Origin of the sequence: Streptococcus cristatus (assembly GCF_003943815.1) — a bacterium.
Taxonomy (GTDB): Bacteria; Bacillota; Bacilli; order Lactobacillales; family Streptococcaceae; genus Streptococcus; species Streptococcus cristatus_F.
In genome coordinates this window covers 1-56,912 of sequence record NZ_RJNA01000013.1, presented here as the reverse complement: position 1 = coordinate 56,912, position 56,912 = coordinate 1, and the positions used below count along the sequence as shown (strand labels likewise).

General features: G+C 40.8%; 53 protein-coding genes, 1 tRNA gene and 2 pseudogenes. 6 read left to right on the top strand and 50 right to left on the bottom strand.

Annotated features, from left to right (window positions below):
- Window positions 1–172: 172 nt before the first annotated feature.
- The 19 genes from D8872_RS08680 to pcrA all read right to left on the bottom strand — a co-directional run bounded on the left by D8872_RS08680 (window position 173) and on the right by pcrA (window position 21,511).
- Window positions 173–1,969: a rhamnan synthesis F family protein gene (locus D8872_RS08680; RefSeq protein ID WP_125390651.1), complete on the bottom strand. Its 1,797-nt coding sequence runs from the start codon at window positions 1,967–1,969 to the stop codon at window positions 173–175.
- On the bottom strand, window positions 1,966–3,000 hold the full coding sequence (locus tag D8872_RS08675) for a glycosyltransferase family 2 protein (protein WP_125390650.1): 1,035 nt from the start codon (window positions 2,998–3,000) through the stop codon (window positions 1,966–1,968). The genes D8872_RS08680 and D8872_RS08675 overlap by 4 nt, the downstream gene beginning before the upstream one ends.
- 19 nt (window positions 3,001–3,019) lie before the next feature.
- Window positions 3,020–4,222 (bottom strand): ABC transporter ATP-binding protein, encoded by a 1,203-nt coding sequence (locus D8872_RS08670; protein WP_125390649.1) that lies wholly within the window; start codon window positions 4,220–4,222, stop codon window positions 3,020–3,022.
- Window positions 4,222–5,031 (bottom strand): ABC transporter permease, encoded by an 810-nt coding sequence (locus D8872_RS08665; protein WP_005590601.1) that lies wholly within the window; start codon window positions 5,029–5,031, stop codon window positions 4,222–4,224. Before D8872_RS08665 ends, D8872_RS08670 begins: the two co-directional genes overlap by 1 nt.
- Before the next feature lie 5 nt (window positions 5,032–5,036).
- On the bottom strand, window positions 5,037–5,972 hold the full coding sequence (locus D8872_RS08660) for a glycosyltransferase family 2 protein (protein ID WP_125390648.1): 936 nt from the start codon (window positions 5,970–5,972) through the stop codon (window positions 5,037–5,039).
- Window positions 5,969–7,117 (bottom strand): beta 1-4 rhamnosyltransferase Cps2T, encoded by a 1,149-nt coding sequence (cps2T, locus tag D8872_RS08655; protein WP_125390647.1) that lies wholly within the window; start codon window positions 7,115–7,117, stop codon window positions 5,969–5,971. Before cps2T ends, D8872_RS08660 begins: the two co-directional genes overlap by 4 nt.
- A gap of 138 nt (window positions 7,118–7,255) precedes the next feature.
- Window positions 7,256–8,110: a dTDP-4-dehydrorhamnose reductase gene (gene rfbD, locus D8872_RS08650; protein ID WP_125390646.1), complete on the bottom strand. Its 855-nt coding sequence runs from the start codon at window positions 8,108–8,110 to the stop codon at window positions 7,256–7,258.
- An 80-nt stretch (window positions 8,111–8,190) separates the two neighbouring features.
- Window positions 8,191–9,537 carry a DUF3329 domain-containing protein gene (locus tag D8872_RS08645; RefSeq protein WP_221760748.1) on the bottom strand — a complete coding sequence of 449 codons (1,347 nt, stop codon included), beginning with the start codon at window positions 9,535–9,537 and terminating at the stop codon, window positions 8,191–8,193.
- On the bottom strand, window positions 9,524–10,459 hold the full coding sequence (locus tag D8872_RS08640; RefSeq protein ID WP_125390645.1) for a glycosyltransferase family 2 protein: 936 nt from the start codon (window positions 10,457–10,459) through the stop codon (window positions 9,524–9,526). The genes D8872_RS08645 and D8872_RS08640 overlap by 14 nt, the downstream gene beginning before the upstream one ends.
- Window positions 10,460–10,496: 37 nt before the next feature.
- Window positions 10,497–11,165: an excalibur calcium-binding domain-containing protein gene (locus D8872_RS08635; RefSeq protein WP_125390644.1), complete on the bottom strand. Its 669-nt coding sequence runs from the start codon at window positions 11,163–11,165 to the stop codon at window positions 10,497–10,499.
- A 14-nt stretch (window positions 11,166–11,179) separates the two neighbouring features.
- A complete protein-coding gene (locus D8872_RS08630; RefSeq protein WP_260471691.1) occupies window positions 11,180–12,721 on the bottom strand; it encodes a DUF2142 domain-containing protein in 1,542 nt (513 codons plus the stop codon).
- Between the two features lie 22 nt (window positions 12,722–12,743).
- Complete coding sequence (locus D8872_RS08625; protein WP_125390642.1) at window positions 12,744–13,748, bottom strand: glycosyltransferase family 2 protein; 1,005 nt, start codon at window positions 13,746–13,748, stop codon at window positions 12,744–12,746.
- Window positions 13,738–15,021 (bottom strand): lipopolysaccharide biosynthesis protein, encoded by a 1,284-nt coding sequence (locus D8872_RS08620; protein ID WP_125390641.1) that lies wholly within the window; start codon window positions 15,019–15,021, stop codon window positions 13,738–13,740. Before D8872_RS08620 ends, D8872_RS08625 begins: the two co-directional genes overlap by 11 nt.
- Window positions 15,005–15,346 (bottom strand): DUF2304 domain-containing protein, encoded by a 342-nt coding sequence (locus tag D8872_RS08615; RefSeq protein WP_125390640.1) that lies wholly within the window; start codon window positions 15,344–15,346, stop codon window positions 15,005–15,007. Before D8872_RS08615 ends, D8872_RS08620 begins: the two co-directional genes overlap by 17 nt.
- Window positions 15,347–15,350: 4 nt before the next feature.
- Window positions 15,351–16,046, bottom strand: a complete 696-nt coding sequence (locus D8872_RS08610) for a glycosyltransferase family 2 protein (protein WP_125390639.1) — start codon at window positions 16,044–16,046, stop codon at window positions 15,351–15,353.
- Window positions 16,047–16,305: 259 nt separating this feature from the next.
- Window positions 16,306–17,325 (bottom strand): UDP-glucose 4-epimerase GalE, encoded by a 1,020-nt coding sequence (gene galE / locus D8872_RS08605; RefSeq protein ID WP_125390638.1) that lies wholly within the window; start codon window positions 17,323–17,325, stop codon window positions 16,306–16,308.
- 124 nt (window positions 17,326–17,449) lie between these two features.
- Window positions 17,450–18,730: an O-acetylhomoserine aminocarboxypropyltransferase/cysteine synthase family protein gene (locus D8872_RS08600; RefSeq protein WP_125390637.1), complete on the bottom strand. Its 1,281-nt coding sequence runs from the start codon at window positions 18,728–18,730 to the stop codon at window positions 17,450–17,452.
- Window positions 18,731–18,821: 91 nt separating this feature from the next.
- Entirely contained in the window at window positions 18,822–19,226 is a 405-nt protein-coding gene (locus D8872_RS08595; RefSeq protein ID WP_125390636.1) for an NUDIX hydrolase, read from the bottom strand.
- Complete coding sequence (gene pcrA / locus D8872_RS08590; RefSeq protein WP_125390635.1) at window positions 19,223–21,511, bottom strand: DNA helicase PcrA; 2,289 nt, start codon at window positions 21,509–21,511, stop codon at window positions 19,223–19,225. Before pcrA ends, D8872_RS08595 begins: the two co-directional genes overlap by 4 nt.
- Window positions 21,512–21,658: 147 nt before the next feature.
- Here pcrA and D8872_RS08585 point away from each other — a divergent pair, with 147 nt between their 5' ends.
- On the top strand, window positions 21,659–22,849 hold the full coding sequence (locus tag D8872_RS08585; RefSeq protein ID WP_125390634.1) for a cation diffusion facilitator family transporter: 1,191 nt from the start codon (window positions 21,659–21,661) through the stop codon (window positions 22,847–22,849).
- Window positions 22,850–22,856: 7 nt separating this feature from the next.
- Here the strand turns inward: D8872_RS08585 and D8872_RS08580 are convergent, their stop codons facing one another.
- The 10 genes from D8872_RS08580 to D8872_RS08535 form a co-directional block, all read right to left on the bottom strand.
- On the bottom strand, window positions 22,857–23,705 hold the full coding sequence (locus tag D8872_RS08580) for an amino acid ABC transporter substrate-binding protein (protein ID WP_125390633.1): 849 nt from the start codon (window positions 23,703–23,705) through the stop codon (window positions 22,857–22,859).
- An 11-nt stretch (window positions 23,706–23,716) separates the two neighbouring features.
- Window positions 23,717–24,346: an amino acid ABC transporter ATP-binding protein gene (locus tag D8872_RS08575; protein WP_125390632.1), complete on the bottom strand. Its 630-nt coding sequence runs from the start codon at window positions 24,344–24,346 to the stop codon at window positions 23,717–23,719.
- An 8-nt stretch (window positions 24,347–24,354) separates the two neighbouring features.
- Entirely contained in the window at window positions 24,355–24,996 is a 642-nt protein-coding gene (locus D8872_RS08570; RefSeq protein WP_125390631.1) for an amino acid ABC transporter permease, read from the bottom strand.
- Between the two features lie 373 nt (window positions 24,997–25,369).
- Window positions 25,370–25,441, bottom strand: a tRNA-Arg gene (locus tag D8872_RS08565).
- Between the two features lie 40 nt (window positions 25,442–25,481).
- The gene (gene rplS / locus D8872_RS08560) at window positions 25,482–25,829 is read right to left on the bottom strand and encodes a 50S ribosomal protein L19 (RefSeq protein WP_005590628.1); all 348 of its coding nucleotides are present in this window, start codon (window positions 25,827–25,829) and stop codon (window positions 25,482–25,484) included.
- 118 nt (window positions 25,830–25,947) lie between these two features.
- Window positions 25,948–26,274, bottom strand: a complete 327-nt coding sequence (crcB, locus tag D8872_RS08555; protein ID WP_185761408.1) for a fluoride efflux transporter CrcB — start codon at window positions 26,272–26,274, stop codon at window positions 25,948–25,950.
- Window positions 26,271–26,645, bottom strand: a complete 375-nt coding sequence (gene crcB / locus D8872_RS08550; protein ID WP_125390629.1) for a fluoride efflux transporter CrcB — start codon at window positions 26,643–26,645, stop codon at window positions 26,271–26,273. Before crcB (D8872_RS08550) ends, crcB (D8872_RS08555) begins: the two co-directional genes overlap by 4 nt.
- Window positions 26,642–26,908 (bottom strand): chorismate mutase, encoded by a 267-nt coding sequence (locus tag D8872_RS08545; protein WP_125390628.1) that lies wholly within the window; start codon window positions 26,906–26,908, stop codon window positions 26,642–26,644. Before D8872_RS08545 ends, crcB (D8872_RS08550) begins: the two co-directional genes overlap by 4 nt.
- Before the next feature lie 216 nt (window positions 26,909–27,124).
- Window positions 27,125–28,507 (bottom strand): Fe-S cluster assembly protein SufB, encoded by a 1,383-nt coding sequence (gene sufB / locus D8872_RS08540; RefSeq protein WP_125390627.1) that lies wholly within the window; start codon window positions 28,505–28,507, stop codon window positions 27,125–27,127.
- A gap of 123 nt (window positions 28,508–28,630) precedes the next feature.
- The gene (locus D8872_RS08535; protein WP_125390626.1) at window positions 28,631–29,071 is read right to left on the bottom strand and encodes a flavodoxin; all 441 of its coding nucleotides are present in this window, start codon (window positions 29,069–29,071) and stop codon (window positions 28,631–28,633) included.
- A gap of 105 nt (window positions 29,072–29,176) precedes the next feature.
- On the opposite strand from D8872_RS08535, the gene D8872_RS08530 reads away from it, so the two are divergent.
- Together D8872_RS08530 and D8872_RS08525 are read left to right on the top strand one after the other, a co-directional pair.
- Complete coding sequence (locus D8872_RS08530; RefSeq protein WP_125390625.1) at window positions 29,177–30,112, top strand: DHH family phosphoesterase; 936 nt, start codon at window positions 29,177–29,179, stop codon at window positions 30,110–30,112.
- 104 nt (window positions 30,113–30,216) lie between these two features.
- Window positions 30,217–30,459, top strand: coding sequence for a type B 50S ribosomal protein L31 (locus D8872_RS08525; protein WP_048763695.1), 243 nt, complete (start codon window positions 30,217–30,219; stop codon window positions 30,457–30,459).
- Between the two features lie 160 nt (window positions 30,460–30,619).
- Here the strand turns inward: D8872_RS08525 and D8872_RS08520 are convergent, their stop codons facing one another.
- The 6 genes from D8872_RS08520 to cdaA all read right to left on the bottom strand — a co-directional run bounded on the left by D8872_RS08520 (window position 30,620) and on the right by cdaA (window position 35,449).
- The gene (locus D8872_RS08520) at window positions 30,620–30,775 is read right to left on the bottom strand and encodes a hypothetical protein (RefSeq protein WP_125387654.1); all 156 of its coding nucleotides are present in this window, start codon (window positions 30,773–30,775) and stop codon (window positions 30,620–30,622) included.
- An 11-nt stretch (window positions 30,776–30,786) separates the two neighbouring features.
- Window positions 30,787–32,097: a GTPase ObgE gene (gene obgE / locus D8872_RS08515; protein ID WP_125390624.1), complete on the bottom strand. Its 1,311-nt coding sequence runs from the start codon at window positions 32,095–32,097 to the stop codon at window positions 30,787–30,789.
- Between the two features lie 52 nt (window positions 32,098–32,149).
- Window positions 32,150–32,278, bottom strand: a complete 129-nt coding sequence (locus D8872_RS08510) for a DUF4044 domain-containing protein (RefSeq protein WP_065426516.1) — start codon at window positions 32,276–32,278, stop codon at window positions 32,150–32,152.
- Window positions 32,279–32,473: 195 nt separating this feature from the next.
- Complete coding sequence (gene glmM, locus D8872_RS08505; protein ID WP_125390623.1) at window positions 32,474–33,826, bottom strand: phosphoglucosamine mutase; 1,353 nt, start codon at window positions 33,824–33,826, stop codon at window positions 32,474–32,476.
- Between the two features lie 29 nt (window positions 33,827–33,855).
- A complete protein-coding gene (locus tag D8872_RS08500; protein WP_125390622.1) occupies window positions 33,856–34,605 on the bottom strand; it encodes a CdaR family protein in 750 nt (249 codons plus the stop codon).
- A complete protein-coding gene (gene cdaA / locus D8872_RS08495) occupies window positions 34,592–35,449 on the bottom strand; it encodes a diadenylate cyclase CdaA (protein ID WP_125390621.1) in 858 nt (285 codons plus the stop codon). Before cdaA ends, D8872_RS08500 begins: the two co-directional genes overlap by 14 nt.
- A gap of 107 nt (window positions 35,450–35,556) precedes the next feature.
- Between cdaA and murT the strand changes: the two genes are divergently transcribed.
- From murT to D8872_RS08480, 3 genes are read left to right on the top strand one after another with little or no spacing between them, the layout of a single operon-like run.
- Window positions 35,557–36,900, top strand: a complete 1,344-nt coding sequence (gene murT, locus D8872_RS08490; protein WP_125390620.1) for a lipid II isoglutaminyl synthase subunit MurT — start codon at window positions 35,557–35,559, stop codon at window positions 36,898–36,900.
- On the top strand, window positions 36,900–37,685 hold the full coding sequence (gene gatD / locus D8872_RS08485; protein ID WP_125390619.1) for a lipid II isoglutaminyl synthase subunit GatD: 786 nt from the start codon (window positions 36,900–36,902) through the stop codon (window positions 37,683–37,685). The genes murT and gatD overlap by 1 nt, the downstream gene beginning before the upstream one ends.
- A 14-nt stretch (window positions 37,686–37,699) precedes the next feature.
- Window positions 37,700–37,957: a LapA family protein gene (locus D8872_RS08480; protein ID WP_045499381.1), complete on the top strand. Its 258-nt coding sequence runs from the start codon at window positions 37,700–37,702 to the stop codon at window positions 37,955–37,957.
- A 26-nt stretch (window positions 37,958–37,983) separates the two neighbouring features.
- Here the strand turns inward: D8872_RS08480 and lepB are convergent, their stop codons facing one another.
- The 15 genes and pseudogenes from lepB to D8872_RS08410 form a co-directional block, all read right to left on the bottom strand.
- Entirely contained in the window at window positions 37,984–38,541 is a 558-nt protein-coding gene (lepB, locus tag D8872_RS08475; protein WP_125390618.1) for a signal peptidase I, read from the bottom strand.
- A gap of 152 nt (window positions 38,542–38,693) precedes the next feature.
- Window positions 38,694–40,643 carry a threonine--tRNA ligase gene (thrS, locus tag D8872_RS08470; RefSeq protein WP_125390617.1) on the bottom strand — a complete coding sequence of 650 codons (1,950 nt, stop codon included), beginning with the start codon at window positions 40,641–40,643 and terminating at the stop codon, window positions 38,694–38,696.
- 91 nt (window positions 40,644–40,734) lie between these two features.
- Window positions 40,735–41,091 carry a hypothetical protein gene (locus tag D8872_RS08465; protein WP_125390652.1) on the bottom strand — a complete coding sequence of 119 codons (357 nt, stop codon included), beginning with the start codon at window positions 41,089–41,091 and terminating at the stop codon, window positions 40,735–40,737.
- Between the two features lie 73 nt (window positions 41,092–41,164).
- Window positions 41,165–41,288, bottom strand: a pseudogene (locus D8872_RS11045) (AAA family ATPase); the annotation flags it as partial.
- Between the two features lie 136 nt (window positions 41,289–41,424).
- Window positions 41,425–41,790, bottom strand: coding sequence for a hypothetical protein (locus tag D8872_RS08460; RefSeq protein ID WP_125390616.1), 366 nt, complete (start codon window positions 41,788–41,790; stop codon window positions 41,425–41,427).
- Between the two features lie 36 nt (window positions 41,791–41,826).
- The gene (locus tag D8872_RS08455) at window positions 41,827–43,140 is read right to left on the bottom strand and encodes a glycosyltransferase family 4 protein (RefSeq protein WP_125390615.1); all 1,314 of its coding nucleotides are present in this window, start codon (window positions 43,138–43,140) and stop codon (window positions 41,827–41,829) included.
- 1 nt (window position 43,141) lies between these two features.
- Complete coding sequence (locus D8872_RS08450; RefSeq protein WP_125390614.1) at window positions 43,142–44,140, bottom strand: LTA glycolipid anchor biosynthesis glycosyltransferase, IagA/BgsA family; 999 nt, start codon at window positions 44,138–44,140, stop codon at window positions 43,142–43,144.
- A 141-nt stretch (window positions 44,141–44,281) separates the two neighbouring features.
- Window positions 44,282–47,953, bottom strand: coding sequence for a helicase-exonuclease AddAB subunit AddA (gene addA / locus D8872_RS08445; protein ID WP_125390613.1), 3,672 nt, complete (start codon window positions 47,951–47,953; stop codon window positions 44,282–44,284).
- A complete protein-coding gene (rexB, locus tag D8872_RS08440; RefSeq protein WP_125390612.1) occupies window positions 47,950–51,234 on the bottom strand; it encodes an ATP-dependent nuclease subunit B in 3,285 nt (1,094 codons plus the stop codon). The genes addA and rexB overlap by 4 nt, the downstream gene beginning before the upstream one ends.
- A 139-nt stretch (window positions 51,235–51,373) precedes the next feature.
- On the bottom strand, window positions 51,374–52,570 hold the full coding sequence (tuf, locus tag D8872_RS08435) for an elongation factor Tu (protein WP_005590656.1): 1,197 nt from the start codon (window positions 52,568–52,570) through the stop codon (window positions 51,374–51,376).
- Window positions 52,571–52,692: 122 nt separating this feature from the next.
- Window positions 52,693–53,691, bottom strand: a complete 999-nt coding sequence (locus D8872_RS08430) for an anti sigma factor C-terminal domain-containing protein (protein ID WP_125390611.1) — start codon at window positions 53,689–53,691, stop codon at window positions 52,693–52,695.
- A complete protein-coding gene (locus D8872_RS08425; protein WP_125390610.1) occupies window positions 53,678–54,148 on the bottom strand; it encodes an RNA polymerase sigma factor in 471 nt (156 codons plus the stop codon). Before D8872_RS08425 ends, D8872_RS08430 begins: the two co-directional genes overlap by 14 nt.
- A gap of 279 nt (window positions 54,149–54,427) precedes the next feature.
- Window positions 54,428–55,456: a DUF805 domain-containing protein gene (locus D8872_RS08420; protein WP_125390609.1), complete on the bottom strand. Its 1,029-nt coding sequence runs from the start codon at window positions 55,454–55,456 to the stop codon at window positions 54,428–54,430.
- Between the two features lie 106 nt (window positions 55,457–55,562).
- Window positions 55,563–55,847, bottom strand: a pseudogene (locus D8872_RS08415) (ComEC/Rec2 family competence protein); the annotation flags it as partial.
- A gap of 45 nt (window positions 55,848–55,892) precedes the next feature.
- Window positions 55,893–56,912 (bottom strand): GmrSD restriction endonuclease domain-containing protein (locus tag D8872_RS08410; protein ID WP_125390608.1); only part of this gene is annotated, 1,020 nt, incomplete at its 5' end.

Below are 56,912 nucleotides of genomic sequence, written 5' to 3'. Positions count from 1 at the left end.
CAATTCCACTAATAATCATTGCAAAAATTAGGAACGGGGAATTAATAGTAGATATTTTAAAAGCTGAGGAGACATTAATATTAACAGCTGTCACATCTAAGATTAAACAACTAATTAAAATAAAACAAATCTGTTCATAATAGTCACCTAAAAATTTCAGTTCTTTTTTCAACTAACTTCTTCCCTCTTTATCTGATAAATTATTTCTTGTCCCATTTATCTTTATTAATATTTTTTTTATAATATACTTTATCGCACTACCTGGCCCTCGATAAATATATTTTAAGGCGCCTTTGATTCCCCCGATATTATCAAAGTTAATATAAGTATTAGGTAAAGTATCTGGACGAATATTTAAAACAGTGTTATCTACAAATGGTGTGATATAAATATCATTTTTAGAAATAGCATAATCAAACCTTTGTGACCAAGCTAAATAAACAAGAATCCTCTCGATAGAATGTAAAATAGTATGTTGCGGAAGAGGTTCTGAAGGAATATCCTCATCTTGCAGATTTAAATCAAAGAGTGGTTTCAAGGCATCATACTTGAACCAAATGAATGTTCCATAACTCATAATAAAGGTATTTAATTTATTAAAGTCAATGGAACGATGAATGTTCATTCTCTCCCAAAGAATATTCATATCGTCAGCAAATTTATTTTCATTCCACGGATCCACAATCTTAGTATATCGGAAAAAAGTCGGGATATCTGCAATTACTAATCCCAAACGATCATCGTTTTCCAACTTAGCCATAATTAAATCAGCCGGTTTTAGTAACATATCAAATAGCTCATTTCTCCATGAATCTCCTACCCAATATGGATATTCTGGAGATTTTTTAGTATGGAAATGCCCGATATAATCATAGGTACTCAATTCTTCCCGCAATTTCAGCATTGGGATAATATCTCGACCTTTGTTTCCAGTAATATATATCTTCCCTGGTTGATTACGTTTTGATAAAACAGTTTCAATTTCTAATTTTTTCTTTTCTGAATCCGTAGTTAGGAAGAGGTCATAAGTAAAGTGAAAATTTTCAAATTGCTTTAAAAAGTCTTCTAGTAAGTCAACATAGTAGGTATGAAGATGTACAGCAATTTTTTTAGTGTCTGAATATGTCTGTGAACTTTCCTCAATAACTTTGCGATCAAGTAAATAAGGTGGAGTTGGTAAACTCATATCTGACATGTGAGATAAGATAAATTCTACTGGATAGTTCGTTCTTTTCTCGATTTCCTTAAGCAAATAAGGAGCTAGATGCTGAGTTAAATCAAATGTTTTAACCTTGATGAACGGCACTCCTGCATCAAGCAAAACATGGGGATAATGAATAGTGAAATTGCTATGGAAAAACTTGTCATTTAATGGAATCGTATTGAGAATAGATTCATAGTTAAATCCAGCATCCATGAATTTCTTGGTATAAAGAGTTTCATAATTATCAATTACCTTTTGAACATCTTCGAAACTCTCAACTGATTTCCAGAACTTTTGGAAAACACTAGATTCAACTAAGCGTTTTTTAAATGAAATAAAGTAAGATTGCAAATGTTCATGTATATAAATATCACCGGCTTTAATTCCTTGATGATTAGTCATACCCCAAAAATCTACATTTGGGTTTGATTCATAGTTATCATAGATCGGTGCCATGTCCCAGAGTGGACCAAAACAAGTGTCATTCATAACAGTGACAGAATCATACTGTTTCAAGTTATCAAATCCAACAAATTTCATACCATCATGCCAAGCAGCAAAATCGTAACCTTTATTCTCACGTTGGATAAAATCATCAATCAGGTGTTTATCACGAAGTTTTTGTACTTCACTTTCACTAAGACGACTATTTGAAATAAAAACTAATTTATCAAACAATGGTCTCATATGTTCAAGTTGATAAAATACATGCCGACTAATATGATCATATTTATTAAAATGAACATAAAGCAATAGACGTTTCATTTACTTCTCCTAAAGAAATTAATAATTTTAGTTGGTATTGTCCATCTTCTCGAAGTAACAACACTGTTATATTGGTTTTGTAAGTCATCATATAAAATCTGTAAACGATTCAACTCATTTTGAAGCTCTTGACTCTCTTTCTTCACAACTTCAATATACTCATTTTGGTCATGAGAAATTCGCGACACCTGATTCAGTCTTAAATCTAAGTCTTCTATCTGACGATCTTTTTTAAAAACTAAGACATCCAAATCACGATCCTTAACAAGCGCTAAGTGTGAGATTCTTTGAATATCCTGATCTGGATACTTGTTGAGATATTTAATTTGAGAATCCAAGATACCTGTGAACCGCTTTTCAGCAGTCTCCAATGTCATAGGTTTTGAATCGGACCCTAAATTCATACGATACACAGTGGTGGAATCACTCAAAAAAGAAATTTTAGTGCGTTTGAATAATTCAAGTTGTAACTCAAATGTATCGTCTGCGGCTGTATCGCTAATTTGAGCAGATACATCTTGCATAAGTGCGGTATCAACCAACCAGGTTGAAGCCATCGTCATACCTTTCATAACAAGCATCTCTTCATAGGAATCAATCAAAGGAAGCGCCTTATTAGCAAAGGCATTTTTTTGGATAAGATTCCCGTCTAAGTCTACCATATCAAATTCAGTATTTGACCAAAGTGAATCAATTGAAGCATCCAACAAATCAACTTGCTTTTGAAGTTTTAATGGGTCAATCCAAAAATCATCACTATCACATCTTGCGATATATTGACCTTTAGCTTCTCGGCAAATTTTTTTCCAAGTTTTAGTAATGCCAAGGTTCACTTCATTACGAAAAGTTCTAACTTTTTCAGGAAACTTATTTTGATATTCTTGAATAATCTTATACGAATGATCTGTTGAAGCATCATCAATGATAATAATCTCGAAATCAAAATTTGTTTTCTGATTGAGAAAGCTATCTATAGCCTCTCGTACCCAATCCCCCTTATTATAATTGGTACAAATAATCGATACTTTCATTCAAACTTCCCTTTTTCTCTTAAGAAAAACTCCACTTCCCATTTCTTTGAATAATACCAGTTGCAGAATCTTTAGCTGACTCATCATCTTCATCAATATCGTCCCTATTTAGAACAATAACTGGAATCTCATCAGTCGGAAGAAAGGCTAAAACTTGATTATTCTCATCCCTCACAGTAATTTCAAGTTTTAACTTAATATCGTTTAGCCCTGCTAGTGAACACTGATAGTTTACCTTAACATCACCCTTGCCACTTGTTAAATTATCCATCGTATTATCATTATAAATCCAAATATTACGATCAATATCTGTAAATGAAATAGCAATATAAGTCGGCACAGCTTCTAGCAAGGTATACGTCAAATCAAATGAAATTGGTTCATTTGGTGCAGCTCTTTTAGAAGACAATAGTGATAACTTCAAATTTTCAACAACTGAACCACTTCTTTCAATTCCCGGTTGATCTGAAGTGATTACTTGTTCTGTATTGTCAAAGCTATATTGATTGGCAACATCTCTAGGCTCACCTTTAGCTTTAATGTAACCATCTTCAATTAAAATAGCCTTATTACAATATTTCTTGACAGCTCCCATATCATGGGTAACCAGAATAGTTGTTTTACCAGAATTCTTTCTTTCTAAGAAATAATCATTACACTTGCGCTGAAAGGCTTCGTCCCCCACAGCCAGAACCTCATCCAAAATCAGAATGTCCCCTTGAGCCTTGATTGCAACTGAAAAGGCCAAGCGAACCTGCATCCCGCTAGAATAATTTTTGAGTTTTTGATTCATAAACTCACCCAGCTCAGCAAATTCAACAATGTCNTCATACATGGCATCTACTTCTTCAGTTGAGAAGCCCAGCATGGCACCATTCATATAGACATTTTCGCGGCCAGTCAGCTCTGGATTGAAGCCGACACCTAGCTCGATAAAGGAAACCAACTTGCCATCAATGGTCACTGTTCCCTTTTCGGGAATATAAATCTCTGAAATGATTTTCAAAAGGGTTGATTTTCCTGAACCATTACGGCCGACAATTCCAAAAAAATCTCCCTTTTCCACTTCAAANGAAATATCCTTTAGGACATGTTGTTCTTTGTAACCTTTGATTCCTCGAAATCGGTTAACTAGGCTTGTTCTTAAACTTTGTGTTGACTCTGTTGGCAGTTTAAAAAACTTACTGACATGGTCAACTTTTACTGCAATATTATTTGACATTATAGAATCTCCGCAAATCTCTTAGCATTTTTATTAAAGATATAATATCCAAGTCCAAATATCACTACTGGCAATAAATAAGGAATCAGAGCAATCCATGGATTTTCAATCAAATCCCATCCTCGCATGCTCCCTGAATAAATTGCAAAGTGGCGTAAATCTTGAATAATTTGTGCAATTGGATTTAGCATCATTAATTTTGCAAAAGTAACTTGTCCTCTCTGAAGAATAAAAGTCAGTGAATAAATGATTGGTGTCGCATATAAGCCTGCCTGCAGCACTACTTCCCAAATTGGACCAATATCGCGATATTTTACAAAGAGAGTAGAGAGCATAAAGGCAAAACCAGCCGACATTAAAACCAGCTCTAAAAACAAAGGAATGATGACTAACCATCCAAAACTAAATGAAACACCATTAATCAACGCAAAAACAAAAACCACCAATAGATTAATTGCATAGTTTATTGCCGCACCTGCAATAGCAGAATAGACAATAATCGACTTAGAGAAATTCAACTTTCGTAACAAGTCCCCTCTAGACACAATAGACATCATGCCCATATTGGTTGCTTCTGAGAAAAAGTTCCACGTCACCATTCCTAAGAGAAGCGATACTGCGTAATGAGGGGTACCATCATCGAAACGTAAAAAACGTACAAAAACTAAATACATGACCGTAAATAGTAGTAGAGGTTTCAAAATAGACCATAAGTGGCCAATAAGAGAGCCTTGATAACGTAATTTAAAATCTGTTTTAATCATCTCTCTCAAGAGAATCCAGTTTTTTTGGCTAAAATAATCTAGCATGTATATTACTCCTTATAAGCAAATTTTGTGAGAATGAGCGTCGTGAAAACCAAAGTATGAAAGGCACGATTTTTTCTGTAGCCATACTTTCGAATCCGTCGCAATCGCTCTGTAAAAGGGGCGTCCATGATTGTCACAAAATTTTCAATAATTTCTCTATTTTCAGTTGTCAGAGGCTGGCTGAGAAGGTTGCGAGCTTGAGTCTGACTGTCTTTTATCAATTTCCAATATTTAGCAAATAGACGGCTAGGATGAATCCAGTTCTTCATCCGCTTGCGTAAGGTCCGGGCTCCCAATACATTATTTGAATGCTGGCGATAGAGCTCACCTGGCTGATCCAGATAAACGAGTTGCCCAAAGGCCGAAGCCAACAAGCCCAGATACCAATCGTGCATGAGTAGCTCATGCTCCTCCTGCCCTGTCCACAAATTAGCCAGAGCACGGTTGATCATCGAAACGCCACCTGTCACCGTATTTTCCGTCAGTTCCTGAATCAATTTTGTATTGGCATGGTCAGACTGCGTCCGAATCATACTTTCATGAACAACATTTAGCTCCTGATCCACCACTTTTAAATCCATATAAACCAACAAAGGTACGGAAGCATCATAGTTTTCTGCTGCCGCCAACTGAATCGCCAACTTATCCGGCAACCAGACATCATCCTGATCGCTAAAAAAGTAAACATCCGAATCCTGATACTTAAGCAAGCTATGAAAACTCTTAATGACACCCAAATTTTGAACTTCTTCCGGATTGATAAAGAAAATTCGGTCATCCTGTTGGCAAAAAACCTCAATAATCGCTCGCGTCCCATCACTAGAGCCGTCATCCCGAATCAAGAGCTGCCAGTCCCTATAAGTTTGGGCTTGAATACTTTCAATCTGCTCTGCCAGAAACTGCTCACCATTATAGGTAGACAGAAGAATAGTCACTTTCATGATAAAAATAGCTCCTCGTATTCACCTACAATTTTTTCCCAGGTGTAGTTTTCTTTCATATTTTCTTTGGCTGCCTGACCTGGCTCAGAAAAATCAAGCTGAACATCCACTTTGTCAATCAGTTGGGCCAACTGCCCTTCTTCTTTTTGCCAATACAAAGCTGTTTCTTTGGCTACTTGATGGTTGAAATCCACATCCAAAACCAAATTGGCATCAGTCTGAGCCAGAGCTTCCAGAAGCCCGGGATTAGTTCCACCGACTTCGTGGCCATGCAGGTAGGCAAAAGCTTGATTGCGGATGTATTTGAGCAGTTCCTGATCATAGACTGTCCCGACAAACTTAATCCGAGAATCCTTGTCAAAACCCGTTTTTTGCTTAAGCTCTTCATAATAAGGATTTCCCTCATGATTGCAAATAATCAGCAAGTCACGTTGGGTTTTGGATTTTATAAATTCCCGAATGATGGTCTCGTAGTTGTTTTCTGGCACAAAACGTCCAACAATCAAATAATATTCCTTTTCTCTGCTCTGCCATTTCTCAAAAAAATCACGCACGCGAGCATCCTGAGGGTCAAGAGAAGATAGCTGGAGATCTGTCCCATAAGCAATGAAAGCCGTCTTAGACCAAGGGTAGGATACTTTTATATAACTTTCAATGCCTTGGTTGTCCGCAATGACCAGATCAGCATGCTTGGTCATCACCTTCTCAGAATATTTAAGATAGGCTTGAACCGGCTTAGGCCACTTAGCTCGCTTCCATTCCAGACCATCTGGATTAATAAAGAAAGTCCCGCCTGCTTTATGAATTTTATGTGCAAAAGGCGCCACAAAGGCTCCGATCGTATTACCCAAAATATAAAAAATTGGACGCTTAATCTGCTGCTCTTGCACTAGCTTTAAGGAATAATTGATGGCCATCATATCATAGGCAATCACCCGAGCCGGCCCCAACTTAGGAGCCTTAATGGTGAAGCAATCCACTCCCTTGTAATCAAAATGATGAAAATCTTCATCATCCGACAAACAAGCTACATGATACTGGATTTGGGAAGAAACCTTATTTTCTACTAATTTTTCAACAAAGGTTTCAAATCCGCCATATTTAGCAGGAAGTCCGCGACTCCCGATGATGAAGACATGTCTCATGCTTTTCCTCTATTCAAAGATTTACAATCTAGTCTATTATATCATTTTCTTGGTGATTTGTGGAACTTTCAACAAGGTTCATTAAGTTGTTTCACCCATAAAATAGACTAGTTCATAGTGAACTAGTCTATCAACGCTTTATCTTCTTACTTCCTGCTTGTAAAACTCTTTCAAAGCATCCTGCCAAGTTGGAATGACAAAGCCTGTAGCCTTGGCCTTGGCCAGACTCATAGTTGAGTTGAAAGGTCGCTTAGCCTTAGCTGGGAACTTGCTAGAATCAACTGGCTGGACTTCCACATCCGTATCTTTGAGAATTTCCACTGCAAAGTCATACCATGTCGTGTCCTCAGCCGCATCATTAGACAGATGGTAATAGCCAAATTCCTTTTGATTTTCAGCCAAATAAGTCATAAACTCAGCCAGCGTACGAGTCCAAGTCGGACGGCCATGCTGGTCATTGACTACAGTCAGAGTTTTGTGCGTCTTGGCAAGATTTTGCATGGTAAAGACAAAGTTTTTACCGTAGTTCCCAAAGACCCAGGCAGTACGGATAATGTAGAAACGGCTGGAATATTTCTCAACTAGCTCCTCACCCATGCGCTTGGTACGGCCATACTCGGTCTGTGGATCTGGCCGATCGTCTACTTCCCATTCCTCGCCGACAGGCTTTTGTCCGTCAAAGACATAGTCTGTTGAGATGTAGACCATGGTCGCCCCGTGTGCTTCTGCTGCTTTTGCTACATTTTCGGTTCCGGTCACATTGATGGCATAGTCCAGCTCTTTTCCTTCGTCCTCAGCCGCATCAACTGCAGTATAGGCTGCGCAGTGATAGACCAAGCTTGGCTTGACTTCCGCAAAGACCTTGTCCACTATTTGCGCATTGGTAATATCCATTTCTGCCACATCAACAGCCACATACTCCTCATTGCGCTCATCCAAAAGATAGCGGAGCTCTGTTCCCAATTGTCCATTCGCACCTGTAATTAAAATCATTTGTTTTTCCTTTCAGATCATAAAAATTCGATGAATTTATTATACCAAAAAAAGCAGAAAAAATCTGCTTTAAACCAAAATTAATCAGCACTTTCAATCCCTTCAATTTCGAAATAAGCTGCCATCCACTGGTTAAACCAATCATCTTTAGATGGACCTAAATTCGCTGTACCTTTATAAGCATTGAAAAGGGTTCTTGGTTCTGTATAACGCCTCAAGGTAACAAACTCTTGACCTTTTTCTTTTGCCAAGCGTACTTCCTCGTACTGCTCCTTAACAACTAAGTAAGTATCGTGAACATCACTAAGAGCGTTACTGTAAGACATCCCAAATTTAATAACAACAGGCAAAAGAGCATACACCGCAATCCCCCTCACCCACTTTTTCTCTTCAACAAAAATTACTTTGAGGGGGATTAGAAGAGCTAAGATAAGAAGTACACTTGCCCCAAAGAAAATCCGTTCTGGCAATTCATTGCTCACAACCAATGAATAGATACAAGCCAAATGAGCCATTAAAATAAAGCTAATAGTAAGTATTTGCTCTTTTCTTAGATACTGTCTAAACAGAGCATAGACAACGAGTAACAACAGGATGATATATAGAACCCCGTAACGCCCCCAGCTTAGTTGAAAAAGGTTATGAAGTTTGTCATAGAGCCCATCAAAAACAGAAATTGCCCCTGCTCTTTTCCGAGAACCTGGTGATAATAACATTAAGAAAAAACCACCACTAGCAAATACAATTTCTAAAACTCTCTCAATTGGAAATCTATTTTCTATAAACCAATCATAAAGGGAAAACAAACCAACCAACATAATAATTGCTGGGGAGGTATTCTCATTTCCTGCCCCGACAAAAAATGCCAAAGGAATCGTTAAAAGTAGCAAATAAGGGAATCGTTTCTGCTTAAATATCAAGGACAGCCAAACCAAATCTAAGACAGCAGTCCACAAGTAATTTCCCGAACCTGATACCCACAAGACTGTCTTTCCTATCTCTGGCAAGAACCACCATAGAAGTAGAAAAATTACAATGAGATAAAACGACTTGTATCTTATTTTTGAACCAGTAGAAAATCTAGAGCTAAGATGATCTAGCAATAAACATAAAGTTACAAATACTACGGAGTTAATAACATCAAATACAATTTTGTCAAATTGCATAAAAACTTGAACAATCGTATGTCCTGTAAAACGACCATTCCACACTTTCCAATGATTTATTTGAGACAACAATAAATCAAAAATATTTCTAATTGGTTGCTCGTGTCCATCAGGAAAAGGTTGTCTGTACAAAAAATGATAAGTAAAATCATCTGATGTATAGAGGGTAAAACGATTTAACAGGAACACCAGAAAAAATACAGCCACTAATATAAAAATAAACGTGTATTTATATTTATGGTTATGGTTATCTTTTTGCATTACTCTTCTCCTTAATCACATAAACAGGGCGTTTCTTTGTTTCCATGAAGATTTTGCCGATGTACTTGCCTAATATACCGATGGTCAACAGCTGGAAGCCTCCGATAAGGAGAATGACAGTCATAAGGGACGGCCAACCCGATGTCGGATCACCAAAAACCAAGGTACGGATAATAATTACTGCCATCAAGATAAAGGCTAAAATCCAGGACAGGATGCCCCCTAAAAAGGCGATGTTGAGAGGCGCATCAGAGAAATTGACGATGCCTTCTAAAGAATAGTTAAATAGAGACCAGAAATTCCAAGAGGTCTTGCCAGCCACTCGTTCAACATTTTTGTATTCCAAGTACTCAGTATTGAAGCCAACCCAGGCAAAAATTCCCTTGGAGAAGCGATTGTACTCTGAAACCTCCAGAATGGCTTCTACCATCTGACGGCGCATCAGTCGGAAGTCACGCGCACCATCTACCATCTCAACCTGACTAATCTTGTTAATCAGCTTGTAGAACAAATTAGCAAAAAAGCTTCTGATTGGCGGCTCTCCCTCGCGAGTAGTGCGACGGGTACCCACACAGTCCAGCTCAGGATTCGAGTCCAGCATGGCCTTCATCTCAATCAGGAGCTCGGGCGGATCCTGCAAATCCACATCCATGACCGTCACAAATTCCCCACTTGCCTCTTGCAAACCAGCGTAAAGCGCTGCTTCTTTTCCAAAATTACGAGAAAAGGACAGATAGTGCACGTCTGGACAGCGACTGCTGAGCTCACGTAAAACAGTCAAGGTCCGATCAGTCGATCCGTCATTGACAAAAATATATTCAAACTGGTCACGGATTTGATATTTCACCGCTTCCATAGCTTCATGAAACAAAGGAATAGACTCTTCTTCATTGAAGCACGGAACAATCACTGAAATTGTCATATTCTTCCTTTCCTACACACATAGACAATAAATTATCTCATTTTTCGCACGCTACTCCATCTCCATCTTTATCTAACTTGCTACTATAACCCGGTTGCCCACGATAAATAGGGGTAACTCCTGCTCTCCTAGCAGCTTCACAATTAGGATAAATTCCACTTTCTGATATTGTACCTGAGTGATTTTCTACAGAAGAGTTATTAGATGAATGAGAAGCTGGTTTGCCCAGCCCGATAGCATTCCAACTTATCCCTTCATAACGCCATCCTACTTGAACCAAATAGTCCTTCTCTCCTTCAGATAAAGTATAATGATGACTACCAGCTTTTGCATTAGGATTATATAATCTATACAACGGATGCTGACCTGAAGATTTCCATGAAACTCCTTCATATCTCCAACCAGCTCGTATTAAGAAATCTCGTTCATTTGCATTCAGAGTATAGTGATGATCACCCGCATTTGGATTGTACATTCTGTAAACATCTTGACCTTCCATAGGAGCAATCCAACCGATTCCCTCGTAGTGCCACCCTACACCTACCAACATCTCTTTTTCATTCCAACTTGCTGTATAAAAATGTTCTCCACTATTTGGATTATACATTCTATACATTTCTACTCCACCATCGTTTGCACTTACTGACAAAACGTTTATAAACACCATAGATAGCAATACAGCGATAAAAATATAAACTTTCTTCATTTATAACTCCTTAACTAGGCTTTGACACCATAATATTCTAAAATTGTCAATACTATTGACATAACAATAAATAACAACGCAATGAATAATACTAGACTATCCCTCCTCTCTTCTTCCTCATTAGTCAAGACGACAGGTGTAGGAACATAGAAGTGCGAAACATTTAATGCTAATCCCATTGAAAGTATGACTCCAATAAAATATCGTCCTTGAATGCCATTAAAACTCATTTCCGTTACTTTTCCCCACATCAGATAGGCTGTCATCAAAATTCCCAATGTTATACCGAAACCTACTAACAATGTTCCAAACTTACTAAAAGTAGGTAATGGATTATATTGCGGAATCATAAATATGATACAAGTAATAAAAGGAAGATAAAACCACATAAGATTTCCTAAACCATAGCTTAACCAACCAAATGTAAATAGGGACGGGAGTAAATTTGGAATTAAATTAATTAGCTCTTTAAAAGAAAATAGCGAAAATGTTTTTAAGTGGGCGAAAGTGTACTTTAATTTTTCAACTGGATTCGCAACATCATTTACCTGAGTTATATTAATTCCACTAGATAAACGTAACCATAGGAAACTAATTATTGCAACAAAAACGATTGCAGTAATTATATACAAGTATGTATGACGGCTTTTAAATTTATTTTTAGGAATGAATAATAATAAGCCAACAAGCAAGACATAAGGAAGTTTTATAGTTGCCATTAATAAACATAGAGATGCAAAAATACAAATATCTTTCATATCCACTTTATTCTGACCTACCAAACTACAAAATATTCCCAACAGTAAGAAAGTCAAACCATTCGCCATTCCATCAGTACTAAAAGACGAAGCTAAATAAACCGCCATCGGTATCATGGCTATTGTAGAGAATAATAATTCTTTTCCGTTAGATTTTTTTATAGCCAATCTTACCAATAATGAATACACAATTAAGTTAGAGAGTCTTCCCAAGACTATAGATGCAAATACACTTAGTCCCAGAATTTTTGCTATTAAAATACCTACTACTTGAGGTAAGTATGGAACAAAAGAGGAAGCATTCGTCGCAACAAATTGCGGATAATAGGCTTTATCTGATGATGTTCGCACCTTATCTAATCCCGATTTTATTAGAGGTGTTTTCATAACTTTATCCGCTATAACCACATCTTTAGAAACCTGAAATTCCTTTGGTTTACTAGGTAAATAAAGATGTCCTTCAGATATATACAAAGCCCGCGAATAGTGAGCATTCTCATCTGGAGCGTCCAAAACTGGAGTTATGAAAGCAAAGATGCTCCCCATCAAGATAATCATTGTACATACTTTATTATGTATTTTACCATCTACACAAACAGCTAAACTACCAATTAGCCCCGTTATGATTAATAATGTTTTAGGTATAAAAATAATCGAGCCACCTAGATAAACATATATAGCTAAAACCATGAGCCATAATAGCAACAAATATTTCCATCTTTTTTTTACATTAACAGCTATCGCTAAGCAATATTGTTGTGCAAAATGAAGGAAGTGTTTAAAATATCCATCAAACATATATCCACTCATCCTTTTATATTTAACTGACTTTATGTTTCATAACCAGTAATAAACTGAAACATCTATATTTCAAAATTTTCAAAAATAATGGAACCACATATGCTAATGCAGAATTTATATTTACTTTTTGAATTTCTTGTTTAATGTATTTATTTCTTTCCCAATTTTTTCCAAAATATTTTTCCATAAATAAAATGATGTCTTTAAAATCTTGTTTCGTTGCCTTAGGGTATTTTAATAACCGATAAGTATGCCCTACACATAAATGCTCCAAGGCTAGATATTGTAATTCTTCTCTATACATTTCAAATTCATCACCAAATAAAGAGAAAAGATATTCTAAGGCATCATAAATATCAAAAATATTAGACTTACTTGAATTCATGATGGAATTAGAAGTATTCACTGTATATTTATATAAATATTTTTGTATATATGAAACATCCGAACATTTTGAAGTAACAAAAGGCATAAGAGCGATGTCTTCATAAATCTTTCCCTTTGGAAAACGATACGATTCTATAAGTGAGCTTTTGTAAATTCTAGTCCACGATGCATGCTTAGTAAGCATAAAAAGACGAATATTATTTGTAGTAGCGGTAGAATCATAGAAAGGATTAACTTTTAAATGTTTTATTGTTTTTTCAGCATTATCAAACAGATCAATATCAAAATAAATAACATCCTTTCCTTTGGCAAACATAAACTCCTTTAAATAGTTTTTATAGATACTATCATCTGGATCAATAAATGTTATGTAGTCACTAGACTTGGTCTGTTCAAGACCATAGTTTCTAGCATCTGATACCCCCCTGTTCTCTTTTGAAAACAATTCAATAAATGGATATTTTTCAACATATTCTCTAATAATATTTTCTGAATTATCGGTACTGCCATCATTGATACAGAGTACTCGCAATGAACACTTTTCTATTTCCTCCTGATGGACAATACTATCTAAACACCTTCTCAAATATTTTTCAGTGTTATAAACAGGAATAATCACCGTTAAATCATATTTCATTTTTACTTCCTTTATCTCTACTTGCTAAAAAATAAATACTTGCAATTCCAAATAAATAAACTAACATAACAATAAAAAAACTAATCGCGGCACCAAGCATACCTTTTTGATAAATAAATGGTTCTGTGATCAATTTAGTAAGTATCAAAAGAATAATATACAAGCCAACTAAAAGATGCTGTTTCCGTATAATCGTTAAAATATTCTCAAAAACAATTGCTAAAGCATATAAAACTCCTGAGAATATCAGAATAGTAAAAGGAAGTACATACTTGTTCAAATCCACGCCAAATATTAAACTAAGTACAGGCACACCGAATAAATAAGCTATAAATGTGACGAACAAACCGCCTAAAGATAGGAATCCTAATAATCTTTTTATAATTAATGAGAATTCTTTATATTCTTTTTTATTCCATAAAATGGCTAATTTTGTAATCAGGGGTCTAACAATTAAAATAATAAGACTCATAAAGAAGACAGGCATAAACAGAATATTAAAATCACGTTGCATTCCAGTTTGTAAAAAGCCCTGATTAAGACCTTTTTCAATGATTATTTTAGGCTCATTTAAAATATATAACAAAATAAATCCATTTACAAATAGTGGCCAACAAGCTAACAATATATCCTTTATATCTTTTTTATAGCGAGTAGACAACAATTCTCGGACTTGAATTTTTTCGAAATAAGCTACAAAACGCATCTCGTAGAAAAAAATGAGTAGCCCATTCCACATAACTAAAGAAAGCAAAGCAAGCAGAACAGACTCAGATAGTAGCAATGTTATTAGTAATACTAGAACACTCGTAGAATATCGAATAAACATTGTTTTTCCAGCAATGTCCATACGCTCTCTTTGTTGAAACAATCCTTGAAATAAATCTGATACTGCATCCCACATGCGATAAAGAATCATAAGAAAGGTCAATAGAAGAGTCTCTAATGAATAACGGCCTTCACCAATTATATATAAATATGGAAACAAGGTAAGTATCATTATCGTAATTGTGAGGATACGAGTCTGAAAATAACCTATAAAACTATGCCGCTGCTTTACATCCGTTCCTTGATAATTTCGAACTTGAAATAAACCGATAACTATCCATAGCGTTCCGATGGAATTAGCTAGGCTAAATTGATCTGCTACTTTAGCAGAACTCAATCTTGTGATAATTAAAAGATATAATACAGATACCCCAGATGCTGCTAAATTTCCCAACAAATTCCAAAAATATATTTCTTTATCCGATGGATCAGTGCGTATCTTCATCTTTATTCCTCAATGCAATTATCTGTACTAAATTTTTAAATTTTGTATCCAATTTTGATAACTTTAAAGTTAGTTGAAACTGATTAATCAACAATAAAAAAATAATGAATAAAAAGATAAAGTTAACGGCTGAAACTATTCCTAAGGCATTCGCAATTTTTTCTGCTAATTTTGGAAAAATACTGAAAACTAATAAAACTATTGAGAAAAATATCCAAAATAAGGCATCATTAATTTGAACTTGTGATTTTCTGATACTACGCAAAATGAAACTACATGTCAAAATAGATACAATAGTTAATACAACTTGAAACCAAATCATCATTATTTTAACCTCTCTTTCTAAAGTTTTGGATAATCAAAATAGATGCAAACATATGTGTCATATACTGAATAGAACGCGAAAGCGTCAGATAACTTTCACCTGCTTGACGTTCTTCCATCCGTACCTGAGCTTCTGCGACCTTTACCCCATGACGAATTAAGTAGGAAACTGTATCTGGTTCTGGTCCATAATTGATATTAAGTGCAAATTCTTTAATCAAATTCTCAGAAAACATCCGCATCCCTGATGTAGGATCATTAATCGTTTTACCTGTTGTTAATTTAATTGCTCCGCTAATCAACGTATTCCCTAACATTCTGAGAGAATTTTCTCGTTTTTCTGTAACAAAACGAGAACCAATCACCATTTCATACCCCGAATCAATCATTTCTTCTAAAACAGATATATATTCAGGTAAGTGTTGGCCATCGGCATCAAACTGCACTGCTTTTTTATATCCTTTTTCATAAGCATATCGAAGCCCCGTCTGAAAAGCTCCCGCCAACCCCAAATTTACTGGTAAATCAACAATATTATAGCCTTTAGCATGAGAAATTACTGATGTTTGATCTTTTGAACCATCATTAATAATAACATAGTCATACTGAGAATAATTTTGAATAATATTATCTACAACACTAACAATTGATGCTTCCTCATTATAGGCTGGAATAATAATTAACAAATCTGAAGATTTCACTGATTTGATCTCTCCTTAAAATAGTTTACTCCTATTATACAATATATATGCCTCATTTTCTACTGTGTAAATGATTATAGTAGGATCAAGCATAAAACAATTTAGAATACTCAAAGACTGAGATTTCTTTATATCTAACTTTTATAAGCCCAAATAAGATAAAAATACGAATAAACTCAGATTAGTGTTCACTAATTACGAGAATTTATTCGCATTTATCTGTCAATATAGAAGAAACTAGATTTTCACTTAAAACACCCTAGTCATCAAAACCATTCGGATGCTTACTCTGCCAACGCCAAGCATCTTGACACATTCGTTCAATATCAAACTTAGCTTCCCATCCTAGTTCATCTTTAGCTTTTTTTGAATCTGCATAGCAAGAAGCTATATCTCCTGCACGCCGCTCTGTAATCTCATACGGAATTTTCTTTCCAACTGCTTTTTCCATATTTTTTATAATTTCTAGAACAGAGTAACCTTTTCCTGTTCCGAGATTATAAATATTCAGTCCAGACTTACCTTCTAGCTTCTGAAGGGCAGCAACATGTCCTCTTGCCAAATCTACAACATGAATATAATCTCTAACGCCTGTCCCATCAACTGTAGGGTAGTCATTACCAAATACCCGTACTGATGACAATTTCCCTACTGCAACCTGAGTTACATAAGGAAGAAGGTTGTTTGGAATTCCATTCGGATTTTCCCCTAAATCTCCGCTTTCATGTGCACCAATAGGGTTAAAGTAACGAAGAATCACCACATTCCAACTCATATCGGCTTTATAAATATCTGTCAAAATTTCTTCTGTCATTAATTTTGTTCGACCATATGGATTTGTAACTGAAAGTGGAAAATCTTCTAAAATTGGAACTGTATGAGGATCCCCATATACAGTTGCTGAAGAGCTAAAAATAATGTTTTTACAATTAACCTCTTCCATCACTTTTAAAAGCGTCAAAACACCTGTGATATTATTCTTATAATATGCAAGAGGTATTTGCGTAGATTCTCCTACTGCCTTTAATGCGGCAAAATGAATGACTCCCGTAGGTTTTTCTTTCATAAAAATTTCGAACAGTTTTTCCTCATCACAGACATCTGCTATATAAAACGGAATGTTTTGCCCAACAATTTTTTCAACAATTTCAATACTTTTTTTGTTGCTATTGATTAAATTATCAACTACTACTACTTCATGACCAGCATTAACTAGTTCAATAACAGTATGAGTACCTATAAAACCTGCCCCACCTGTAACTAAAATTTTATGTCTCATTTAAATCAACCTTCACTAATTAAAATATACTGACATTATCTCACAAAAATTCATTATATTCAAAAAAAAATTAGAATATTTAAAAATTCAATTTCTAAATATTCTAAATCATAGCTATTATTTGTTAGATAGTTTCCAAAGCTATTCTCAAATCCTCTATCAAGTCATCTACATTCTCCAAGCCGATAGAGAGACGGATTTGATTTGGTGTGATGCCTGCCGCTAGCTGAGCCTCTGGCGACATCTGTCCGTGAGTCGTCGTAGCTGGATGGACGACCAGGGATTTAGCATCTGCTACATTGGCCAAGTCAGAGAAAATCTCTAGGCTGTCAATAACCTTACGAGCTTCTTTCTCTCCACCTTTGACATTAAAGGTGAAGATAGAGCCTACGCCTTTAGGGAAATATTTTTCTGCCAAAGCATGATAAGGACTGTCAGCAAGCTTGGGATAATTGACCTTCTCAACCTTAGGATGCCCTGCTAAGAATTCCACAATCTTCTCGGCATTGGACACATGGCGCTCTACACGCAAAGAGAGTGTTTCCAACCCCTGCAAGAAGAGAAAGGCATTGAAGGGAGACATAGCTGCGCCCGTATCGCGCAAGAGCTGGGTCCGCACAGCAGTGACAAAGGCTGCCGCTCCAACATCGCGCGTATAACTGATATCATGATAGCTCGGGTCTGGGTCAACAAACTGCGGAAACTTGCCAGAAGCTTCCCAGTCGAAGCGACCACTGTCCACAATCACACCTCCGATGCTGGTTCCGTGACCACCGATAAACTTGGTCGCAGAATGTACCGCGATGTCCACTCCATGAGAAAAGACATTGATCAGATAAGGAGTAGCAAAGGTATTGTCAGAAATCAGCGGAATTTTATGAGCATGAACCAGCTCAGCTAGAGCATCAAAGTCAGGAATATTAATCAGCGGATTACCCAAACTTTCAATCAAAACCAACTTTGTATTGTCCTGAATGGCTGCTTCTACTTCAGCCAGATTTTCAATATCCACAAAAGTCGTGGTAATGCCATAGCGAGGCAGGGTTTCCTTGAGCAGATTAAAGGTACCACCGTAGATGGTAGAGGCTGCTACTACATGGTCGCCAGCATGGGCCAAAGCTAGAATGGTGTAGGTAACAGCTGCCATACCAGAAGCTGTTGCTAGAGATCCAACCCCACCCTCCAAAGCCGCAATCCGCTCTTCAAAAGCAGACAGGGTCGGATTGGTAATCCGAGTGTAGATATTGCCCGGTTTGCGTAGGGCAAAAAGATCTTCTCCCTCCTGAGTATCGTCAAACACATAGGAAGTTGTCTGGTAAATAGGCAGAGCCCGCGACTTAGTTGTCGGGTCAACTGTCTGTCCGGCATGAAGCTGCAGAGTTTCAAATTTGAATTCACGTGTCATAAGGTCACCTCACTATAGTTATGTGATAAGTCTACCACTAAACGCCCCGCTTGACTAATAGAATTTCCTTATCAAAAGAAATAAAGAGAAGCTATATCTTATAGCTTCTCTTTATAATCTCAAAAGTCGCCTGATTGCTGGGCCAGTACAGCTGCGACGAAACTTCTTCTAAAGCTATCCACTGAGCTCCCACATGCTCATCAGAAATCTGGATTTCCTTCTGTTCTGTCAGAACTAGAAAGAGATTTTTGTGGATGGTCAGATGTTCATCAATCTTTACTGTGAAATTTCCAAGACCTGTCAGATTTGAACAATCTAACAGCAAACCGGTCTCTTCCTTTATTTCACGAAGACAGGCTTCTTCTGGACTCTCACCACTCTCAATCCCACCAGTAATGGGCTGCCAAAAGGAAACTGTCTCATCCTCAACTTTCAAGAGCAAGATTTCTCGTTCCTCTGGATGGTAGATCCAGGCTTCAATTGACCGCCTCATCATGATTTTTTCTCAATCGGTGCTATGCTAGCCAGCACTTTCTTCAGACCGACTTCTGGGAAATTGATCTTAAGTTCTTGACTATTTCCGCTGCCTGAGACTGCCAAAACTGTCCCATCGCCCCATTTCTTATGGTGGGCAATATCCCCAATAGCCCAAGCAACTTCTGGCTTAGATGGCTGGCTCTGACTGCTCTTTCCAAAAGGCAGGCTGTTTGTAGAAATCGAACTAGGTGCCGCCTGACACTTCCTCTCCTGCAAGGTTTGAGCCAGACTCATGCCCTGACCGAATTTGCTAGTATCGCTGTTGGTATAACTAACCTTAAAGGAGCTGTTTGCCGGTCGAGCCAGTCCCTGATAATCTAACAAGTCTGAACTGATTTCTCTCAAGAAGCGAGTAGGTTGATTGTAGTTAGTCCGACCATAAAGCAGACGAGAATTGGCATTGGTCAGATAAAGAATCTTCTCTGCTCGAGTAATACCGACATAGGCCAAACGCCGCTCCTCTTCCAGCTCATCCTCATCTTCAGAAGCCCGACTTAGAGGAAAGACATTTTCCTCCATACCGACTAGAAAGACAACTGGAAACTCTAGTCCCTTGGCTGCGTGTAGGGTCATCAAAGTCACTTCAGAACTTTCCGTATCTCCGTCGTCTGTGTCCGCGATCAAAGCTAAGTCATTGAGAAAACGGCTGAGCTTATCCAGACCAGTCTCATCAGCAGGATTATCTGGATTTTCGTCAAAGTTCCTGGTTACAGATAGGAATTCTTCAATATTTTCAATCCGTGCTTGGCTTTCTAGGGTTGCCTGAGCTGCCAAAGCTGCTGAGTAACCTGTTTTTTTCAGAACAAGCTCGACTAGTTCAGTCACGCTATAGTCATCCAAACGATCCCGCAAGTCGAGTATCAGATTGGCAAACTCATAAACTGCCTGAGCTGCCTTGCCCTTGACTGGTGAAAGCATAATATTGGCCGAAGCATCTAGCAAAGAGATTTCCTGACTGGACGCAAAATCCCGAATTTTCTCCACCGTTCCCGGACCAACACCACGTTTGGGCTCATTGACCACGCGCTCATAGCTAATATTGTCGCTAGGATTAGCAATGAGATTGAGGTAAGAAATAACATCACGGATTTCTTTACGGCTATAGAACTTAGTGCCCCCAACCATGGTATAGGGAATATTAGCCTTAAGCAGGGCTTCCTCCACCGTCCGTGACTGGGCATTGGTCCGGTAAAGAACCGCAAAATCCTTATGACTGTAGCCTTCTCGGCTCAGCTGATCAATAGTTCGGGCGACAAAGAGAGCCTCGTCCTGCTCGTCATTAGCCCGATAGTAGACAATTTCCTCACCGTCTTCGTTTTGAGTCCAGAGATTTTTCGGACGGCGGTTGCGATTGTTTCGGATGACTTCATTAGCCGCCTGAAGGATGGTCTTAGTAGAGCGATAATTTTCCTCAAGCAGGACCACCTTAGCTTCTGGATAATCCTTTTCAAAATCCAGGATATTCTGCATATCGGCTCCCCGCCAGCCATAGATAGACTGGTCTGCATCCCCGACTACGCAGATATTCTTAAAGCGAGAAGCCAGGAGCTTAACCAGCTGGTACTGGGCATGGTTGGTATCCTGATACTCGTCTACATGGATGTACTGGTAACGTTGCTGGTAGTAGGTCAGGACGTCAGGATTTTTGTCAAAAAGCCGCAGGGTCAGCATAATCAAATCGTCAAAGTCCATGGCCTCAGACTGGCGCAATTCCTTTTGATAAGCCGTGTAGCACTTGGCCACAATCTCTGTGTACATATCACCAGCCATATTTGCATAGGCCACCTCGTCAATCAGGTCGTTCTTGGCATTGGAAATAGTACCCAGAATGGCGCGCTCGTTCCACTTTTTAGGATCTAAATTGAGGCTTTTGAGAATCCGTTTCATCAGGGTTCGCTGCTCACCCGGATCAACAATGGTGAAGTTGCGATTGTAGCCAATATGGTCAGCTTCTCGCCGCAGGATACGCACACACATGGAGTGGAAGGTGGCGATTAAGCAATCTTGGGTGGCCGGATTGAGTGCTGCTGCCCGTTCCTTCATCTCCCGCGCCGCCTTATTGGTAAAGGTAATGGCTAGAATATTCCAAGGATTAACCATCTTCTCATCAATCAAATAGGCAATGCGGTGGGTCAAGACACGAGTCTTTCCTGAACCAGCCCCCGCCATAATCAACAAGGGACCTTCTGTCGTCTGGACCGCTTCGGCCTGACGGTCATTCATACCGTTTAATAAGGGATTCATCTTCTATCCTTTCAATGTAAAATCAAATTGAAAATCAATGCTTCCATTATATCAAAATTCGAGTGAATTTGTTATCGAAAAGGCAACTGTCCTCAATTGAAATTCAAGTGTGAAAAAGCTATAATAGTAGTCTAGAAAGGAGTAGCCATGCACAATCATCCAAGTGACAATCTCAAACTTGCCGAACGAGGCGCCCTCCTAGCAATTGCCACCTACATTGGCCTATCCGTTACAAAAATCATTGCAGGTGCGGCACTGACATCCTCCAGTTTGACGGCGGATGGTTTCAACAACGTCTCCGATATCGTTGCCAATCTAGCAGTTTTAATCGGCCTTCGTATGGCACGAAAACCAGCAGATAAGGACCACCGCTTTGGCCATTGGAAGATTGAAGATCTGGCCAGCCTGATCACTTCTTTTATCATGTTTTTTGTCGGCTTCAATGTCCTCATTGATACGGCTCAAAAAATCATCAACAAAGAAGAAACCTTGATTGATCCTGTGGGAGCCATCGTCGGGATTGTATCAGCCATCATCATGTTTGGCGTTTATCTTTACAATAAAAATCTAGCCAAAAGAGTGAAATCCAAAGCTCTAGATGCGGCTGCTAAAGACAATCTGTCGGACGCCATCACTTCTCTGGGCACATCGGTTGCTATTATTGCCAGCTCCCTGAAGTTTCCCATCGTTGATAGGCTAGCAGCCATCGTTATTACGTTTTTCATTCTGAAAACGGCCTATGATATTTTCATGGAGTCCTCCTTCAGTCTGTCAGACGGCTTTGATCAGGACCTTTTAGACGATTACAAGCGCGCTATCCTGGAAATTCCCAAAATCACACGCGTCAAATCCCAGCGTGGCCGGACCTATGGTAGCAATATCTATCTGGATATTATACTGGAAATGAATCCTGACCTCTCTGTCTTTGAAAGCCACGAAATCGCTGACCAGGTAGAGGATATGCTCAAAGAACGCTTCGGCGTCTTCGACATTGATATTCATATTGAGCCAGCCCCTATTCCTGAAGATGAGATTCTGGATAATGTCTATCAAAAACTCCTGATGCGTGAGCAATTAGTCGACCAAGGCAGTCAATTGGATGCACTTCTTTCCTCTGATTTTGTCTACATTTCCCAAGACGGTCGCCAGCTAAACAAAGAGGAATTTCAACTAGAGAGAGCCCAAACTTCTCCCATCAAAAATTTAGAAATTACATCCGTCAGCCAAAAGACCAAGCTGATTCGCTATCAAATCGAAGATGTCATCCATACCAGCCTCTGGCGCCGCCACGAAGTCTGGCAAAATATCTTTCACCAAGAAACACGAAAAAACAACTAGCTTTCTGCTAGTTGTTTTTATATGCTTTTACTTGGTCTGTCGCAATATCCTCTCCAAACCACTTTTCAGCGATTTTCTGGAATTTTCCCTCTTGATATAATTTTCCAAAGGCAGCATTTACTTTTTCAACTAAAGTACGGTCCGCCTTTCTAGCCCCGACCGCAAAGTCCTCGCTCTCAAATCCAACTGAAAAAACTGAATATTGATCTAAAATTCCTTCTTCTGTCAGATAATAATTGGCATAAACACGGTCAATCAAGAGACCATCAATCCGATCGTTTTGCAAGTCAATCAACGCCTCGTTGAAGCTTTGATACTGGGTCGCTGTATGATTTTTGACAATGATTTTCAATATTTCAGGATTGCTTTCAAAAGCTACATAGCCAGAAGATCCTGCTTGGGCACCCAATACTTTTCCTGCCATATCACTGGCCTGTGAGATACGAGAGGACTTTTTGCTGACCAAAACCTGCTCATTTTTCATATAAGGAATGGTAAATTCTACCTTTTCCCTTCTCTCATCCGTCGCGGAATAGCCATTCCAGATAAGATCAATCGTGCCGTTGGTCAACTCTGTTTCTTTCATATCCCAATCAATCGGCTGCCATTTTACCTTAATTCCATATTCCTCAAAAACAGCGTTGGCCAAATCAATATCAAATCCTGCATAAGTGCCATCTTTTTGCTCAAATCCCATGGGAACGAAGGTATTATCAAAGCCGATTGTAATCTGTTTTTTCTCCTCATACTTGCTCCAGTTATCCAAGCCGGGGTCACTGACATTGGAACTACAAGCACTAAGCAGAAAGGTTAGGATCAGGGTCAAACAGGCCAACAGAATATTCTTTAGTTTCATTCGGACCTCCCTTATTTTGGTATGACTTTGAGAATAGAATCCGCAATATTTTCCGCAAACTGCAAATCATGTGTGACCACAATCTGTGTCATCCCCATTTCCCGATTTTGAAGGATGAGTTTTTCTACTTCCAAGCGCAATGCAGGATCCAAGGCAGAAGTCGGCTCATCATATCCGATAATTTCTGGATTAATCATCATAGCGCGAGCCAAAGCGACCCGCTGTTTTTGCCCTCCTGACAGCGAATAAGGATAGGCATTGGCATGCTCAGACAAGCCTATGCGAGCCAATAAATCCTGCGCCTTCTCTCCAGCTTCCTCTTTGGAAACATTCATTGTATGTATGGGTGATAAGGTCAAATTTTCCAAGACAGACAAATGAGGAAAGAGCTGAAAATCTTGAAAAACAAAGCCTAGAAGATTGCGCTTTTCAAGCTCTGTGACATCCAAAATCTCTCCATTGTAAATCACTTGTCCCGAATCAATTGTCTCCAAACCTGCCAGCATACGCAGAAGGGTTGTCTTCCCGCCACCAGACGGTCCAACAATGGCCAATACTTGCTTTTCAGGCACGATTAAATTAAAATCCTTTAGAATCTGCTTATCACCAAATTTTTTACTAATATTTCGTAATTCTAACATAATAGCACCTACTTATAATAACTAAATTTCTTTTCGACCTGTTTTGCAACCAGCGTAGCCAGACCGATTAAGAGTAAATAAATCAATCCTGCAACAAACATCGGTGCCAGACTTGCATCACGGTTGGCCGCTGTACGACTAGCCAAAATCAAATCTGAAATACCTAAAGCATACACCAAAGAGGTATCTTTCACCAAAGTCATGACTTCATTAAAGACACTAGGTAGCACAATTTTTACAACCTGCGGCAAAATAATCAGGCGAATCGTCTGAACAGGAGTAAATTTCAAAACCTTCGCAGCTTCGTACTGTCCAGTCGGAATGGAAGAAATACCGCCACGGAAGATCTCTGCAAAATAAGCAGCGTAGTTTAGTGTAAAGGCAATAATCGCTGCAGGAATCCGATCCAGTCGAATGCCGATACTTGGCAACACATAGTAAATAAAGATTAACTGCAATAAAAGCGGCGTCCCACGCATAATCCAAATGTAAATATGAAGCAGCCATTGCAGGGGATTCAAGCGAATTTGCATCGAAAAAGCCAGCATAATTCCCAAAGGAATCGAAAAAACCAAGACCAAAGCAAACACTTGCAAGGTGGTTGCCGCTCCACTTAGAAGACTGGGTAAAATTTCCAAAATATAGCTCATTCTCTTCCTCCTAAATAAATATTATACCATAATAACAGAATCTCAAGAAAATACAAGCAGATATTGCAAAAAATTTATAGCAAGAAAATCGAAATCAAACAAAACTAAAATCCGACTCTCCTTTCAAGAATCGGATTTATTGGACTATGGGGAGCTTCGTGTCGTTTTGAAACCATTCAAAACAACACAGCAAAGTTAAAATAAGGTTTTTGTCCGTACACAACTTGAAAAAGTGAGCACCGAATCAGTGCTTTTTATTTACTATAATAACTATATTTTACTCTTATTTCTATAAAAAGGCAACGGAATTCAAAGCGTTTTCAACAAATTCACTAAAAAAACTACGTTCATTTGAACGTAGTTTTAATATTTATGTCCCCTGCCGGAATCGAACCAGCAACTACTCCTTAGGAGGGAGTTGTTATATCCATTGAACTAAGGGGACTAGAGAAAAACTCTGCCAAGTGACAGAGTCATTTCTGATATTAACGACGGATTTCTTTGATACGCGCTGCCTTACCTTGCAATGCACGAAGGTAGTACAATTTAGCACGACGAACTTTACCGTAACGAACGACTTCAATCTTGTCAACACGTGGAGTGTGGATTGGGAAAGTACGTTCAACACCTACACCGTTAGAGATTTTACGAACTGTGTAGTTTTCTGAGATACCAGCACCTTTACGAGCGATAACGACACCTTCAAAGATCTGGATACGTTCGCGAGTTCCTTCGACAACTTTCGCATGAACGCGGACAGTGTCACCAGGACGGAATGCAGGGATATCTGAGCGAAGTTGACCTTCAGTCAAGCTTTGGATTAATGGATTCATTTTTTCTCCTATCTTGCTAATCTTGTAGTTCTAGACGACAGCGGATTAGCCGTTTTTTTAGTGCATCCATTTATGCACAAAGTATATTATATCAAAATTCTAGCAAAAGTAAAGATTTTTAGATAAAAATTCCTAAAAGAATGGCTAAAAACCCTAAAAAATAGGTCAGCATCAGATAGAGGCTAAATTTCTTCTTATCTGAGAACAGCTCTGCTAATTCCGCATTAAAAGTGNAAAGAGTTGTTAAACCGCCACAGAAGCCAGTTGCTAAAATGCTATACAACTGTTTATCTTGGATATGATTATAAAAATATCCAATCAAAAAGGCTCCCAGTACATTAGCTATCAAGGTTCCTACTGGCAAAGAAGCTCTGCTATTAACCTTGGAAAAAAAGTAACGAACAAGAGCTCCCAGACCGCAAGCAATGAGCAAAAACCAAATCATGCGGTCACCTTCCTTCCAGCCCATAAAACAATACAAAGGCTGCCGCCGATACTCAAGGCAAGATATACGATCAATTCTGGATAACGGCCTAAATCCAGCAATTTGAGCGAATCTAATAGAAGACCTGAAAAAGTTGTCAAGCCGCCACAAAATCCCGTCGACAAAGCCAATAACAAACGCTTGGAAACTTGCTTGCGACTGAGATAGCCTTTAACCAAATAGACTAACAAGAAAGTTCCCAAATTGTTGACTAAAAGTGTCGCTAGAGGAAAATGTCCCGTGAATGTGAAAAAGGAAGAGCATTGATAACGGAGTAAACCGCCTAGCATCGCTGCTAGGAAGATTGCCAAAGAATTTTTTACTTCACTCATCTTATTTGCTTCTCCTGAAAAGCACGTGAATGCTTTAGGATGTCCGCAAAGGTCGCAAGAATCGTTTCTTGATAGTTCTTATTTTCAATCTTGCTCGCAACTCCAGCAAAGATCCTTTCTTCTCGCTTAGGATCTGCGACGGCCTTCCCAGTTGATTTTTTAACAGCCACAACTTGGCCAACCAGATTCATACGCTGCTCTAGTAAGGCAACGAGTGCGTCATCTACTTGGTCAATTTCCTGTCTGATTTCTTCTAACGTCATCTCATTCCTCCTCATATTCTATCTATCATATCAAAAAATAGTAAAATGTTCTAGTTTTATCCTAAATAAAAAAGGTCCTAAAGACCTTAAATTAAAAGAAAACTCGCTTAAGCGAGTTTTTATCTGCAACCTAACACAGTCCTCCGGACCTTGGATTAAGGAGAACTCGCTTAAGCGAGTTTTTATCCGCAGATTAAAAAGGTCCGCTGGACCTTTTTAACCAACTGAGCCTTCCATACTCATGTTGATGAGTTGGTTGAGTTCGACGGCGTATTCCATTGGTAGTTCTTTGGTAATGGGTTCCATAAATCCGTTGATAATCATTGCTGTTGCTTCTTCTTCGCTAATGCCACGGCTCATCAGGTAGTAGAGCTGATCCTCAGACACTTTGGAAACCTTGGCCTCATGCTCTAGCGCGACATTGGAATTATGGATTTCATTAAAAGGAATGGTATCAGAACTAGACTCACCATCCATCAGAATGGTGTCGCACTCGATATGAGATTTGGAGCCTGCACTATTCTTACCAAAGCGAACCTGACCACGATAGTCGGTCTTGCCGCCATCCTTGGCCACTGATTTAGAAATTAAGGTACTGGAAGTCTTGGACGCATTATGAAAAACCTTACAACCCGCATCCAAGTGCTGGCCATAGTTGGCAAAGGACATAGAGAGGACAGAGGTTCTGGCATTTCGTCCATTAAGAATGCTGCAGGGATATTTCATATTGACCTTGCTGCCTAAGTTTCCATCAATCCACTCTAAGGTGCCGCCTTCCTCAACCATCCCCCGCTCCGTTACGAGGTTATAGACATTGTCCGACCAGTTTTGAATGGTTGTATAGCGGAAAAAGGCATCCTTTTTGACAATGATTTCGACATTTGCCGCATGAAGACTATTGCTTGTGTAAGTCGGTGCTGTACAACCCTCGATATACTGGATAGAGCCGCCCTCCTCGATAATCATCAAGGAGCGCTCAAACTGGCCGGCATTTTCACCATTGATTCGAAAATAGGTCTGAACAGGAACTTGACACTGGACGTTCTTAGGCACATAGATAAAGGTGCCGCCGGACCAAACTGCACTATTAAGCGCAGAGAATTTATGCTCAGCATTTGAAATCACAGTACCAAAATACTGCTTAACCAAGTCTGGATATTCCTGAACAGCCGTATCCGTGTCAGTAAAGATAATCCCCAACTTGGCAAACTCTTCCTTCATATTGTGGTAAACGACTTCCGACTCGTACTGGGCCACAGCTCCAGATAGAAAGCGCTTCTCAGCTTCTGGAATTCCCAAGCGGTCAAAGGTCTTCTTAATCTCTTCTGGGACTTCATCCCAACTACGAGCCCGATCTCCGCTTAGTTTCTGATAGTAGATAATATCATCAAAGCGAATACCTGATAAATCTGGTCCAAAGTTAGGCATGGGTAGCTTATGAAAAAGTTCCAAAGAGCGGAGGCGATAATCCAACATCCACTGGGGCTCATTTTTTATTTCGGAGATTTCTCGAACAACTTCTTCAGTCAGGCCCTTACCAGTTGAAAAGAGTGGCTTGACATCATCATGAAAGCCAAAGGCATAGTCGCGTTCTTTCATAGGAACTCCTCCTTTATCTAAGGGATAACGCTCACCTATATTATACTCCTAATCATGAGAATTGTCAGAAAATAATACTTTAACACAAGAAAAACGGCCACAGCCGCTCTCCATATTGTCACTTTAAACTTTACTTACCAACTCTTCCGCAAATGCTTCCAAGCGCTCAATATCATCTTCTTCTGCAGAAAGATCTACTTTGACACATTCTGAACCTTTCACTGCTCCTGTAGCCGCAAAAACAGCATCAAAATCATCAACAGCCTTGCAGAATTCATCATAAAAAGTATCGCCTGAACCGACCACTCCGTAGACCTTGCCATTCAAGTCCAATCCAGACAAGTCTTCGTAAAAGTCCATCATCTCATCCGGCAACTCACCGTCACCGTAGGTATAGGTCGCTACAATCGTAATATCCGCTTCCAAGAAATCTTCTGCATCGACAGTGGTACACTCGTCCACTTCAACTTCTACATCTAGTTCTCTTAGCTTATCCGCCACAATATCGGCAATTTCCTCGGTGTTTCCAGTCATACTGGCAAATACAATTTTCGCTAAGGTCATAGTTCCCTCCAAATTATAATCTTCATTCATTATAACACATCTTTTTTATTTTAAAAATAAAAATTCTTGTGCTACAATAACTAGAGAAAGTTTAAGAGGTTCACAATGAGTATCTATAGCAAAATTCTGAAAAAAATTAAAGAGTACGATAAAATTATCATCCACCGCCACATGCGCCCTGATCCAGATGCGATTGGCAGTCAAGTCGGTTTACAAAAGCTTCTCCAGCTCAACTTTCCTGAAAAATCCATCAAAGTGACAGGTTATGACGAACCAACCCTTACTTGGCTGGCCAAGATGGATGAGGTGGCCGATACTGACTATGAGCAAGCCCTGGTAATCGTATGCGATACAGCCAACACTCCTCGTATTGATGATAAACGCTATAGCATGGGCGACTTTTTAATTAAAATCGACCATCATCCCAACGACGATATCTACGGAGACTTGCTGCTGGTTGATACAGATGCTAGCAGTACCAGCGAGCTTATCGCTCTTTTTGCCTTCGAAAATCGCTTAGAAGTAAATGACTCTATCGCCAAACTTCTCTATGCTGGTATTGTCGGAGATACAGGGCGTTTCCTCTATCCAGCGACTACTGCACGCACATTTGAGGTTACTGGAAAACTTCGCCAATACGCTTTTAATTTTTCAGAGCTTTCTCGAAAAATGGACTCCATCACCCATCAAGTTGCCAAACTCCAAGGTTATGTGTACGATAATCTGGAAGTGGATGAAAATGGTGCTGCGCGTGTCATCCTATCGCAGCAGTTATTGAAAGAAAATCAGCTGACAGATGCTGATACTTCAGCTATTGTAGCTGCACCCGGACGGATCGAAGATGTCCAGATGTGGGCCATCTTTGTCGAACAGCCTGACGGCCATTATCGTGTGCGGATGCGCAGTAAGTTTACTCCAATCAATGAAATTGCCAAGCAACACAACGGCGGCGGCCATCCACTTGCCAGCGGTGCCAATGCTTATTCCAAAGATGAAGTGGACTTAATTTATCAAAAATTAAAAGAAAGTGCAAAAAAGTAAGAAAATCATCCAAAAGACTTGTCAAATCATTTAGAATTTGATAAACTATCAAAGTAACTAATCTATGGCTCGCAAAGAGTCCATGGCAGAAAGGAATTTTTAAAATGAGAAAAGACATTCACCCAGAATACCGTCAAGTTGTATTTATGGACACTACTACTGGCTACAAGTTCCTTAGCGGTTCAACTAAACGTTCAAACGAAACTGTTGAATTCGAAGGTGAGACTTACCCATTGATCCGTGTCGAAATTTCATCAGACTCACACCCATTCTACACTGGACGTCAAAAGTTCACTCAAGCAGATGGACGTGTGGATCGTTTCAACAAAAAATACGGTCTCAAATAAGAACCGTATTGACATTAAAAAGAACGTTGATACAAAGCCATTTCCGAGAAATCGGATTTGGCTTTTTTTTTGTTTTTTCCAATAAAAAATCCTTTGAAATCTGGAATGAGGCAGCATGACTACTATCACTCATTCCTTCATCTCAAAGGATTGGTTTCAATTATTGATCTTCTTTCAATTTTTCTCGCTCAAGGCGAAGTTTACGATTTGGATTTAGCCGGTTGAAGAGTTCTTCCAGCTTTTTTGCATTCCAAACATCTGCTGCTGAGACAAAATTGCCATTTTCATCTCGGAAAGATATTGGTTTATCACCCATTACATATCTCCTTAGTCAACAAATTCAAACTCAAACTTACCGATGCGCACCAAATCTCCGTCTTTGGCACCACGCGCACGAAGTGCTTCGTCAACGCCCATACCGCGCAACTGACGAGAGAATTTCATGATGGATTCATCACGGTCAAAGTTAGTCATTGTAAAGAGTTTTTCTAGTTTATCACCTGAAAGCACCCATGTAGCATCATCATCACGAGAGATTTCGAAGGCTGGCGCTTCTTCATCAAAGCCATAATAAGCTTCGTCTTCCATATCGGATTCTTCATAAAGTAGAAACTCAGGTGTCTTATCCAGCAACTCAGCCGTCGCATCTAAGAGCGTGGCAAGCCCCTGCTTGGTCAGACTAGAAATAGGGAAAATCTGCGGCAACTCTTCAAATTCGTCATAATTGGCAGCCAGTTTTTTCTTGAATTCTTTCAAGTTTTCTGCGCTATCAGGCATATCCATCTTGTTGGCTACAATGATCTGCGGCCGTTCCATCAAGCGCAAATTATAGGATTCCAGCTCTTTATTGATTGCAAGATAATCCTCATAAGGATCGCGTCCCTCACTGGCAGACATATCAATAACGTGCAAAATGACCCGTGTCCGCTCGATATGACGAAGAAACTGGGTACCTAGGCCCACTCCCTGACTGGCTCCTTCGATCAACCCTGGCAGATCGGCTACAGCAAAAGATTCCCCAGACTGAGTCCGAACCATACCCAGATTAGGAACAATCGTGGTAAAGTGATAGGCTCCGATTTTGGGCTTGGCTGATGTAATCACACTTAGAAGGGTTGATTTGCCAACCGAAGGAAAACCAACCAAACCAACATCGGCCAGCACTTTTAGCTCCAGCAGTAATTCTCTTTCCTGACCAGGCTCCCCATTTTCAGAAATTTCCGGAGCAGGATTTTTAGGTGTAGCAAAGCGAATATTGCCACGACCGCCACGACCACCATGCGCCACGACAAAACGTTGACCGTGCTCGATCAAATCCGTAATGACCTTGCCAGTTTCAGCATCACGCACGGTCGTCCCCTGCGGTACACGGACAATCAAATCCTCCGCTCCTCGACCATGCATTCCCTTAGTCATTCCTTTTTCGCCTGATTGAGCCTTGAAATGACGATTGTAACGGAAATCCATCAAGGTGCGCAGTCCTTCATCCACGACAAAAATCACATCACCACCACGACCGCCATCGCCGCCCCAAGGTCCGCCATTGGGTACATATTTCTCTCGGCGAAAGGCTACCATGCCATCGCCGCCTTTGCCAGCCTTGACCTGAATCTTGGCTGTATCTAAAAACATACTCATATAAATTCTCGCTTCTTTTTTACTCTAAAAAAACGCCTTGCAGCGTTTAGGATTAGAAGATTACGCCGATAGCTTGTGCAAAAATTGCACCAATCGTTACAAGTAACATGATTACCACGACCAGCATTGTCAATTTTTCAAATCCAGTTTTTTTACGTTGTCCGTTATCTCCAAAAGCCACTTTATTACCTCAATTCCTAGATTACTCCCTATATTTTAACACGATTAGCATACTTTTTCAAATATTTACGAGATGAAAAAGAAAAAGAGAGATTTTGCTCTATTAGCCAAAGAATTCTAAAGGATATTTATGAAAATAATTTAAAAAGATTGAAGAACTCACTCCAAATAGGAGACTTCTCCAATCTTTTGACTTTTATTCGATACCAATTTCAGCACGGACAACATCCGCAATTGTGTCCACATAATAGTCCACTTCTTCGTGAGTTGGAGCTTCAGCCATGACACGCAGAAGCGGTTCTGTCCCACTTGGGCGGACAAGGATACGGCCGTTTCCTGCCATTTCAGTTTCCATTTTTTCAATAATGTCTCTGATAGCTGGTACTTCCATTGACTTATCTTTCATAGCATTTTCGACACGAATATTAACCAATTTTTGTGGGTAAATGGTCACTTCTGCCGCAAGTTCAGACAAGCTCTTGCCAGTTTCTTTCATCACTTTGGTTAATTGCACCGCTGACAATTGACCATCACCAGTGGTATTATAATCCATGATAATGACATGTCCAGATTGCTCACCACCTAGATTATAACCGTTCTTGCGCATTTCTTCTACCACATAGCGGTCGCCGACAGCAGTCACTACTTTATTGATGCCTTCGCGCTCCAAGGCTTTGTGGAAACCAAGGTTGGACATAACCGTAGTCACAATTGTATTTTGAGCCAATTGGCCTTTTTCAGACAGATACTTGCCGATGATGTACATAATCTTGTCACCATCTACAATATCGCCATTTTCATCAACAGCAATCAAACGGTCACTATCACCATCAAAAGCGAGACCAATCGCTGCTCCCGACTCACGGACTGTTTCCTGTAAGCCTTCTGGATGAGTGGAGCCTACATTTAAGTTAATGTTGAGACCATCTGGATTTTCTCCGATAACAGTCAGCTGGGCACCCAAATCAGCAAAAATTTGACGGGCGCTAGTTGAAGCAGCGCCATTTGCCGTATCGAGGGCAACGTGCATTCCTTCAAGATCTAAACCTGTTGAAACAAGATATTGTTGGTACTTACGCAGGCCTTCTGGATAATCCATGACTTTTCCTAAGCCTTCAGCACTTGGGCGAGGAAGTGTATCTTCTGCTGCGTCCAGCAAAGCTTCGATTTCAAGCTCGCGCTCATCATCCAGTTTATAACCATCGCCACCAAAGAATTTGATGCCGTTATCAAGAGCTGGGTTATGGCTAGCCGAAATCATGACACCCGCGCTAGCTTTTTCGGATTTAACTAAGTATGCAACACCTGGAGTAGCAATCACACCAAGTTTGTAGACGTGAATCCCCACAGAAAGCAGACCTGCAATCAAGGCACTCTCCAGCATTTCTCCCGAAATACGTGTATCACGGCCAACAAACACTCGAGGAACTTCACTTTCGTGTTGGCTCAGAACATATCCACCAAAACGGCCCAGTTTAAAGGCCAATTCCGGCGTTAATTCCACATTGGCTTCTCCACGAACACCATCGGTTCCAAAATATTTACCCATTTTTAAAATTTTCCTTTCAAATCTTGCATTTATTTACTAGATGAATTCGAACTTGAGCTCGATTTTGAGCTTGACGAATTCGAATGTGTGGTTTTGGTCGTAACTTTCATCGTTGTTTCAAACGGTGTCACAACACTTGGCAAAACATTCCCATTGACATCCATGGCCTGCAAGGAAGCTGCCCCACTATAATTTCCTGAAATAGTGACGTTGCTTGGTAAGACTGCTGCGACATGATTAACTTTTTCCAAAGTTTCTTCATCGCTTGTCACTGTCACTTCTTCGTGCTCCAAGCTCACATTTGTGATAGAGATATCTTCTGCAACTTGACTGCCTGTGATGAGATACTTCACTGGCACTTTCTTGCTTGCTTTTTTACCTATCTTGACTGAAATTTTTTGCGGATTGACCGTAGCAGACAGGCCGCTAGGTAGATTTTCGACTTTCAGCTGCACTTCGACTGTTCCTTCTGATGCATTGGATAAATCCGCTACCACATGGAACTTCCGTGTACTCTCTTGCATTTCGCTACTTAAAGCCACTCTATTAGAACCCGTCAAAACAACACTAGCTTCGGAGGTAAAGCCGCTAATGAAGTATCGTTCACTATCATACTTGATATCAATCGGGACATTAGAAATCGTATTGCTGTAAGTTTCCGAGGTCACTTGGCGAATGCTGATACTGTTTTGAAAACTACTAGACGTCGCATAAATAAACAAAACTAAAGCAAAAAATAAGGAGGAGATAATATAGAGAATTTTTTTACTTTGTTTCATTCTTCCATCCTCCTAGGATACGATTCTTTAGGCTTATTTTCTCATGCTTGTCTGATAAGAGAACTTCCCGAAGTTGTGATTCGAACTCGCTCAAACTCAAGTCATGCTTGAAGACTCCATTATGTGTCGTAGAAATACCGCCTGTCTCCTCAGACACGACAAAAGTAAAGGCATCTGAAACTTCTGAAAGGCCAATCGCAGCCCGGTGACGAGTCCCAAATTCCTTGGAAATACCTGTGCTTTCTGTAAGCGGCAAATAGGCACACGAAGCAGCAATCTTATTATCTTTGATAATAACCGCCCCATCATGCAGAGGCGTATTGGGAATGAAAATATTGATCAACAGTTCCCCAGAGATATCCGCATCCAGTGGGATTCCCGTTGCAATATATTCCTGCAACGTTCGAGCGCCTTGAATAGCCACCAAGGCACCGATTTTACGCGGACTCATGTAAGCTACTGCCTTGACAAAGGCTTGAATCAATTTTTCCTCACTGCTGACTGGAGCAACAGAAAAAATCTCGGTCGCTCTACCCAGCTTTTCAAGACCAGTCCGAATCTCAGGCGANAAAATCACCACCGCCGCAATAACCCCGTAGGTAATAACCTGATTGATCAACCATGAAATGGTCGTCAAACCAATGATATTCGCTAAAAACTGTGCCAAGATAAAGAAGAGCACTCCCCGAACCAGAATCATAATTTTGGTTCCGGCAATTGCTTTAGTAAAATGATATAAAATCCATGTAACTAGAGCAATATCAATAATGTTGATTAAAATATTCCAAGGATTACTGAATACATTAGCCCAGTATTGGAGATTGGTTAATTGTTGAAAGTTCATTGCATAGTGGCCCTCCCAGTCAAAAACAAACAGTTCTCAACCATTATATCACTTTTAAGGATATTTTTCTGTAACCTTCTTTACTTTTTTATGATAAAATATTTCTTATGAAGATAAATACAGCATTGGGCCTCTTGGCAGGCAAGTCCTCCCACTTTGTTCTCAGCAAAATGGGACGCGGCTCGACTCTACCAGGGAAAGTTGCCCTCACATTTGACAAAAACATTCTGCAAAACTTAGCCAAGAACTACGAAGTTGTGGTTATTACTGGAACCAACGGAAAAACTCTGACTACAGCTTTGACTGTGGGCATTCTCAAGGAAGCTTTCGGAGAAGTGGTGACCAATCCCAGCGGCGCCAATATGATTACCGGGATTACCACAACCTTCCTGACAGCTAAAAAAGGGAAATCTGGCAAACATATCGCAGTGCTGGAAATCGATGAAGCCAGCCTGTCTCGGATTTGTGATTATATCAAGCCTAGCCTCTTCGTCTTTACCAACATTTTCCGCGACCAGATGGACCGCTATGGGGAGATCTACACGACCTACCAGATGATTTTAGATGCTGCAGCTAAAGTACCTGAAGCGACTGTACTGATGAATGGTGACAGCCCGCTCTTTAACTCGGTCAGCCTGAAGAATCCTGTCCGCTACTATGGTTTTGACACGGAGAAAAGCCAGGCTAAGCTGGCGCACTATAATACCGAGGGTATCCTCTGTCCTAAGTGCGAGCATATCCTCAAGTACGAGCTCAATACTTATGCAAATCTCGGAGCTTACATCTGTGAGGACTGCGGCTTCAAGCGCCCTAAGCTTGACTACAGCCTGACCGCTCTCAAAGCACTTGAGCACAATCGCTCTGCCTTTACCATTGATGGACAAGACTATCAGATTAATATCGGTGGTCTCTACAATATCTACAATGCCTTGGCCGCTGTGTCAGTTGCTCAGTTCTTCGGAGTTGAGCCGGCTACCATCAAGGCTGGCTTTGACAAGAGCCGGGCTGTCTTTGGCCGTCAGGAAACTTTCAAAATCGGCGATAAGGAATGTACCTTGGTCTTAATCAAAAATCCGGTCGGAGCCACCCAAGCCTTGGAAATGATTGAACTGGCACCTTTTGATTTTAGCCTATCTGTCCTGCTCAATGCCAACTATGCGGACGGTATTGATACTAGCTGGATCTGGGATGCTGATTTTGAGAAAATTCTAGAAATGAATATTCCTCAGGTCATTGCAGGCGGAGTCCGCCACTCAGAGATTGCTCGTCGACTGCGCGTGACGGGCTATCCAGCAGATCAGATTGCCGAAGTCAAAGATTTGGAAGCAGTTTTTAAGTTGATTGAGGAGCAAGAAACCAAGCATGCCTATATCTTAGCTACTTATACCGCCATGCTGGAATTCCGCGAGTTGCTAGCAGAGCGACAAGTAATCAGAAAGGAGATGAACTAATGGTTTATAGATCCCTCGTTTCTCCTGAAAATCAGGATTATCACTATGACTTAAAAATTGCTCATCTCTACGGCGACCTTATGAATACCTATGGCGACAACGGTAATATCCTTATGCTCAAGTATGTAGCTGAAAAGCTAGGCGCTAGGGTTGAGGTTGATATCGTCTCCCTAGAGGATGACTTTGATAAGGATAGCTATGACATCGTCTTCTTTGGCGGAGGTCAAGACTATGAACAAACGATCGTGGCTCGTGACTTGCCAGCTAAAAAAGAAGCTTTGGAAAGCTTTATCAATGAAAACGGCGTTGTGCTAGCTATCTGCGGCGGTTTCCAACTTCTTGGCCAATACTATATCGAGGCTTCTGGCCGTCGAATCGAAGGTCTGGGCATCATGGGACATTATACTCTCAACCAAGTCAAGAATCGCTATATTGGTGATATTAAGATTCATAACGAAGAATTTAACGAGACCTACTATGGTTTTGAAAACCACCAAGGCCGGACCTTTCTCTCTGACGATGAAAAACCGCTAGGCAAGGTCGTCTATGGAAATGGAAATAACCAAGAAGACGGCAATGAAGGCGTTCATTATAAAAATGTCTTCGGCTCCTACTTCCATGGCCCTATCTTGTCCCGCAATGCGAATCTGGCCTACCGTCTCGTGACTACTGCTCTGAAAAACAAGTATAGCTCTAACATTGAATTAGCAGCTTATGAAGATATCCTAGCTCAAGAAACTCAAGAAGAATATGGCGATATCAAGAGCAAGGCTGAATTTGAATAATTAGGAGAATCATTATGAAAGAAAAATTACACTATATCCTGCTATTGATTACCATCCTATTGGTTGCCAGCATTTCCTTGGCAAATATGCAGAGCGTCAATGTTAGCTTTATCCTCTTCAGTTTTAAACTTCCCTTAATCATTTTGATTTTGGTCTCTGTCCTCCTAGGCTCTATTACAACCTTTCTCATCAGCATGTCTAAAAACTTCTCGCTGAAAAAAGAGCTTAAGAAAACCAAAGAAAGTCTTAAAACATCTCAAAAAGAAAACTAGGTTGGAATTTCCAGCCTAGTTTTTTGCTACTTCGTTTCAATAAAACCAAATTTATTTAAGGGAGAAACGCGAAATTCTACACTGCCCTTAATCTGCTCTTTTTTGATCAGACCAAACTCACGGCTATCTTTCGTATTTTCTCGCCGATCATTTAAGATTAAAAAAGAATTTTTAGGGATAACATCAGAAGTCGCTCCTTTTAAGTCAACAACAGAAAAATCGTGGGTATAATAGCCCGTGCTGGCAGCTGAAGCCAGATATTTCTCTCGCATCTTTTCGATATATTGCTCTGATTGCACCTGATCGTTCAGATACAGCAAGTTATCCATATAGGTCACCTTGTCATTTTCCATAGCAATAACACGACCGACATACTCTTTTCCATCGACCTCATAGAGAGCAAATTCCCCACGAGCAAGCTTGGCTGTCTTATCCGCCAAGACCAAATCATTTTCCGCTAAGAAAGAATTGGCATCTTGCTTGGTGATGCGATAAGGTGTATAGACAAACAAGCGTAATCCCACTAGAATGGCAATAAATACCGTCACAATGATAATATTTCTCAGTAAATCTCTCTTTAACATCTCTCTCCCCTGTCCTTTTATTCTATTATATCATTTTTCATGGGATTAGACAAAACACTGAGATGAGAGAGGATTACGTTTAACAAAATTGTAAAAAATGAAAAGGCAAAGCCTATTGAGGAGCTCCCTCAATCGAATTTGCCTTTCTTATTTTAATCTTCTTTAGCCACACGTGATTTGTTGGCGATATCAGCTAGGATAGCTTGAACAAAATCATCAACTGAAACAGTTTGTGTTTCTTTTTGACCGTAGCGACGGACATTGACCGTTCCGTCTTCCATTTCCTTATCTCCAACGATCAATTGGTAAGGAATCTTGCTCGTTTGTGATGCACGAATCTTGAACTGCATTTTTTCATTGCGCTCATCCACATCAGCACGGACACCACGGTCACGGAGTTTCTTAGCCACTTCCCATGCATAGTCCACGTGTTTTTCGTTAGATACTGGGATGAGGGTCACTTGATGTGGTGCAAGCCATGTTGGGAAGGCACCCTTGTAGTTCTCAATCAAGATAGCTGTGAAGCGTTCCATAGTTGAGATAACCCCACGGTGGATCATAACTGGACGGTGCTCTTCCCCATCAGCTCCGATATATTTAAGGTCAAAGCGTTCTGGAAGCAAGAAGTCAAGCTGGATAGTCGAAAGGGTTTCTTCTTTTCCAAGGGCAGTCTTAACCTGGATATCCAATTTTGGTCCGTAGAAGGCTGCTTCACCTTCAGCTTCAAAGTAGTCCAGTTCCATATCATCCATAGCTGCCTTCAACATGTGTTGTGCATTTTCCCACATTTCATCGTTGTCAAAGTACTTGTGAGTATCTTGAGGGTCACGAAGAGAGAGACGGAAGCGGTACTCAGTTAAGTTGAAGTCTTCATAAACATCGATAATCAACTGAAGGGCACGTTGGAATTCTTCTTGGATTTGTTCTGGAGTTACAAAGAGGTGGCCGTCGTTGAGAGACATTTCACGAACACGTTGAAGACCAGTGAGGGCACCAGATTTTTCGTAACGGTGCATCATACCGATTTCAGCGATACGGATTGGCAATTCGCGGTAAGAGTGAACATGGTGTTTGAAGACTTGGATGTGGTGTGGGCAGTTCATTGGGCGGAGGACAAACTCTTCCCCGTCACCCATATCCATGGTTGGGAACATGTCTTCTTGGTAATGATCCCAGTGGCCAGAAGTCTTATAAAGCTCTACAGAAGCAAGTGGTGGAGTGTAAACGTGTTGGTAGCCAGAAGCCAATTCTTTGTCGACAATGTAACGCTCCAATTCACGACGGATAGTCGCACCGTTTGGCAACCAGAATGGAAGTCCTTGACCAACTTCTTGTGAAATCATGAAGAGGTCAAGCTCTTTTCCAAGTTTACGGTGGTCACGTTCTTTAGCTTCTTCACGCATTTGAAGGTAGTTTTTCAAGTCTTTCTTGTCAAACCAAGCTGTACCGTAAATCCGTTGCATCATCGCGTTGTCGCTATTTCCACGCCAGTAAGCACCTGCTACATGAAGAAGGTGGAAGATTTGGATACGGCCTGTTGATGGAACGTGAGGTCCGCGGCAGAGGTCTACATATTCACCCTGACGGTAGATAGTCAAACCGCCTTCGTCCTCAGAGTGTTCTTCAATCAATTCCAACTTGTAAGGGTCGTTTTTGAAGATTTCACGCGCTTCATCTTTCGATACTTCTTCACGAATAGATGGGAAGTTTTCTTTAACGATTTTTTGCATTTCTTCTTCGATACGAGGTAGGTCTTCGTTAGAGATTTGACCAGCCGTATTGTCGGTATCGTAGTAGAAGCCATCTTCAATAGCAGGACCAACTCCCAAGTGAATGTCTGGGAAGAGGCGACGAGCTGCTTGGGCGAACAAGTGGGCAGCTGAGTGGCGCAAGATTGGAAGGGCATCTTCGTGATCAGGTGTCACGATTTCGATGCTTCCATCTTCAGTGATAGCACGAGTCGTGTCAATGAGTTTGCCGTTTAATTTACCAGCCAAGGCTTTTTTCGCTAGGGAATTGCTGATAGATTGGGCAATTTCAAAAGTAGTCACGCCAGATTCGAATTCACGAACAGCGCCATCTGGGAAAGTAATCTTAATCATGGTTTTCTCCTTAAAATTTTATCATATTTTTATAACTGAGTTTTGAAGAACTGGGAAACCAGCTATCAACAAAGAATAATAACAATCAATTTCATTTTAGCTTTTTCATTCTAAAAATAAAGAAAAGCGTAGAAATAAATAAATAGCCTACCAAGGAAAGAATAAGAGACAGATATTCCTCCTGAGTCATCTCACCTCTCATGTATATTCTTATCGGATAACTTTTGATTGCATTGACCAAATAGATAGCAGCTGTCAAACTTAAAAGATATCCTGTTATAATGAGTTTCTTGTTGTTGAAAAACATTAAGATACCAAGAAAGGGGGCAAGAAATGGCAAGAGAGGAATGAGTAGAAAAAATGAAAAGACGACAATATTTTCCGTCCCCCATAGACTGAGAGTTTTCATTAGCCAGACATAGACTATAAGGAAGGTAGAAGCCATCATCCAAGATAAATATTTCTTCAAATCTATCACCTCATTCAGCTCTTAGCTAAATTTCATTTTAACTTTGTCGTAACTATTCTCCATATAAAAAAACGACATCCTCGAAAGGACGTCGCAACGTGGTTCCACCTTCATTTATGCAAGTCAAAAAGACCTACACCTCTGATTGGCTCTAACGTAGCCACCGTTTTATGTTTTCATAAAAGTCAGTAGAGTAGTCCCAACTGCATCCTCTGCGCGATTTCCAGCTCCACGCGCTCTCTAAAAGATTTCCTGCAGGTGATATGTCTCTAAAAATTATTATAGCACGATTGAAAAAATTTGCAAGAACTTTTATTGGTTTTCAGCTCTGCTATTTTTCCTAGTAAATCGATAAATCACATGCCCCAAGCCATTTCCAGCTAGTGAGCATAGGAAATAGGTGGCATGATAAAGAGGAATCCACTCCCCAAAGGTGAAAATAGTCAGGAAAAATAAAAGGGCAACCAAGAAAGAAAAGCGCAAAGAAAATCCATATAAAGCTGCATAGAGCAATGACACCAACAGGGTCGCCAGAGGAGAGTAGATGAGAACATTTCCAACTACTAGCCCCTTACTTAAGATGGAATCCATTGGAACATACCGTAACAGTATATAAAAGACAAAATAGAAAAAGAAAAGGGGGAGCAAAAAGAAAATTTCTTTTTTATAGACTTTCATAAAAGCACCTCCGTTCATTAGGCCTTATGAGAAAGTTTATTCCCAATATTTCCGAATATTTTTGATCTGCTTCTTAGATGCTTTTATCATCCTAGTTGAGCTGTTTACCGGCAGTGACATGATTTTTCCTGGTAAATAGACAATGGTCTTGGCCAAGCGTTTGGCCATCGTTTCTTCTGGATTGAGATCATTATGAAAATCCTTACTAATAGTCAAATCCAAATAGAATTCATAGATTCGGCGACCAAAATTCTCAGCTGAAATCTCGTATAATTTATCAGCTAGCTTTTTCTCGTCCATATCTGGTGTTGCCAAAATGGCCTCCAAAATAGCTCCTGCTAAATCTCTACTTTCATAATAAAGCGTACCAAAGGCTTTATCGCTGATCACATTGTCCAGATATGGATTGCCATGGGCGATGATGGGTGTACCGCTGGCTAGACTTTCCAGATAAGTCAGCCCCTGCGTCTCGCTGGTTGAGGCTGAGATAAAGAAATCTGCCGCCTTATAGTAGAGGGCCGTATCACTCGGCGCAATCATCCCTGTAAAAATGACTGAATCCTCAATATGAAGCTGGGCTACCAAGGCTTTTAAGTCCTCAGCATAAGGTCCATCTCCGACAATGACCAACTTCACCTTGGCATTTTCTTCCAAAACCATTGGCAGTGCTTCAACAATCGCCTGGATATTTTTCTCATAGGAGATTCTTGATAAACTGAGCAACATGATTTCGTCTTCTGCTATGCCCAGCTTAAAGCGCAGTTTCTCGATGTCTTCCCGTGAGAGTTCTGGGCGCTCAAATTTGGCCAAGTCGATTCCTGTTGGAATGACCCGTTTTTCCGCCTTGATTTTGTAGCCGACCAAAAGATCGTAGACAATCTCAGAAGGACAAATAACTCCATCCAAATCGCTCATGAAACCACGCACGATGTACTTGACCATACTCGGACGAATTACCATGCCCTTGGCAAGATAGTGCACATAGTCCTCATACTGGGTATGGTAGGTGTGAACCACTGGAATCCGCAGTTCCTTGGCAATCCAGATGCCCAAAAGGCCCAGCGAAAACTCTGTCTGAGTATGGATAATATCCAGCTGGTACTGGCGAGCAATTTCTAAGGCATTGGAAAAGCCACGATAAGCCACGCGCCGATCCTTAAAAGCGAAGAAAGGCACGCTGGGAATACGGATAATCTGCCAATCTTCATAGCGGTTGACATCCTTGTCCGTCGTAGTAAAAATAAAGACTTTGTGACCTAGTTTCTCTAGCTCAGTCTTGAGGGTGCGAATGCTCGTCGCCACCCCGGAAACCTGAGGAAAATAGGTATCTGTAAAAAGACCAATCCGCATATCACATCTCCAAAACTGTTTGGTAAGCCTTGACTAATTGAAGCGCTACATCATCAATAGAGCGACTCTCCGCAACGCGATAACCTGCTTCACGTTTGTCCACTTTTCCGTCAAGAATCTTACGAAGCGATTCGACAAACTCATCTACATTATGACAAAGCTCCGCCGACTCCTCATCAATCCAGCCATTATAAACAGGAATATCACGCAGAACTACGTGTTGGCCGCTGGCTAGTGCTTCTAAGACCACAATCCCTTCAGTCTCTTCATAAGACGGGAAAAAGAAGGCGTCACTGCCTGACATGGCTCCTTGGAAGACTGCGCCTTTGAAATAACCCGGAAATTCCACGTTTTCTGGATGATTATAGAGGACAAGATCTCGAATCTTGCGCGGAATAAGCCAGAGATTGATAGAACCGAGCCAGATAAAGCGGACATCTGGCATTCTGCGAGCCACTTCGACAAAGTCTTCGATTCCTTTTCGTCTGAAATAAAGGCCCGCACAAATTACGACTTTCTGCCCATCTGCAATCTGAAAATGTTTTTTAAAGACTTCTTCCTTGCGTTCATCTTTCTTGTATTTCGAAAGGTCAATGCCGTTTGAGACAGCCATAATGGGCGTCGTCACACCGTAGGACTCAATCAATTTTTTTGAATACTCAGACGGAGTAATGATGAAGTCCGCCATTTTATACATGTGTGCTAGATATTTGCCAAACAAAGGTGCAAAAAGATTGGATCCAATAAAAGAATTTTCAAAGTCTTCTTTGGTCGAATGTCCGTGCATGATCACTTTTTTGCCTCTCCGCTTAGCTGCATGGAGAAGAAGCAAGCTACGAGGTCCGTAAGTATTGATGTGCACGACATCATAATCTCCTAAAACATCTGTGGTATAAGGAATTCCTGCCAGATCCAGTGCATGCATTTGATGCTGCAAGGCGCGGCCGATGCCTGATTTTTCTAAAACAGACTTTCCTTCTAGATATAGTAATACTTTCATATCTTCTATTATACCCAAAAGAAGCAAAAAAAGGAAACGCCAAGGGAAGATTAGTACTTAATTCATGTACCTAGTCTTCCGCCAAGCATTTCCCTTAGTAATATCCTTTCTTGCTAGAACTTTAATTATTCCCCAAGCAGACTAGTCCACCTTGACCACCTGTAATTCAGTCCCTCCTAGTAGAATCAAATACTTGTCTACTTGGCTAAGACCATAGGAACGACTGAGTGCTTCAGCATAGAGATCCAGCTGAGCTCGGTAGCGATCCACCAACTCTGTCGGCTCATGATAGCGATCAGTCTTATAGTCAAAGAGGACAATACGATCATCAAAGAGCAAGTAGCCGTCTAAGATTCCCCGAACGACAAAGTCTTGACCGCTAGCCGGATCTTGCTTGAGCATGGCAAAAGGTGCTTCCCTATGGAGATGATTGACCTCCTGCTGGATTAGCTGACCCAGTTCTGTAGCGAAAAAAGCTTCAATCTTAGCCAAATCAATCTCTTTCTTAACTGCCGCATCTACCTGAACCTGAGTCAAGGCTTGGCGAATGCTAGTCTTAGTAACAGGCTGATCCAACGGAATCCGCTGCATGAGCTCATGGACAGCAGAACCGATTTGAGATCCTGTGATTTGCTTCTTCTTACCAAAATCAGGCAAATCAAAAGTCAGCTGGGGCTGATAGCTTGGAGGCGCATCCATAATGTCTAGCCCTTCTGAGTCCATAACCGGCTCATAGAACTTCTTGATTTGACTAGGCGTACGGACACTAGGCAATTCAATAGCCGCTTGATAGAGGCTGTTGAGCCGGTCTACATTCTCCAAGATATCCAGAGCTCGGCGGATATCTTCTGACTGACGGTTGCCCGTCAAATCATCTACTGGAATAGGATCAGCCTGCTCCACTACTCCAATCTGCTCATCTGTCAGCTCCTGATCAGTTACAAAGCAGGTTTTATAAGCCAGATTTTCCTTTTCAAACACTGACTGGATAGCATAGAGCCAATCCTGAAAATTGGTCAGCAGACTTCGGAGACTGCTAGATAAGCGACCATTTTGGCTAGTCCCCCACTTGCGCTCTTGGAGCTTAGCTTGCTTGCCCTTTCCGACCAGATAGAGCTTGGTTTCAGCCCGCGTCATGGCCACATAGAGCAGACGCATCTGCTCAGACAGGCTCGCCAGCTTGAGTTCTTCGGCATTCTGCTGATAAGGTAGGGTCTCCATGGAAATGCGGATCTGCTTGGGCGCATGAGGATCCTGAGCCTCAACGGCCACATCGGCTACATATTTGATTCCAATACCCTTTTGTCGGCTGAGGATAATTGCAGAGCTGCTATCCTGACGATTGAAGGCCTTGTCCATATTGAGTAGAAAGACATACTTAAACTCCAGCCCCTTACTCTTATGGATGGTCATTAGCTGGACCGCATTTTTTGGAGCAGCCAGAGGTACACTGGCCAAATCGTGCTCATTTTTCAAAATCCGGTCAATCATGCTGATAAAGCGGGACAGGCCTTTAAAACTCGACTTTTCATAGTCGTTGGCCCGCAAGGACAGGGCATAGAGATTAGCCTGACGCTGTTCGCCGTTGGGCAAAGCCCCCACCATATCGTAGTAAAAACGATCCTGATAAATCTTCCAGATTAAATCATAGAGAGAATGGGTCTTGGAATAGCTTCGCCAGTCATCCAGCGTTTCCTGGAAATGTTGCAGTTTCTTACGCAATTCATCATGGATGAGCTGAGGTTCCAGACCTTGATCAGCCAGAGCATTCCTCAGCTTTTCGTAGAGATTTTCCATAGACTTGGTACTGGAGGCTTGCAAGGCTAGCCGAGCCAATTCATCCTCATCAAAGTCAAACATTGGAGACTTTAGGAGAGCGGTCAGGGCATAGTCATTGAGAGGATTGTTAATGGTCCGCAAGGTATCCAGCATCACCATAACCTCTACCGACTGGAGGTAATTGGTCTCGCCATCATCAGGCACAATCGGGATATGATGCCGGTCAAACTCTGCCAAAATCAGATCATTGCGGGTCCTCGAAGCTGTCAGCAAGGTAATATCCTTGAAATCCACCCCTTCCTGATTATGAAGACGGATGATTTCCTTGATTACCAAGGCGACTTCACCAGCTGAAATGCTGGGCATACCTTGGTCAGAATCCTCTTCTTCGCTATCAGCGCTACCGTCATAGAGCAGAAATTCCGCCTGATTGGCTGGGTTAGGCTCCCGTTTGGCTGGATTTCCCGCCACCAAATAGTGGGTCTCATTGTAGTCAATCTCGCCGACTTCCTCGTCCATAAGCCGTTTAAAGACATCATTGGTCGCTTCCAGCACCTCGATGTGACTGCGGAAATTTTCCTTGAGGATGATCAGCTTGCCCTGACTAGGATCAGCCTGGTAGAGTTTAAATTTATCGTTAAAAATCTGCGGATCGGCCTGACGAAATCGATAGATGGACTGCTTAATGTCGCCGACCATAAAGCGATTATTTCCTTGAGCCAGCAATTCCAACATTCGCTCCTGAGTATGGTTGGTATCTTGGTACTCATCGACCATGACCTCATGATACTTGTCCTGATAAAAACGCCGCACCTCTGGATAATTTTCTAAAATCTCAATAGCAAAATGGCTGATATCGCCAAATTCAAAGGCGTTTTCCGCCACCTTACGCTCCAAATAAGCCTGCGAGAAATCTCGGACAAAATCGCGTAACAAATCCAGTAGGGGAAGAGATTCAGCCTGATGCTGCTCCATAAAATTCAGATGATAGAGGCGGACATCCAGCTCTTTAATTCGCTCTATCAAGGGTTTGCGGGCTTCATTATAGGTCTGAGCCAGCTCTTTTTTAAGTTCGTCCGCATTCTTACCAACTCGGGCAGTAAAAGCCTGATGGTTAGAGGTCTTGGCTAATTCTAAAAAGCGCTGAATCAGGTCTAGCAACTGCTCAGATCCAGTCTGTTCTGTCAGCTCAGCCAAGATATCTAAGGCCGCCTGAACATTTTCCTGATACTTAGCCCCAGCAAAGGCCTGACCTTCATGAGCCAGATGGCTCTGGAAAAAATCTTCCAAATCCAGTAAAGATTGCCTAGCTCCAGAGAATATTCGCTCCCGCTCTGCTCCAAAATCACTGGTTTCATAGCCTAGAAGAAAGGTTTCCTCCAACCATTTCCGCGGATTGCTGGTAGACTGGAGAAAGCTATAAATACTATAAATCTGCTGGCGGAAACCAGCAATGTCCTTGCGCTTACCAGTGAAATTTTTGACCAAGCGACTGAACAATTCCTGCTGGCCACTGTCATAATAGGCATCAAATAGCTGGTCAAAGACTTCATTTTGTAAAATAAGCTGCTCACTGGCCGACTGTAAAATCCGAAAATGCGGTGCTAGCCCCAGCAAATAGCCGTACTTATTGACTACTTTCTGGGTAAAAGCGTCCATGGTGCCAATATCCGCATTGGCAATCTCAGCCAACTGCTGAGCTAGATGCTGGCGGAGTTCCTGATCTGAAGTCTCCTTGAGTACCAGACTCAGCTCCTTCTCCAGCCGTTCCTTGAGCTCACCTGCCGCCTTGACAGTAAAGGTAGAGATGAAGAGTTGGCTGACCTCCACACCTCTGAGAATCTGGTCAATAATCCGTTGAACCATAACATAGGTCTTACCAGAGCCAGCCGAAGCCGAAACGAGAATATTCTGACCAGAGGAGTAGATGGCCTGGATCTGCTCTGGTGTGCGCTTTTGTGGCTTGTCAGAGGCAACTTCCTCAGCCTGCTTGACTAGGATATCCTGCTCGCTTAAAAAGGGAATCCGTCTCATTTGTCCAACTCCTCCTTGATTTTTTCTAGCCAGGCTTGACGCAGCTTCTCGCCTGTCGGCCGTTTTTCGTACTGCTCTAGATTTAACTTGGTCAGCTGTCTAGCCTGCCCCAGATGGAGATTGGCTTCAAATCCTGTAATGGCCTTAAACTGGTCCACGTAGGGGGCAATACTACGGCCATTTTCTGTATAAGGATTGATGGCAAAACGACCAGCTAAAATACCTTCTGCTGCTTGCTGATAGAGATAGGTATTATAAGCCAAAATCACTTCCAATTCTTCCTTAGTTAGCAGATTGACCTTGCTTTTCTCGTAGTTAGCACTCAAGTCCTTGGCCTGATCAGCCAAAAAGAGGCCTTTGTAAACCTGACTTTTCATGACTTGTTTCACAGCTTCGTCCAGTGCCTTGGTGTCCTTGAGGCTGGCTAGGGGCTCCGTCATCTGTAGGTACATGGCGCCAAAAATTCCCTTGTCCTCGTGGTATTCTGGCATTTCTCGGATAGCTGCTAGGTAGGTCGGCAGCTGAGAATTAAGCCCATTAAAGAACTTCTCAAAGCTGAATTTGGTATCGCCCGACTTGTAATCCACAACACCCAGACTCCCCGTCTCCGTCAGCCGATCAATCCGGTCCACCTTGCCGCTCACCTGAAGAGCTCTGCCATTGTCCAAAAGCAAGAAAGGCCGATCATGACCAAAGTCAGTTTCCTCGCCGATGACCTCCAGCCCATCCGACTGAGCCAAGATACGGCCAGTAGCCTGAGCTGTGTCCAATAGCAAACGGAGGGCAAACTGGGTCTCCCCATTTTCTCCATAGACCGCTTCAAACTCATCCTCCCAGCTAGTCTGCTCCATAGCGCGCTGCAAGCGAGTGTCGAAGTCCTGCTCCAAGTGCTCCTGCATAACCTTTTCAAAGATTCGGTGGAGGAAAATCCCGTGACTGCGCGCATCCGGCTGAATTGTCCACTCCTCCTGCAATCGCAGGACATACTTAAGGAAATAGGCATACTGGTTTTTAAAATATTCATTGAGGGCAGAAGCTGACAGTTTCAAAGGCTGCTCTGAAGGATAAAGTGCTTGGAGGGTTTCCGACTTGAGAGGCTCCGTTTTCAACTCCTTGCTGATCTGGGGAATAGAAATCCCTTCAGCTACCAATTTCTTACGCAAAACTCGGATGGCCACTGCCCAGAAGGTCTGCTCCTCCGGTGTCCATTCGCGGTCAATATCCTCCTGATAGAGGTCAATCACGCGCGCCAACAGAGCCCGATAAGTCCCAATATCGTCGCTACTAGCCTGTGGCCGCTTGCTGATGATGGGCAGGGAAATAGGCGCTATTTCCAACTCCGTCAAATAGGAAGACATGGCATCTTCTACTTCATTGGTCAAGACAGGAGCAGACAGGACCAAATCTTCTGTCGCTGAATTAAGCAAAGATAGCGCTGCAAAGCGATTTTTCTTGAGATTTTCACTGCTAGCTACCTGCAACTCGGCCTCGTCCCCCGTTGCTTGGTTTAAGGCCTGACGTTCCTCGTCACTGAGTAGACTTTTATTTTGCGCTAACTTAGGCAAGCGCTCCTGCGTCAATCCGATAGCATAGACATAAGGCGCAGCCATGGGCTCAATCAAATCATAGGACTGAACTGTCACCACGTCCACTGTCGCTGGTACAACTCGGTACTTGGCCAGAAGCATGCCAGACAGAATCAGAGCCAGAAAATCATCTATCTTCAGCTTGCTACCATTAAACACCTGCGCAAGCTGCTCTAAGACATGGCAAAAGGTCTTCCAGACTTCCTCCTGCCGCTCTACTTCTTGCTGGCTTGCACCTTCCAGCAGACCAGTCAGATTGGCATCCAAGCGAACTTCTTTGATAAAGTTGGTAAATTTAGCCAAGAGACCAGTCGCTGTCTGACTGCGTGATTTAAAAAAGTCTAACAGTGGCGTGATAAGGCTCCGACGCATGACATTGAGCCGCTTCAGGTCAAATTTCTCCTGACGGTTAATAGTGAAATCTCTCCCCAGCTTGGCCGCTCCTTTAATTTCCGCAAAGCGAAGGTACTGTTCAAAACTATCCAGCTCCTCCTGACCCAAGCTACCATAAAGGCCAGTTTTTAAAAGATTGAGTAAATCTTCTGTCTGAAAATTATAGCGTTTCAAGCGTTCCAGTGACTCTAAAAATTGGACCAAAGGATGCTGAGCCATGGATTCAGAACGCCCCAAATAAAAGGGAATCTGATACTGGTCAAAAATGGTCTTCAGCTGGAGCTGGTAGGCCTCCACATCACCCAAAAGCAGCCGGATATCCTTGTAGCGAGCGCCATCATGGAGCCGCTGACGGATGGACTTGGCCACATATTCCAGTTCTTCTTTTTGATTACGAACCGACCAAATCTCTACATGAGAGCGGTCATCTTCGGTCAATTCCACATGCGTTTCAGAAAAGTCATAGCGACTCTCTAAAATCTTGGAAATCTTACCAAAGGCACCATCCGACTGAATCGAATCTCCCGCTAGATACACTGGCTTGACCTCATAAGTTTGAGCCAGCTTGAGCAAAAATTCCACGCTAGCCTGGTAAAGATTGCCCTCACGAAAGGCTGCCCGGTAGGCTTTTTGACTGGCATAAACTCCAATAACAATCTCCACTCCCTTGCGATGCAGCAAATCTACTAGATATTCCTCCTCTGCTGAGAAGCGGGTAAATCCGTCAATAACCAGTGCAAGATTAGCCAATTCCCCATCCAAATCTCCAGCTAGAATATGCTGGGCAAAAATCGTGAGTTTAGAGGTCGCATCATAATTTCCCGCCTGAAGAGCAGCAGAAAAAGCAGTGAAAATCTTGAGCAAATCCTCGCGCTTCTCTGGCTCTTCTAGATAGTTCAAATCCGCAAAAGTCATATGGGCTGTCTGAAGCTCATGATAAAGGTCTAGCAGTTGCTGGATAAATTGTGCATCTTTCTTGATCCGTCCATAAACCTTGAGCTCCCGGTCATCCATTTCCGATAAAATCCGATAAAATAACATGCCCAGCCCAATATCATCCAAGGGCTGTCCTTCCTGAACATCATTGAGGACAAAATAGCGAGCCATCTGGGCAAAACGCGTCACCGTGATGTCAAAGGACGCGTGATTTTCCAATGCCTCCAAAACTGCTCGCTCCTTTTCAAAAGAAAGGGAGTTGGGCGCTATATAAAAGACCCGCTTGCCAGCCGCTGCCAAGTCTTGAGCTTGCTTAGCCAAATGTGCTGTCAAAGGACTGCGGATGTCCGTATAAAGTAATTTCATACCGTCTCTTTTCAACAACAAAATATAGAATTATTATATCATGTTTGCGACAAAAAGGCTTTGTCTAAAAGAAAAAGCCTCGCCAAAGCGAGACTTTTCGTGTCTGATTTTATAATTGTTATCTGGGAACGAAATCGAATTAAGCTTCGATTTCAGTAACCATACCTGAACCAACAGTACGTCCACCTTCACGGATAGAGAAAGTAGTACCTTGTTCAACGGCGATTGGGTGGATCAACTCAACGTCGATAGTTACGTTATCACCAGGCATTACCATTTCAGTACCTGCTGGAAGTTCGATTGAACCTGTAACGTCAGTTGTACGGAAGTAGAACTGTGGACGGTAGTTGTTGAAGAATGGAGTGTGACGTCCACCTTCTTCTTTAGTAAGGATGTAAACTTCACCCTTGAATTTAGTGTGTGGGTTGATTGAACCTGGTTTAGCGATAACTTGACCACGTTCGATTTCATCACGTTGGATACCACGAAGAAGCACACCTACGTTGTCCCCTGCAAGACCTTCGTCAAGTTGTTTACGGAACATTTCAACACCAGTAACAACTGCTTTTTGGATTTCTTCTTTGATACCAACGATTTCGATTTCATCGTTGACACGAACAGTACCACGGTCGATACGTCCTGAAGCAACTGTACCACGACCAGTGATTGAGAATACGTCTTCGACTGGAAGAAGAAGAGGTTTGTCAGTATCACGTTCTGGTTCTGGGATGTACTCATCAACAGTGTTCATCAATTCCATGATGATGTCTTCGTACTTAGTATCACCTTCAAGAGCTTTAAGAGCTGAACCTTGGATAACTGGAAGATCGTCACCTGGGAAGTCGTATTCTGACAAGAGGTCACGGATTTCCATTTCTACCAATTCAAGCAATTCTTCGTCATCAACCAAGTCGATCTTGTTCATGAAGACGATAAGGTGTTTAACACCAACCTGACGTGAAAGAAGGATGTGCTCACGAGTTTGTGGCATTGGTCCGTCAGTTGAAGCTACTACAAGGATAGCTCCGTCCATTTGAGCGGCACCAGTGATCATGTTTTTAACGTAGTCCGCGTGTCCTGGAGCGTCGATGTGAGCGTAGTGACGTTTTTCAGTTTCGTACTCAACGTGCGCAGTGTTGATAGTGATACCGCGTTCGCGTTCTTCTGGAGCAGCATCGATAGACGCATAGTCTTTTGGTTGGTTAACTGATGAAGGCAAGCGACGTGCCAGTACAGTTGTGATAGCTGCTGTCAAAGTAGTTTTACCGTGGTCAACGTGTCCGATAGTACCAATGTTAACGTGTGGTTTACTACGATCGTATTTTTCTTTTGCCATTTGAGTAAAAGCCTCCAATAAAATATATTTTATAGATAGACAGTAGGCAATACAGTCTAACTTTCCTTACTATTTTATCAAATTTTACTGAAAATGCAAGCCTTTTACACATTTTTTGTCAATTATTCCTTATCGAGCTTATAGTAAGGCTGATTGGGAACGGAAGCACCGATACTCGAAGCATAAATCCACTCTTTTCCTTCTAATTGAGCGAAATTTTCAGCTTTTCCTGTCAAGATGACGCCAGAGAAAGTTAATTGATCCCGATTTTCTGCTTCACGAATATCTAGCTGACCAAATTTCTTGAGATAGGACTCCACATCATTGTATGTGTTGTATCCACTAACACTTGGGAAAAGATTTTTATCTGCCTTTTTCAGATAATCCAAGAAAGTCTGCTGCTCTTTCTTAGCCTCTTTTGCCTTCTTCCTAAAATCTAAGTCATAAGTAAAGAGAAGACCAGCGTTAGCTCCGTAAGTCGTCTTAGGATCAGTGCGCAATGCCCCAGTATTGTCAACATCTTCTGACTGACTGCCAATCCAGTACCAGTTGATTTTGAGGTTGTTCGGTATCATCTGCTGGATTTCCTTATAGGTATAAGCTTTATCAAAAGTCAAAGCTACTTCCACCAATTGATTTGGCATTTCTTTGACAGAAGCCAACTCCTTAGGTATAGAATTACTATCCTTTGTCCCTTTAGCATTGATATTATAGAAGACCGGATATTTTTGACGCAAGGTTCGCGTATAGGTCCCTGAGGGAGACAAATAAGTCCCTTCCGCAGTCGTATCTTTAAAAGCACCTATGAGAGAATAGTTTCCCTCATAGGAAGGATAAGCCACCTTCACTCCATCTAAATCTTTGAAACGATCAGAATGTAAGGTTCCTGAAAACAAAGAATTTTGAGTGTAGTAAAGACTGTCATAGTCAACATTAGGGTAGGCGATTTCCGACATAACTTCGTACTCTTTCTGCAAATTTCGACCATTACTCGAGGCTAATTCTATCAATCCCTTTCCTAGTAAAAGCAATAAAGCTAAGGAGACAAGACTACTGATGGCAACTGTCTTCCAAAGTCGTTTTCTTTTACTTTTCTTCGCTAAAATTTCAAATGTTTCCATTTTTATATCCTTTCTTTTCCAATTTATGGCGGAGCTTAATTCGGCTACGCATGAGTTGCACTTTCACTTTACTTACAGAATACGACATAATTTGAGCGATTTCCTTTACTGTAAAATTTTGGAAATAATAAAGATCTAGAAGCATTGCTTCCTTAGTTGGGAGCTCTTCTATCGTCGACCTTAACAACTCATAATGGTCGTTTTCAAATGGTTGAATCACATCTTGTTTAAAAAATTCCTTTTGCAAAATTTCTAGATAATGCTGATCGCGCCTATAGCGATCGATATAGCGGCGGATGGAAACCCGATACATCCAAGCTCGCATCTTCTCTGCCGGGATGACCAGATCAGTCTCTAACATTTTGACAAAAACATCCTGCACCACATCTTCTGCCTCGACCTTAGAAGCTCCTGACTTTTGCAAGTAGAAGACAATCTCTCGAGCAAAGCCGATCAAGATGTTTTCGTATTTATCTAGTTTGATAATCTCACCTCCCTACAACTTCTCTTAAAATCTCTAATTATTTGCACTTCTTTAAAAAGAATAACAAAAAAGCCTTTCTAATCCAAAGCTCGCAGCTACTACTTCTCATTTGAAACTGCTTTTCTCTATTTAATACTTTTCTATTTATCCCCCTTTCTACTAGTATAACGAATCGAAAGTTATTTTGGTTACAAAATTTTTAAACATGACAAAGAAACCCTAGATAGGTGGAAACTATCTAGGGTTGATACATTATAGATTTTCTTGAGAGTTTGACTCTGAGTTAGTGATTTGTTCAGAAGCCTTTACTTCATCAGAAGCAGTTGCAAGAGTTTGTTCTACTGTTTCAGTCTGAGACTGCTGAGTTTCTACTGAAGAAACTGGTTCTGCAGATTGTGAAACTGAAGTTGAGAATGCTGATTGAGTTGGCTCTTGGCTTTGGGCTTGGCTAGCAGCAAACGGTTGAGTTGGCTGGTTCACTGAATTTTGCCCAAAAGGTTGTTGAGGCTGAGCAAACTCTGGGGTCTGAGTTGGTGCTTCTTGCTGAGCAAATGGTTGACTTTGGCTAGCAGGCTGACCGAATGGTTGGTTTTGAACCGGTTGTTGTGCTTGGCCAAATGGTTGTCCTTGGTTAACAGGCTGACTAAACTGTTCGTTTTGAGCTTGCTGTTGAACTTGACCAAATTGTTGATTTTGTGTCGGCTGTTGTTGCCCTTGGAATCCAGGCTGAGCAAACTGTTGGTTTTGAACTGGTTGTTGAGCTTGACCAAATTGCTGACCTTGGAATCCTTGTTGACCATAAGGAGCCCCTTTAACTTGCTGAGCTGGTTTGCTAGCTTGGCAAAGGAGAACGATCATGGCAATACCACATGGTAAGCTGACTAAAGCAGCTAGGATATTCAAAACTGGAACGATGGAAGCTATCCATGGTCCTACAGCGAGAAAAATAAACGCCCAATGGAAGCCAGCATCACGAAGACGACGAACAGTGATGGCAAGATAAGGAACGATTGTTGCAAGCCAATAAATGGTAAGTAGGAACATTATGAATACAGCCAAACCAGCGCCAGCCATAGCTCCAGATAAATCAGGTTCATAATCGTACAATCCCGCATAATAAATTTCACTAAAAAGTGGAATGAGGAAGCCGAAAAAGGCAATCAACGAAAATGGTAGGGTAATCAAAAAATTACATAGGACAACCCACCAGTAATCCGAACGACTTGAACGACCACTAAAGTCTGCATAACGAGTCCAAAATTTTTTATAAGCAGAAAACATAGAAATCTCCTCTAAATTTTTATTAACAAGAATCATTGTATCATAATTTTAGCTCGAAATCAAGGTAAGTTAATCCTGGCTCACTCTCAGAGCAAGGAAACAGGGGTTACTTTACCGTTTCGATTTCCCATGAACCCCAGCCGCTGAAGCGAATAGCTCCTTGTTCATCTGTTCGGAAAATCTGTGTTTGAATGTTCTCAAATCTGTCCAGAGTTTCCTGATGAGGATGCTTGTAGCGGTTATTCTTACCGGCAGAAATAAGGGCAATTTTGGGCTGAAGCTGATGTAAAAATTCTGGGCTAGAGGATCCTTTAGAACCGTGGTATCCTGCTTTTAAGACATCCACCTTGAGTTGCGGAAAACTCCGCATCAAGGTAGCTTCGCCATTTTCGTAAGGATAAATACCTTGCAAACAAATCACTGAAGCCTACTAAAATTATTTATTAGACATTATAATGTTGTCATAATAATATTCTCCTAATTTTTGAGATCTTTTCATTACACTATCAATTTTAAAATCTAGATTGTCTTTGCAGAATTTTTGAACTTGGTTATATTTTGATTTCTTATATATATCTAATTTTTCTTTAAATGTTAGTCTATCAGCTTGGTTATTTAAAGATTCTTCTAAACATATTAAGTTTCCAATATTAAGCGTATTCGCATCAGAAGAATCTTCATTAATGATATGTTCTATTGATGAATCCAAACTAAATTCCTCACGATAATCCATTTGCGAGGAAATTTTATTTAATGCATATTTAGCCATCATGTTAGTTGGGGTGTTCTTTTTAGAAAATTTAAGATGAGTAAATGCTGAAACAAACTCTTCTTTTTTAGGAAATCTATCCTCAAAAGCTTTATATAAAAATTTATCTAGTATCTCATTCGTATTACTTTTATCTTGACTTTTACGTAATTCTATCGCCAAACGAGAAAATCTAGACTCATAAATATTTGCTTGATTCTTCAAAATACCTGTATAAGCAAAAATAAAGTTTTCTATATAATTTATAGCTTTCTTTAAACACTTAGACGATATTTTATCATTTGATTTTAGTTCCAATAACGACAACAATACTATTCTTGCTTGAGTTACACTAAAAGTCATCTCTATGGATTTCAAACTCTGAACTAACCAATTATACTCTTTTCTATCGTCATAATCACCAATGACAGGGTGCACTATTTCCATATATTTTTCAGCTCCAACACTCAACTCATTAACAAAAATCTCGTATGATTTTCTATCATGTTTAATGTGTTTCTTAAAAGAATCGTATAATTTTGAATTAGTTTCCTTAGAATATTTTGAAATCCAATAATGTCTATAAAACGTTGCAAATCCAACATTTTGATCCCTACTCCTTAACGTTTTTTTGATCCCTTCCCATTTATTTTCTATAATTTTATCTTTCGCATTGTTGTCAGCATGGAATTTTGAGTATATAGTATT

Bases quoted from the DNA above. Each gene is read 5' to 3' on its own strand.
- D8872_RS08680 (WP_125390651.1), bottom strand. From the start codon at position 1,969: ATGAAACGTCTATTGCTTTATGTTCATTTTAATAAATATGATCATATT.
- D8872_RS08675 (WP_125390650.1), bottom strand. From the start codon at position 3,000: ATGAAAGTATCGATTATTTGTACCAATTATAATAAGGGGGATTGGGTA.
- D8872_RS08430 (WP_125390611.1), bottom strand. From the start codon at position 53,691: ATGGAAACATTTGAAATTTTAGCGAAGAAAAGTAAAAGAAAACGACTT.
- D8872_RS08530 (WP_125390625.1), top strand. From the start codon at position 29,177: ATGAGTATCTATAGCAAAATTCTGAAAAAAATTAAAGAGTACGATAAA.
- murT (WP_125390620.1), top strand. From the start codon at position 35,557: ATGAAGATAAATACAGCATTGGGCCTCTTGGCAGGCAAGTCCTCCCAC.
- gatD (WP_125390619.1), top strand. From the start codon at position 36,900: ATGGTTTATAGATCCCTCGTTTCTCCTGAAAATCAGGATTATCACTAT.
- lepB (WP_125390618.1), bottom strand. From the start codon at position 38,541: ATGTTAAAGAGAGATTTACTGAGAAATATTATCATTGTGACGGTATTT.
- D8872_RS08660 (WP_125390648.1), bottom strand. From the start codon at position 5,972: ATGAAAGTGACTATTCTTCTGTCTACCTATAATGGTGAGCAGTTTCTG.
- D8872_RS08520 (WP_125387654.1), bottom strand. From the start codon at position 30,775: ATGGGTGATAAACCAATATCTTTCCGAGATGAAAATGGCAATTTTGTC.
- D8872_RS08450 (WP_125390614.1), bottom strand. From the start codon at position 44,140: ATGAAAGTATTACTATATCTAGAAGGAAAGTCTGTTTTAGAAAAATCA.
- D8872_RS08665 (WP_005590601.1), bottom strand. From the start codon at position 5,031: ATGCTAGATTATTTTAGCCAAAAAAACTGGATTCTCTTGAGAGAGATG.
- D8872_RS08545 (WP_125390628.1), bottom strand. From the start codon at position 26,908: ATGACGTTAGAAGAAATCAGACAGGAAATTGACCAAGTAGATGACGCA.
- D8872_RS08645 (WP_221760748.1), bottom strand. From the start codon at position 9,537: ATGCAAAAAGATAACCATAACCATAAATATAAATACACGTTTATTTTT.
- D8872_RS08455 (WP_125390615.1), bottom strand. From the start codon at position 43,140: ATGCGGATTGGTCTTTTTACAGATACCTATTTTCCTCAGGTTTCCGGG.
- glmM (WP_125390623.1), bottom strand. From the start codon at position 33,826: ATGGGTAAATATTTTGGAACCGATGGTGTTCGTGGAGAAGCCAATGTG.
- D8872_RS08525 (WP_048763695.1), top strand. From the start codon at position 30,217: ATGAGAAAAGACATTCACCCAGAATACCGTCAAGTTGTATTTATGGAC.
- D8872_RS08595 (WP_125390636.1), bottom strand. From the start codon at position 19,226: ATGATGAGGCGGTCAATTGAAGCCTGGATCTACCATCCAGAGGAACGA.
- D8872_RS08460 (WP_125390616.1), bottom strand. From the start codon at position 41,790: ATGAAAGTCTATAAAAAAGAAATTTTCTTTTTGCTCCCCCTTTTCTTT.
- D8872_RS08625 (WP_125390642.1), bottom strand. From the start codon at position 13,748: ATGAAATATGATTTAACGGTGATTATTCCTGTTTATAACACTGAAAAA.
- D8872_RS08420 (WP_125390609.1), bottom strand. From the start codon at position 55,456: ATGTTTTCTGCTTATAAAAAATTTTGGACTCGTTATGCAGACTTTAGT.
- D8872_RS08480 (WP_045499381.1), top strand. From the start codon at position 37,700: ATGAAAGAAAAATTACACTATATCCTGCTATTGATTACCATCCTATTG.
- crcB (WP_125390629.1), bottom strand. From the start codon at position 26,645: ATGAGTGAAGTAAAAAATTCTTTGGCAATCTTCCTAGCAGCGATGCTA.
- D8872_RS08615 (WP_125390640.1), bottom strand. From the start codon at position 15,346: ATGATGATTTGGTTTCAAGTTGTATTAACTATTGTATCTATTTTGACA.
- addA (WP_125390613.1), bottom strand. From the start codon at position 47,953: ATGAGACGGATTCCCTTTTTAAGCGAGCAGGATATCCTAGTCAAGCAG.
- D8872_RS08465 (WP_125390652.1), bottom strand. From the start codon at position 41,091: ATGATGGCTTCTACCTTCCTTATAGTCTATGTCTGGCTAATGAAAACT.
- rexB (WP_125390612.1), bottom strand. From the start codon at position 51,234: ATGAAATTACTTTATACGGACATCCGCAGTCCTTTGACAGCACATTTG.
- D8872_RS08580 (WP_125390633.1), bottom strand. From the start codon at position 23,705: ATGAAACTAAAGAATATTCTGTTGGCCTGTTTGACCCTGATCCTAACC.
- cps2T (WP_125390647.1), bottom strand. From the start codon at position 7,117: ATGAGACATGTCTTCATCATCGGGAGTCGCGGACTTCCTGCTAAATAT.
- D8872_RS08600 (WP_125390637.1), bottom strand. From the start codon at position 18,730: ATGACACGTGAATTCAAATTTGAAACTCTGCAGCTTCATGCCGGACAG.
- D8872_RS08635 (WP_125390644.1), bottom strand. From the start codon at position 11,165: ATGAAGAAAGTTTATATTTTTATCGCTGTATTGCTATCTATGGTGTTT.
- tuf (WP_005590656.1), bottom strand. From the start codon at position 52,570: ATGGCAAAAGAAAAATACGATCGTAGTAAACCACACGTTAACATTGGT.
- sufB (WP_125390627.1), bottom strand. From the start codon at position 28,507: ATGAAAGAACGCGACTATGCCTTTGGCTTTCATGATGATGTCAAGCCA.
- thrS (WP_125390617.1), bottom strand. From the start codon at position 40,643: ATGATTAAGATTACTTTCCCAGATGGCGCTGTTCGTGAATTCGAATCT.
- obgE (WP_125390624.1), bottom strand. From the start codon at position 32,097: ATGAGTATGTTTTTAGATACAGCCAAGATTCAGGTCAAGGCTGGCAAA.
- D8872_RS08535 (WP_125390626.1), bottom strand. From the start codon at position 29,071: ATGACCTTAGCGAAAATTGTATTTGCCAGTATGACTGGAAACACCGAG.
- D8872_RS08500 (WP_125390622.1), bottom strand. From the start codon at position 34,605: ATGAAACAAAGTAAAAAAATTCTCTATATTATCTCCTCCTTATTTTTT.
- pcrA (WP_125390635.1), bottom strand. From the start codon at position 21,511: ATGAATCCCTTATTAAACGGTATGAATGACCGTCAGGCCGAAGCGGTC.
- D8872_RS08620 (WP_125390641.1), bottom strand. From the start codon at position 15,021: ATGAAGATACGCACTGATCCATCGGATAAAGAAATATATTTTTGGAAT.
- D8872_RS08640 (WP_125390645.1), bottom strand. From the start codon at position 10,459: ATGACAATTTCAGTGATTGTTCCGTGCTTCAATGAAGAAGAGTCTATT.
- D8872_RS08575 (WP_125390632.1), bottom strand. From the start codon at position 24,346: ATGTTAGAATTACGAAATATTAGTAAAAAATTTGGTGATAAGCAGATT.
- D8872_RS08585 (WP_125390634.1), top strand. From the start codon at position 21,659: ATGCACAATCATCCAAGTGACAATCTCAAACTTGCCGAACGAGGCGCC.
- D8872_RS08570 (WP_125390631.1), bottom strand. From the start codon at position 24,996: ATGAGCTATATTTTGGAAATTTTACCCAGTCTTCTAAGTGGAGCGGCA.
- D8872_RS08630 (WP_260471691.1), bottom strand. From the start codon at position 12,721: ATGTTTGATGGATATTTTAAACACTTCCTTCATTTTGCACAACAATAT.
- galE (WP_125390638.1), bottom strand. From the start codon at position 17,325: ATGAGACATAAAATTTTAGTTACAGGTGGGGCAGGTTTTATAGGTACT.
- rfbD (WP_125390646.1), bottom strand. From the start codon at position 8,110: ATGATTTTAATTACAGGTGCGAATGGACAATTGGGAACAGAGCTCCGC.
- rplS (WP_005590628.1), bottom strand. From the start codon at position 25,829: ATGAATCCATTAATCCAAAGCTTGACTGAAGGTCAACTTCGCTCAGAT.